Source organism: Streptomyces sp. NPDC058257, assembly GCF_042881845.1.
Taxonomy (GTDB): Bacteria; Actinomycetota; Actinomycetes; order Streptomycetales; family Streptomycetaceae; genus Streptomyces.
Window position 1 is genome coordinate 1 of the sequence record NZ_JBHVXJ010000022.1, and the last position, 54,359, is coordinate 54,359.

The window sequence follows — 54,359 nt, forward strand, 5'->3', positions numbered from 1 at the left end:
GCCCGGTATCCGGGCCGCGCCCACGCTTTTACCAGAGGCGCCGGGATTGCGGAATTCAGGAAAATTAATTCAGGGTGAATGTGTACCTAGCTCAGTAATTCCAATAAGATATAAGTACAGCAAAGGGAATTAACCCAGAGAATGGAGCAGGGGCGTCATGGATTACACCTACGAATTCCACGAGACGGTCTACGAGCCCACTATGTACGGCCCCAAGGACAACAGCACTCGGATAGCACTGGATTTCGCAAGCAACAGCCGGGAGACCTCGCGCATCCTGAGTGAGGCCAGCCGGAAGCTCGCAGAAGCGGTCCGGGATCTGACGCTGGCCATCGGTGAGGGCCAGTCCTTCAAGACCATCGGAGACCATCAGGAGGAGTACCAGACGGCGCTCCGGGAGTTCGAGGGCCTGCACCGCAAATGGGTCACTCAGGCCACCACTGCCCGCATGGTGTTCCACGACTACTGGACAGACGACCAGAGCCAGGACTGACACGGGCCGGGCCCGCAGGGGGCGAATCCCTGCGGGCCCGGTGCCGCTCAGGTCTACGAGGACCTGAGCGGGTGGCACCGAAGGAACCCGGGCCTGCCGGCGGCGGCGCCGCCGAGTGCGCCCGGCAGCCGAGCAGCACGAAAGGAACAGCTGCGTGATAACCCTGTTCACCAACCAAATCCAGGCGTTCCAGCCCCCGCAAGGGGTTCCGGTACGGATCACCCTGGGCGGCGTCCGCTTCAAGCTCCCCTACTCCCTCACTCACTCGGTGCGGGAGCTCGCGCCGCGTCGGGACTACCTCTCCGCGCCGGTGCCCGAGTTCACGGCGGCATACAGGGCCGACCTCGACCAGCTCGGCCCCGAGCGAATCGCCGCGCGGCTCCAGCAGATTGCGGAGGCCGAGGGTGATCACCGCCTCGTTCTGCTCTGCTTCGAGGATCTGACCAAGCCGAGCCTGTGGTGCCACCGCACGGTGTTCGCCTCCTGGTGGAAGGATCGCACCGGGGACGAGGTGCGGGAGCTGTCCCCCATGGCGGATGGTGGCTTCCAGCAGGGCACCCTACTGTGAGCGGTGCTGGCGCAGTTCAGAGCGAAGCGCGAGCGGGGAGGAACGTGATGAGGGACCTGAAAGCCGTCGAGCCTGGCTCCAAGATCGAGGTGAGGCTTCGGGGGCATGAGGACATCGCGGACGGCGTGTACCCGGCACAGGTGGACGTCGTTTTCGATGATCACCTCATGGTCTGGGTGGAACCCAGCGGTGAGGACGACGGGTTCGCTGTCGCAGTGATGGAGGCTGACGACTCCGGAGTGTGGTTCTGGAGCAAGCTCCCGACCGGCTGAAGTCCCTTGTCGAGATCGCGTGACAGAAGGTTCCGTCACACCAAAAGATAGGTGACATGATTTCAAGGGGCTCTGCGCTCCTTGTGTCAGGTTCCAGCGCAGCGCCCGGCCCGGCATCCCGCCGAGGCCGGGCGTTGCCGTTTAGGAGGACGGATGTTCCAGGGCACCATCCCGGGCCCCATGCGCTCCATCGTGCGCGAGACCGCCAGTCAGTGGCCGAGCGGCGCGGAGGTGTACGTCCCGTGCTGCGGCAACTTCACCATCGAGCGCAGCATCGCGGGCATGGGCTTCGCCCTCCACTCCTCGGACGTGTCCATCTACACCAGCGCGGTCGGCCGTTGGCTCACCCGGCAGCCGGTCGGCATCCAGCTCCGCGACGAGAGCAGAGACGAACTCGGCTGGCTCGCGGACTCCTTGGACGATGGCGTCGGCACGGTCGCGGCGATGATGCTCGGCACCCGGTTCCTTGCCAGCGTCGGCCGCGAAGGGCTGTGGCACGAACGGGTCGTGCGCTCCTACCGGGAGCAGTGGAAGGCCAAGCACGCGGAGACGGTCGAGCGGCTGTCCGGTTCGGACGTCGAACTGGCCTCGTACCAGGTGGAGGACGTGCGCTCCTGGCTCCAGAAGGTCCCTGGCGATGCTCCGGTGTGCTCCTTCCCTCCCTTCTACGGCGGCGGCTACGAGAAGCTGTACGAACCGCTGGAAGCCCACTTCACCTGGGACGCGCCCCAGTACGAGCCGCTATCCGACGACGACGTGGTCAGCGTGCTCGGTGCGATCACGGACCGGCCGTACTGGCTGACGGCCTCCAACCACCACGTCCCCGAGCTGGACGAGTACCTGCGCGGGGTGATCAAGGCGACGCCGCGCGCCGCTCCCTTCTACGTGTACGCCAGCGAGGCCCGGACGAGGATCGTCGCCCCGCGCCAGGCGATCGAACCGGTGAAGGCTCCCCGCCTGCGCCAGGGTGACGAACTGGTGGGCCCGCTTCGGCTGTCGCTGCTGAAGCCGGGCCAGTTCAATGCGCTGCGCTCCCGGTACCTGAACCCGAAGATCGCGCCGGGTGCGGCGAACCTGGCCGTCGCGGTGAAGGACGGCGGTGGACGGGTGCTGGGCGTGTTCGCGATGGCTCCGAGCACGTTCACGCCGGACGAGGTCTACGTGCTCAGTGACTTCGCTGTCGCGCCGACCGACTACCCGAGGCTGTCGAAGCTGATCGTGCTGGCGGCCACGAGCAGCGAGGCGCAGTTGCTGTGTCAGCGGTCGTTCTCGCGGCGGATCCGGCGGGTGGCGACGACGGCGTTCAGCAACAACGCGGTGTCGATGAAGTACCGAGGGCTGCTGCGGCTGAACAAGCGCAGCCCGTCGAACGAGGAGGGCTGGAAGTTCCAGCTCCAGTACCAGGGGGCCATGGGCCAGCACTCGCTGGCCGAGGCCCTTGAGATGTGGGCGAAGCGGTGGGGCGCTCCAACGACGAAGGATGGAGTCTGACCATGGAGGAGACCAACCGGCTTGCCCCGCCGCAGATGGTGGAGGGCGATCCGCGCACGCTGACACTGCTGGATGTGAACGCGCGGTTCTTGCCGCACGAGCAGTTCCGGCAGCTAGTGGCGAACATCGAGCGCGACGGGCACCTGACTTCCACGCCCCTGGTGTGGAACGACCGCGAGTCGGGGCGGCTGGTGGTCCTGTCGGGGAATCACCGCACGCTCGCCGCGATCGAGGCCGGCCTGCCGACGATCTGGTGGATGCAGATAGACGAGCCGCTGGCCCGCCAGCGACAGATCGCGCTCCAGCTCTCGCACAACGCGATTGCGGGCCAGGACGATCCGGCGATCCTCAAGGAGCTGTACGACGAGCTGGAGAACGTGGAGTGGCGGCAGTACACGGGCCTGGACGACAAGGCTCTGGACCTGCTGGAGAAGGTCGACGTGGCCAGCCTGGGTGAGGCGAACCTCGACTTCGCCAGCGTGCAGTTCATGTTCCTGCCCGATGAGCTGGAGCGGGCGGAGGCCGCGTTCGACGCGGCGCGGTCGGCGGCAACTGCGGATGAGCGGTGGGTGGCCGGGCTGGAGCAGTACGAGCCGGTGCTTGATGCGCTGGAGACGTCCCGGGCCGCGTACAAGATCGGCAACAGTGCGACGGCGCTCGGCGTGATCCTGGCGGTGTTCGAGCGGCACCTGTCCGAGCTGGCAGAGGGCTGGTTCGACGCAGCGACCGGTGAACCGATCCGGGCAGGGACGGCGCCGCTGGAGAGCGTGTTCGGGGTGCGGGACGTGCCGGTGGAGACGGCGGCCGTCGTACGGGCGGCCATCGACCGGATGGTGCGGGACGGCACCGTGCCCGCCGACGAGCCATGGCGGGCGCTCGAAGTCCTCGCCGCACAGAGCAACTAGACGGCCGTCGGCCAGGAGGTGAGCGGTGGCCGAGGGCACCGTGGAGTCCTGGGAGCGGCAGGGTGGGGAGTCGGTCCAGGCGTTTGAGGCGTTCGCTGTGTACCGCGATCTCGGCCCGGGGCGCAGTGTCACGAAGGTGGCACGGGAGTTGGATAAATCCCGCGCGCTGGTGGGCCGGTGGTCGCGGCAGTTCGCATGGGTGCTGCGGGCGACGGCGTACGACCGTGAGCAGGACCGGCTGTTCCTGGCTGAGCAGGCGCAGGCGCGTAAGGAAATCGCCCGCAGGCACGCGAAGTTGGCGCAGGCCGTACAGAGCAAGGCCGTGGCCCGGCTCCAGGCGCTAGACCCGCGTGAGCTGTCGCCGTCGGACCTGCTGCGCTACATCCAGGTCGCGGCGGAGATCGAGCGCCGGGCTGTGGGTGAGGCACCCGTGGTCGGGTCGGTCGAGGACCGGGACCAGGGGGCGGACGTGGCTTCGCTGTCGGACGAGGAGCGGCGGGCGCGGATGGATCAGCTGCGCCGGGAGCTGGAGCGCCGGTTGTCGGAGGGCGCGCAGTGAGCCGGGGTCGGGCCAAGCGCCGGATGGTCGAGCAGTTCGCGGACCCGTCGGTGATGAGCGAGGAGCAGCTGAAGGCGGAGGTTGCGGCCCTGGTGCGGGCTGATGAGTTGTCGGCGCGGCGGTGGGCGTGTGAGGTCCCGGAGTGCGACGGGCTGCCTCACGCGGGGTGGCGGCACCATCATGCCCGTGCGGCGCAGCGGCGGCCCCTGTGGCTGTGGACGGTGTGGATGCTGCTCACCGGCCGTGGGTGGGGGAAGTCGCGGACGGCGGCGGAGGCGGTGTGGGAGTGGGCGAAGACGCCGGGGTCGCAGATCGCGGTAGTGGCGAGGAACGCGACGCTGGTGCGGGACATCTGCTTCGACTCCCCGAAGTCCGGTCTGCTGTCGGTGATCCCGCCGGAAGAGGTCGTGAAGTACAAGTCGTCGTTGGGTGAGACGACGCTGTTGCTGAAGAACGGGACGTTGATCCGTGGGTTCGGTGCGGAGACGCCGGACAACCTCCGTGGCTGGGCGTTCGACAAGGCGTGGCTGGATGAGTACGCGGCCTGGTCGCGGCACACCGCGCAAGAGGTCTACGACATGGTCTGGTTCTGCCTGCGTGAGGCGGAGTTGCCGCAGGTCGTGATCTCGACGACGCCGAAGCCACTGCCGCACGTGAAGCGGCTGGTCGAGCGTGGCCGTACGCAGGAGAAGCGGCATCGGGAGGGCGGGGAGCCGCCTCGGGTGGTGCTGACGCGCGGGCACATGCGGGAGAACGACGCGAACCTGTCGGCAGCGGCGCGGGCCGAGCTGGAAGAGGACTACGCCGGCACCCGGCTGGGGCGGCAGGAGCTGTCGGGTGAACTGCTGGAGGACGTGGAGGGTGCGCTGTGGAAGGGCTGGATGCTGGAGGTCGAGGGCTTCCGGCCTCGGCCTGAGCATCTGCCGGACTTGCAGCGGGTGGTGGTGGCTGTGGACCCGGCGACCAAGAGCCATGAGAACGCGGACATGACAGCCTTCACCGTGGCCGGGCGCGGGTTTCCGGTGGAGAGCATGTTTGGGGACGACCGGCCCCGCGGGTATCTGCTGCACGCCGAGCAGGACCGGCACACGCCGACGCAGGCGATGAAGCGGGCCGCGCAGCTGTACCACGAGCATCGTGCGGACTGTGTGGTCATCGAGGCGAACAACGGCGGTGACTACCTGCCAGCACTGCTGGAGCAGGTGGACCCGACGGTGAACTGGCGAATCGTTCATGCGACTCGGGGGAAGAGGGCGCGGGCTGCTCCGGTGGCGCAGCTGTACGAGCAGGTCCGGGTGTCGCACGTGGGTCCGGCGCGGGTGTTCGCGGAGCTGGAGGAGCAGATGACGACGTTCGTTGGGCAGGGTGAGACGGAGGACTCCCCGGACCTGCTCGACAGCTGCGTGTGGGCGCTGTGGGATCTGTTCCTTGATCCGACGATGCCGCCGCCGCGTGGTGCGGACGACCAACGGCTGAGCGGGCGTCGGTAGCCCCTGGTACTGCCTCGTTCCGCCCTGGATTGACCCTTATAACTTGACGCAGGCCCCCCGCTTAATTGCTTAATTGGGTTGTGACGGCGTCGTGTTACGACGGTGTCGTGTGGGCGAGGGACGCCCCCTGGTTCCATTCCTGGAGCGCCCCTCGCTGCGGCTAGTTGCCGCTACAAGAGTGGGCGATGGTGCAGATCAAGGCAGCCACCTTGACCGCAGATATCGTCCACTCGCGGCGTTGTTGGACCTTTGCCCTGTCCTCCTCTCTTTTCTCGTGCTTGCGGGGACGTGCGTGCTTGGCCACTTGTTCCTCCTTCCGGGCATGGCCGAAGGGTGGAGCACCGGGCTACGCCCAGCAGGAGGAGCAACGGCAAGCAATCTGATCCTAGGCAAGTTCGCGACAGCGCAAGCCCGTTGATGGTGCGACAGTGGGTTTTGTCCAGCCTGACGGGAAGCGAACTTGGGGAGCGGCCCGCTGGGCGGGACGGCTCGTCCTGGTGGCCATGCGAGGACGGTAGGCGCGGTGGGTGTGGCGCGGGAACCGGTTCGGGTGTGGCGACTGGCGCGCTACGGCTGGCTGAGGGCGGGGGCCGTGCGAGCTTGCTACCCCGTTCGGCGCGCTCGCGTGGGCGGGCGGGTTACTGATGGGCGGCACGGCCCCAGGGGCGCAGGCTCTCACAGTGGCAAGGGCCATTGGGGGCTGAGGTGATCCGCAGAGCCGCTGAGGCAGCGGAGGCCAGGTTGATGAACTTCCTCGGGAGGCTCCTGTGGCATGGGAGGTTGAACAGCATGAACCCTGATCTCGCTGAGGAACTGCACCACCGGGCGGAGAGAGACCAGGCTGCACGGCGCCGCTTTGTGAAGTCGCGTGATGGAGCCGAGATGGGCCGGATCGACGCTGACAACACGGCATGGCTGGAGCGGGTGATCGCGGAGTATGGGTGGCCTGGGTTCGCGCTGGTCGGTGAACGGGGGGCCGATGAAGCTTGGCTTCTTGTTCAGCACGCGGATCGTGCGCCAGCGTTTCAGCGCCAGGCGCTTGAGCTCGTGAAGGCCGCGGTCGCGGCTGGCCAGGCGCCTGCACGTCACCTTGCCTACCTCACCGACCGGGTGCTGGTCGCAGCCGGGGATCCCCAGGTGTATGGAACGCAGTACGTCCGCGATCCGGACGGCTCAAATCTGCGCCCCCAGCCGGTAGTTGACCCCGAGCGTCTCGACGAGCGGCGGGCCGCCATGGGCTTGGAATCGGCAGCAGAATACGACCGACGCATGCGCAGTTGACCTCTGTGTTCGGAGGTGAGTTCCGGGCCTCGCGGGCCGGGCCTTCCTCGGGGGCGCTTAGGCTGGCGTGACGGCGCGGGGCCGACCTTCCTGGAGTGGACGTGGGCCTGCGCCAACTCGTGATCGATGCGTGGTCTTGGCTGAACTACAAGCCCGTGATGATGGATGCGGGCCGCCCCGGCAGCCGCGCGTTCCCGGAACTCGCCAAGACGTGGATGCCGCCGCACGAGTTGCGGCGGCTGGCCGCGTACAAGGTGCTGGCGTCGTACGACAACAACCAGGCCGGGCAGCTCGCGGCGGTCGGTGGTGACGCGGGCGCGCTGGAGCGCCGGGAGCTGGGTGACGCGGCGAACCTGGTGGACACCGCGCTCGGCTACCTGCTGGGCTCGGAGCAGAAGGTCGCGGTCGAGGGGGCCGAGCACGCGGATGAGGCGACGCCGACGCCCGGTGCGGCGGAGGCCGCCGCGGTGCAGGATCGCTTGCGGAAGTGGGCGGACAAGGAGCTGCTGACGTTCCGGGTCCAGCAGGCGGAGCGGGCGGCGGTTCTGCTCGGGGACAGCGTGATGGTCCTGGCGTGGAACCCGGTCAAGCAGCGGCCGACGCTGCGGGTCTACGATCCGGGGTTCTTCTTCCCGCAGTGGGATGACGAGGACGACGACTTCCCGACCAGGGTGCACTTGGCGTGGGAGCTGCCGGCGGACGACGACGCCGGGCTGAAGGCTCGGGTGCGCCGGGTGACGTACGAGCTGGGGCCGATCTCCGAGGACGTCGAGGCAGACGTCGAGGCAGAGGGCGGGGACGGTTCGGCGGGGGCGCGGACGTATCCGTGGGAGCCGGGCCGGGCGTCCAACCTGACGTGCTACCTCACGGACGCGGAATGGCTGCTGGAGGACCTGAAGAACGGCGAGACGCTGGACCGGCTGCCGGTACACAAGGCCGCGTACCGCGTGCGGCCGGACGGCACGGAGCTGAACCGGCTGGACCTGATGATCGACTTTGTGCCGGTGGTGCACATCGCGAACACGATCCCGGACGGCGGAGAGCACTGGGGCCGTTCGGTGCTCGCGCGGGTTCTGCAGGCGCTCGACGAACTCGCGGCCACCGACTCCGACAGCTCGGCGGCGTCTGCGACGACGGGTACGCCGATCATCGGTCTCGCGGGGGCGCGGCTGCCGGTGGACCGGGCGACGGGTAAGCCGCAGGAGCTCCAGGTGAAGGCGGGGGCGGTGTGGCAGCTCGGGGAGACCGGGCGGATGGACGCGCTGGACACGTCGCCGCAGTTGGCGGAGCTGCGAGCCAGGGTGGATCACCTGCTGGAGCGGATCGCGGCGAACAGCCGGGTGACGGCGGCCGGGCTGGGGACGCTGGATGCCACGGAGGTGCCGTCCGGGTACGCGCTGAAGCTGGCGCTGGGGCCGCTGGATGCGTTGATCGGGATGATGCGGCTCGCCAGGGAGCACAAGTACCGGCTGCTGTTCAAGATGGTGCAGCGGCTGTACCAGGCCGGCCGGGCGGAGGGCTGGACGGCTGGGGAGACGCTGCCCGCGCGGCTGGCGTGGTCGCCGCACACGCCGACGGACCGGGCGGCGGTATTGGAGGAGGTCGTGTCGGCGTACGGGGCCGGGGTCCTGAGCTTGGAGACGGCCGTCGCGATGCTGGTGGAGGCCGGGTATCCCATCAAGGACGCGTCGCAGGAGGTGGAGCGGATCCGGGCGAAGGCGGAGCAGGAGGCCGCCTCACGGATGGCGGAGGCCGCTGCTCGGCGCGGGCCTGATGAGGACGAGGAGGAGGGCCAGGAGGAGGACGACGGTCCGGGTGCGGGGGGTGGGAAGAAGCCGGTGGGCCAGGAGAAGGAGCGGGAGCCGGTGGCGGCGGGCCGGTGACGCGGCCCCCCGGGGGTGCGTGAACGGGGTCAGTGCCAGATACCGCGGGTGCGCATCAGCTCGATCTGGGGTTCGGTGACGTGCTCGCGGTACTCGGCGTGGTTGTACGGCGGGCGGTCGGCGTAGAGGTTCGCCGGGTAGATGGGCTGCGCGTACAGGGTGGCGTACAGCTCGGTGCGCAGGTCCTTGGTCCAGTTCGTCCATGCGGCGGTGGTGCGCTGTCGGCGGAGGGCGGGCAGGTCGATGGTGGCGGTGACGAACGAGGCGACGCCGCCGTGGTCGAGGTGGCCGATGGTGCGGCCGGTGTGGTCGGTGATGGTGGAGTGGCCGCCGAAGAAGTCGGTGCGCTGGCCGTCGGCGCCGGTGTAGGAGGCCGGGTTGGGAGCGAGGACGTACATGGTGTTGTCGAGGGCGCGGGCCCGGTTTTGGATGTCGAAGGCGTCGGAGGCGACGCCGGGCAGCGGGTAGCTGGTGCGGTAGGCGATCTCGCATCCGCCGAGGGCGAGGCCGCGGGCGTTCTCCGGATAGCTGGCCTCGTTGGCCATCATGACGCCGAGGCGGCCGATGGGGGTGTCGGCGACGGGCCAGAACGCGTCGGGCCCGTGCCCGTAGAGGCGGGTCCACTGGTCGAGGACGTCGTGCGGGCTGAGGCTGTGTTCCATCGGGGGGAGCGGGGCGAGCTTGTAGTGGCGCAGGATGACTTGTCCGGCCGGGTCGATGACGAAGCCGACGTTGAAGTACCGGTCGGGGAAGGCGCGGTGGAGCGCCTTGGCCTGCGCCATCACGAAGACGTTGAACTCGCGGGCCCAGCGGCCGAGTTCTTCGGTCTCCGCGCCGGACAGTCTGATCGCGCAGGTGCGGGCGTAGGTGGCGTGGTCGAGGTCGTGGATCTCGTCGGTGAAGCCCTGGAGCGCACCCTCGGGCAGGACGACCAGGCGCACGGGGTGATCGAGGCCGCCCATGGAGACGGCGGTCCGGGTGAGGGCGTACAGGTGGTCGAGGTTGACGGCGATGTCGTCGCGGTCCTGGATCTCGGTGATGTCCGGGATGAGCCCGACGGCGGTGTACGGGTTGATGGTCATGGGGCGTGGCCTCCTTGTTCGACGCCATCTTGTGGGGGCGGTCGGACAGGGCTCCTCAGCGTGGGTTCGATATGAGGAGGGATGCCAATCCGGCTTCGATGTCGAGCAGCTCTCTTAGCGCGCTCAGCAGTACGCGGTGTTCCTCACTCAGCCGATGCGTTACTTCTTCATCGCCCAACTGGCGCTCTTGGCTCATGGAAGTCCCTTCGTGGAGGAGCCCTTGGAGATGAGAGGCGGGAGAGTGCCGCAGCGTGAACCGCGAGGCTGAAGAATTTCTCGAAGCTGCGACGGCTGGGGGCTGTCGGACAGGACCTGTGGCCGTGTCGGCGCAGGTGGCTACACTGATCGGCAGCGCGGGGGCGCGCACTGGAGGAATGTATGGTCCGGCCCCTGCCGCCTCGCCGTCCTGTCGGCCACCGCCGTGACGGGCGGCCGATCTTCCCGATCCTCGGGGCCTCGTCGGAGGACGAGACGAACGACCAGCTCGATGACGCCCCGGACGACGGTGGCACGGATCAGCAGGTCACGGTCACCCAGGACCGGTTGGGGAAGATGCTCACCCGGGAGAAGGCGCAGGGCGAACGAGCCGCGATCAAGCGCCTGTTGTCCACGCTCGGGTTCGACAATCCGAAGGCGTTGACGGAGTTCGTCTCCAGCCAGCGGGAGGCCGAGCAGGCCGCGCTGTCGGAGGTGGAGCGCCGCGAGCAGATAGCCCAGGAGCGGGAGTTGCAGGCGGCGCGCCGTGAGGAGCTGGCTGCCGAACGTGAGCGGGCTGCGCTCCGACGGGCCGCGCTGGTGGCACTCGGCGCCGAGGGCGATGACCTGGTGGACGCCGAACGTCTGCTGGCCGTTGACGACGAGGACGCGGACGAGGCGCAGTTCCAGGCGGCGGCCGAGGCCCTGCGCGCCAGGCGTCCGGAGCTGTTCGGTGAGGTGCGGACCCCGGTGCCGGCGGCCCCTGCGGGCGCACCGGCCGGGCGCGGCCCTGCCCGTACGACCCCGGTGGCCAAGCCTGGTGCGGCCGGGCTGGAGATGGCCAAGCGCCGGGGCCTGATCGCAGAGTTCAGCGACTCCACCGCCCGGTAGATCCCGGGCCCAGATCTTGGGGGACCACGCCCCCTTCGACTCCGTGGACGGCATCGCCTCCGTGGGCGGTGTGCGGACTATCACCGCAGCGTCCATGGAGACACGCACATGTCCATCCAGCCCGTATCCAAGTCCGAGTACACGACCGCCAACCGCGAGTGGCTGGCGTCCCTGCACGGCACCGACTCCGTCGACACGATCACCCTCGACCTGAACCTGTTCTGCGAGGGCACGCACTACGTGTGCGGCGACGGCTGCGAGCCGTACGGCCGGGTGTACTCCGGTGTGCCGGTCGGCAGGGTCGCAGAGTCCGGCCTGTACGGGCCGTACGACCCCGAGGCCCACTGCGGCCGTCAGATCCTGCGCGGATTCGTGATCGCTGAGGCCCCGTTCGCGCCGGGACAGACGCGGGTTCCGGCCGCGCTGCTGTGGCACGGCGCGGTGAAGGCGTCGAAGGTGCCGGGCGGCATCGACGTGTCCGAGCTCGTGTGGCACCCGCGTGCCGCTCAGATCCGCTTCGTCTGAGCGGGGGCTGAGCTGTGACGATTCAGGACCTGCTCAAGGACGTCTCTGTCGTGGACCTGACGACGTTCGCCAGGGCGATCCCGACACCGAAGGATTTCCTCCTCACCCAGACGATCTTCCCGACCGTCGAGATGCGGGAGGTGAAGTGGCGCACGAAGGACTCCGGCCGGTACGTCAACGTCGCCAAGTACCGGGCGTTCAACGCCAGCGTGCCGTTCGCGACCCGTGAGGCGTGGCAGACGTCCCGTGAGGGCGCGCTGCCCCCGCTGGGGCAGAAGCTCGTGGTCTCCGAGCAGGAACAGATCCTGCTGGAGGCGTCGCACGGATCGGATCAGGACCGGCTGATCGAGCTGCTGTATGACGATGTGGAGCGTCACGTCGAGGCAGTCCGGTCGCGGCTGGAGCTGGCGGCCGGTGACGTGCTCAGCGACGGCAAGTTCTCGCTGGAGCAGGAGAACGGGCTGACGCTGGAGGTGGATTGGAACGTCCCGGTCGAGAACCGGCCGGTCGCCCCGCGGCCGTGGTCGGACCCGGCCTCCGACCCGATCGCGGACGAGCAGCGGTGGATCCAGCAACTGGACGACATCGGCGCTCCGGAACCGGAGTTGGTGATCACCAGCCGCAAGGCGTTCTCGTACCTGGCGGCGAACAACGCCTACAGGGCGGCGTACTACGGGTCGGTGTCCCCGTCGACCACGCCGACGGCGACGCTCACCCCGCAGCAGATCAACGTGGTGCGCGGCAACTACAGCCTGCCGCCGATCACGTTCTACAAGGCGCAGGTCCGTGTCGACGGCAAGCCCCGCAAGGTGCTGCCCGAGGACCTGTGGATTCTGGTGCCGCCGGAGCGGGAGAAGTGGGCGCAGACCATGTACGGGGTCACGGCGGAGGCCCTGGTCCTGTCGCGCGGGACGAACCCGGAGATCATCCGCGAGGACGCTCCCGGCCTGATCATCACCCGTGGTGTGCAGGATGACCCGGTGCAGATCTGGACCAAGGGCGCTGCGGTCGGGATGCCGGTCATGCACACCCCGGACGCGCACATCGTGGCGAAGGTCCTGTGATGGCGGGCCGCGGGCGGCTGAAGGCCGCGGTGTACGTACAGGACCCGTCCACCCGGGAGGAGCTGATCCTCCTGCCGGGCGAGTGCCCGGAGCCGGAGGTGGCTGTGCTGATCACCAACCCGGACGCGTGGGCGGAGTCGCCGGGTGACGGCGACGAGGCTGATGTGCCGGTCTCGGTGGAGAAGGAGGAGCCGTCCGGGAGCAAGGACGACGGCCACGAGGAGACGGCCGGCGCGGGCGGGGCGAAGAAGTCCCCGCCGAGGCGGGGCGGGGGCCGTTCGGCGTCCGCGTCGTCGTGACCAACTGGAGGCGGCCCGCTGCCCGGATCAGTCCGGCGGCGGGCCGTCCCGCGTGGAGCAGGGAGTAACGGGTGGACGAGTTCCAGAGGTCCTGGCTGCTGGCCCAGCTCGGCCCGGATGCGGACCCGGCCGACCTGGAGCGTCGCTACTTCCGGCTGCGGTCGGTACGCGCGGTCGCGCTGGAGGTCCTGGGCGAGCGGCGCGCGAAGCTCCTCGCTGATCCGCTGAAGGTCACCGTCGACGGCGTCGTGACGATGGACCTGGTGGAGAATCTGCGCGGCATAGAGCGGCAGATCGAACAGGTCCGTCAAGGCCCGGCCCCGGACGATCCGGATGACGATGCGGACGAGGAAGGCGGGCAGTTGATCCAGCTCGCCTGGTTGAGCCCGACTCGCCACTACCGGTAAGGCTGTGACTGTCGGACGAGTGAGGCAGGGTAGAGCACTGAGGCGTGGGCCTCCCCAAAATCCCTGGGGAGGACCACGCCGAAGTTCGTGCGGGTGTAGCTGGTCAGTTGGTCTCATCTGAGCAGGCGAGTCCCACGAACGACGCCCAGGTCCGGGGGGACAGGGCGAGAACCGGCCCCTTCTTGTTCTTGGAGTCTCGAACGTAGATCTTGCTGCTCTGGTCGGAGACCTCGATGCAGTTGTTGCCGGTGCCGTCGCTGTACGACGACTTGACCCATGCGTTCTCAGGGATCGACCCGTAGGCCGGGGTGTCGGTGTTGATGGCCTTTCATCCTTTTGCTAGTTCTTTCAGGAAATCGATGGTTTCTTCCACTCCTAGGGCTACGCCCACCATCGCGTCGAACCGTCTGGCGAAGCGGTCCACCTCGCGGGGCTTGTCCGACGTAGAGACAGCGCCCCATGCATTATCGGTCTGCACGCGAGGGGGAAGTCCGCCGAGGTTAAGGATGGTGAAGTCGTTGGTCGACCTGTAGCCGCGCCGGAAGGGCATGACCTGCAAGGAGATGTGATCCTCTCCTGCCAGGCTGATGATCTCCTGGTACTGCTCCCGCATCACCTCTTCGTCGCCGTACGGGATGCGCAGGGCGGCTTCGCCAAGGATGATCCGGAGGCGGGCAGGGTCGCGTCCTTCGGGGCGGAGCACTCGCTCCTTCCTCTGCATCCGGAGTTCGAGGTTGCGTCTCACAGACTCGGCGGTGGTGTCCTCGACGGGGCGATGCGCTTCCAGCAGCGCCTTGGCGTACCCGTTCGTTTGGAGCAGGCCGTACACCAGCGTCGGATGGTAGCCCGTGATCGTTATGGCCTCTCCTTCGAGACCGACGTAGTGAGGCATGCCTGTGGGCATGAAGCTTCGGTACTGGGTCAACCAGTCTTCCCCGGGAGCGTCCCGGTTCAGCTCGACGAGCTGTTCGATCAACTCCTGATCGGTCACGTTGTACCGCTTCAGGAGAGCCCGCTGGTTGCCGACGTTGCGACGGAAGTTGATCTCTCCGCCCTCGATGCGAGACAGCGTCGCTTCAGAAAGGCCATTGAGACCGCGGACGGCCTCCCTGCGGGTCATGCCCTTCTTCCTGTCCGCCTCGACTGGCGGGCAGTTCTCACGTAGATGCCGCATCTGCATGCCGAGTTCCAGCCGCCGGCCGGTGGGCCCGAGCTTTGCCGCCACCTGTGCACCGTCCTCATGTCGTCGTGCATGTGGGTCACCGTCGTGTGCAGAGTCTGGCACTCGCTGAGCACGCTGTGCAGTCCCCTGTGCACGTCGCTGCATAGTCCAATTTACGGTCTCGCTGAATTTTCATTGCGGACCTTGTTGCGAGCCAACGTTAGTACCCGCGACGGTAGTTCATAAGGAATCAGCGGGAGCCGGTTCGCAGGCCACGAGACGTAAGTCTCTGGCCTGAGGTGCTCCTCTCCACCGCATCCCCCCCACGAAGCCGAGGCCAACATGAGCCAGAGCACCACCACTCGCAGAAGCCCGATCCTGACGGACGGGCAGAGTATGCCCGTCCGGCCGAGGGGCGCGGATATACCGGTGGAGTCTCACGCCTTCGAGGTCGCGTTCCTTCCCGACCCGATCCGGGTGGCCGAGATGCGGCAGACGACCAAAGGCTTCCTGCGGAGGTCGGGGATCTCGGGCACCGTGGTTGACGATGTGGCCCTGGTTGTCTCCGAGTTGGTCACCAACGCAATCTGCCACGGTGACGGCGCGGTGGTTCTCAGCGTCTTGGCAGCGGGCGGTGAGCTGCGAGTTTCGGTGACCGATCAGAGTCCGGATCGGGCTGAGCTTGGGCATCCCACTGCCGAGGATATGTCCGGTCGTGGGCTACTCCTCGTTGACTCCTTCGCGCACATCTGGGGAAGCAGTGGGGAAGAGACTTGGTGTACGTTCCGCTATCCGCTGGGGGATGACGGGGCGGTGGCAGCATGACGTACGCCCCCACCAGGCTTCCGATGGAGGCGTTCGCCCCGGGTGCCCGGAGCGCCATCCGCATCCTGCAAGACGCCTTTCTTCGCGACGAGGACCTGACGGCCGACCTGGACGCCGTACTCGGTGCCTGCGCAGGCCCAACTGGTGTGGCTGGTGCCAAGCGTCAGTTGTGTCGGCAGCGCAAGCTGTTCCGTCGCCGTACCTCCGAGCCCGGAGCCGTCTCCGAGTTAGGCCGCTCCGTCACGCGCCTGGACCGAATGCTCGACCGTCTCGTGGCCATTGCCCGCGAACGCGAATGGAAACCCCCGTACCCGAGCGTCGCCGGAGCCATCGCACAGGCGGAGCGTGTACGGGCCGGGCAGATGAGGCCAGTTGGCGAGTTCGCGGCCGACCGCGCCCATCTGCGGCGCCTGGCGATGGCGGCCTCCGACCTCCTCGACCTGCTGGCCGATGACAACGTGGAGGCCAGTGATGACGCTGCCGCGTAGCTTCTGGTGCCATGTGGACTACGTCGGCCCCTCGGACGACTACCTGACCCCGCAGAGTGCGCTGACACCGTTTCCAGGCCGCGCGGTCACCTGGCTCCGCGAAGCGGCGAGGGACATCGCGCCCGGACTGGACCGTGAGTCCTTCGCGTCCGTCTGGGCCTGGCTCGGTGACCACCAAGGTGCTGGAAGGGCCGTGTACGAGCTGCGCTGTGGGCGCCCGTACGACTTCAGGCTCCAAGCAGGGGACTGCCGTTGGGCGTGGGACGCGCATCTCGTCAGCGTGCTGCCCGTCGTCGATTCATGTCTCGTAGCCGCGCCGATCAGGCAGCCGCCGTGACGACGTTCTCCACGCTCATCCACCGTCCACGTGACCGCTCTTCAGCTCGGAGCCCAACGATGACCAAGGAACCACAGCGGCCGGACATCGCCCGCGATCTCCTCGACCGCGCCGGCAAGGCGAGGGAGTACCGCAGCAAGCTCGCCCGCGCAGAACTCAGCCAGTCCGAGGCCGCGATGGGGCGACATGCGGACCACGCCAATGCCCAGATCCTGCGGCGGGTGATGGCCGACCACGGATGGCCGGGCACGAGCCTCGTCGGCGAAGAAGCGGCCGAAGGGGCATGGCAGATCGTCCTGCACGCCGACCATGTCCCGGACTTCCAGCGCCTGGCCCTGCGGGCGATGACCACTGCCGTCGAACACGGCGAGGCGACCATCCAGCAGTGGGCACACCTGCACGACCGGACCAATATCAACTCCGGCCACCCCCAGATCTACGGGACCCAGTACCGCTACGGCCCCGCCGGCGTAGAGCCTTTGCCCATCCATGAGCCGGAGAACGTCGACGCCCGCCGAGCCTCCGTCGGACTGCCCCCGATGTCGGCCGCCTTCGCAGAAGTACGGCGCCGACACCACACCCGTGAGCCGGAATCCGGCCAGGCGTACGACGAGGACGCGACGCCCGAACTGGCAGGTGCGGCATGAACGCCCGTGACGGCACCCCGGAGATCAAGGGCACGGACGCCCTCTGCGTAGAGGCGCGGGCCTTGGCCATCGAGGCCCAGGCATGGGGGACGGATGGTCATGAGCTGCCCGCGAAGGGCGAAGCGACCAGAGCCTTGGACCGACTCAATTCGTACGGGGCGGATCTGCGCGATGCGGTGAACGTGCGGTGCAGTGAGCTGCCCAAGGGGTCGGACCTGCACCTGGGCGCCCAGGTCATTCTCGGAGAAGCGGACCGTCGTCTCGGCCAGCCACCTCTGGGAGCCACGACCGAAGACGTCGTCCGGCGGGCTCAAAACCTCGCCCGTCTCGTTCACGGATTGCTCCGCGCCCTAGGCGCCGAAGCGGACACGGCGGCCCGATGCCGCGAACCCTCTGCCTGAATCCCTGGGACACCGCACCGACAACTGACCGAGAGCCATGGGCAAGACCGTAAAGATCTGCACCACGTGCGACGGAAAGCGCCAGATCAAGACCATGCAGCGAGGCAAGGCCGTCGTCATCCGCTGCCGCGACTGCAAGGGACGCGGCTACCAGAGCTCCGGCTGATCGTGCCCCGCCTTCACCCCGTACCTCACCCTGTTAGGACCAATAAGAATGTGTTCCCACCAGCCCCCGTGTCCGCCCGCCAGCGCCGCTGACCGCGAGGCCGCACAGACCCTGGCCGCCCACGCTGATCAGGGCTGGAGCTTGTTGTGTAACGGCGTCCTGCTCTTTGAGGACACTGGCGAGCTGTTGCCGAACGGCCAGGTCATTGCCCCTCACCGGCCGGGCCCGTCCGCTCACGCCGTCGCCGCGTGAACGTACACCCAGTCTTCCGTCCCTCAGCCGGTGAGGAGTGCTCCACTCCCTCGGGAGGGCGGATTTGCAGGTCCCTATCCGAACGAAAGGGCTGTTGACGAATGAAGATCACGACCGCCGTCCTCCTGGCTGGCGCAGTCACTGCCGGAGTTGGCGTTGCCCACCTCTGGCAGGCGGAGCGACACCAGCGACAGCGGAACGCGCTCTCGGCCGCCATGATTCACCAGGAGTGGCTGCGCCACGTGGACGGCAACCCCGAGCTGCAACAGCTGTGGGCGCCCGAAGACGGTTCCCTGTCAGTCGAGGAGTACAACAGGCGGACCCACGCCAACCAGCTGTTCTCCGCCCTCGCCGTGCGATACCGGGTCGGGATCCTCGACGCCGACAAGCTGCGCGTCCAGGCCCGCTGGATGATGTCTCGCGCGGTCGGCCGGGACTACTGGACGGCCTTCGCCGGGTTCCGTGAGTCGGAGGCCGGCGACAAGTTCGACCGCGGCTTCAACCGGATCATGACCGATGAGTGGCTTGCCCGCCCGGAAGTAGACGCGATCGCCTGACTCCCTGCCCCGCGCTGAGGTCTTGCGCGGGTGCGGGGGCACGACCCCGCTCGGGACGTCACGAATCCCACGGGCGGGCACAGAGCCCTGGCCGGGAGACCAATGCCGACCGCGACACGGACGGACAGGCCGCGAGCCCCGGCCAGGGCGCGCGCACCCCACACACCCTCCTCCGGGTGCAACCGGCGGAAGGGCCCACTCCACAGGAGTCACGAGGAGCACACATGCATTCTGCACTGCTCGATTCCCCTGACACGCAGGTTCGCTACCGCGTGATGACCGGCGAGGACGACGACCGCGCCCGTCGCGGTGCCAAGGAGATCGTCGGCCGCTCCGAGGTGTCCCTGTACTGCAAGGACACCGGCACCATCGAGAAGACCGTCGAGGCCCTGCGCCTGTCCGACGCCGAGCTGGTCAAGCGCCCCGAGGCGTCGAAGAAGTACGACTGGCAGTCCGTGTTCGTACAGCCCGACCCGGGCAACGCGGACGGCGGCGGCACCATCCTGTTCGGCGTCGCCTGGTACGACGAGGAGTACTTCACCGAGAAGGCCCAGGTGTACGGCGACAAGATGCACAGCCACATGTTCGGCAACCTCGGCATCACCGCGCAGGACGTGACCGTCACCCACTGGCGGGCGGCGACCGCGGCCTGAGCCGCCCCACCCGCACAGCACACCGCCAGGGCCCGGCTCCGGGACACGGAGTCGGGCCCCGGCCTTGCCGTAACGACCACATCAAGGGGAGAGATGACCGATCACACCGAGCAGGGAGCCCGCTGGGACCTCTGGGCGCCCTACTACGACCAGGACACCGCCGGACAGGACCACCAACCGGCCGCCGCGGGCCTGGCTGACCTCGCCGGTAAAGGGCCGGTGCTGGAGCTGGGCATCGGCACCGGGCGGATCGCCTTCGCTCTCGCTGAGTGGGGTGTGCCCGTCACCGGCATCGACGTCTCACCGCAGATGATCGAGCGACTCGAGGAGCGTGCCGCCCAGGACCCGCCTCGCGTCGCCGTGCGGGCTATCGCCGGAGACATGGCCCGCTTCGACCTCGGGGAACTCTTTCCCCTTATCTACGTCAGCGTCAGCACGATCTTCCTGCTGACCAGCCAGGCCGACCAGGTCGCCTGCTTCCGCAGCGCGGCCAAGCATCTGGGGCCGGAAGGCCGGTTCGTCGTCGAGGCCGCCGTTCCCTACGCCTCCGGCCTGGCCGCTGAACGGGAGCAGATGATCGTGCGCGAGATGAGCGAGGACCACCTGAAATGGTCTGCCTTCCTCCACGATGCCGCCACGCAGACCGTCCGCGCCCAGGAGGTCCGCCTCGGTACGGACGGCTTCCGGATGCTGCCCAACCTCATGCGCTACGCCCATCCCAGCGAACTCGACCTGATGGCCCAGCTCGCCGGACTGCGCCTCGACCGCCGGGCTGCGGACTGGTCGGGGCGACCATTCACCTCGACCAGCACGCACCATGTGTCCGTATATAGTCACCTGCCAGCCGACGCCGTCCTGCCGACCGGAGCGCCCGTATGACGACCATCCCCGAGCAGCTCCTCCCAGCGGCTTTCGGAACAGCGGATATCGACCGCGCATCTCTGGTCGCTGAGCGGCGCGGTACTGCCTTGTGGCGGGTGCACCTGGACGACGGCAGCCGCTATGCCCTGAAGGTGACCACCGCGTGCACAGACCCGCAGGGACACGTCGACTCCGAGCGCCTGGCGCTGGTCGAAGCGCAGCTGCTGATGGCCTTGGAACAAGACGGTGTGGTCAGTGACCTCTACCAGGCCCACGGTGCGCTGCCGGACGGTTCCGGGACCTGGCTGACGCTGCGCTGGCTGCCTGGGGAAGAGGCAGAGACCGCCTACGGCAAGCTCCGTACGACGCCCGATGACCGGACCGCTGCCCGGTACGCCGCGGCAATGGCCGGCGCGGTAGCCGACCTGCACGAGGCGGGGTGGAGGCACGGCGACATGCAGGAAGTCCACTTCATCCTGGAGGGCGACAGCGCGCACCTGCTCGACTTCGCCATGGCCCAGCCGCCCGCGCAGATCCGAATCGCCGCCCACCGTGCGCCGTACCGAGGGGCCTACGACTTCTTCATGTCCCCGGAGCTGGCCGCCCGCCGCCTCGCCACGAAGCCCTCGCAGGGCCTGGAACTGTCCACGGCCTCCGAGGTGTGGTCCCTGTGCGCGACGATCTTCGCCTGCTGGACCGGGGTCTACCCGATCAGTGAGAAGAACACCCAGCAAAGCACCCCAGCCCTCCGCGCGGAGCTTGCGCGTGGCCGCTGCCGGGACCTCACCAGCATCCGGCCGTGGCCCTTCGCGGCATTCGAAGACATCGTCATGACGGGTCTGAGCATCGACCCGTCCACACGGCCGACCGCCCGGCAGCTCCAGCACATGTTCGAGGAGCTGATGTAGCCGCTCACCGTCGGGCCCGCCGCAATCCGGTTGTGATCGTCAGGGCGTATCGACGAGCGGAGACAACTGCACGCCGAGCTGATGCTCGGGCTCGGCGTGCGGGACACCGTCCGCGCCCAGGAACAGGTAGAAGTACCGCGTCGTAAACGGCCTCGACGTTGAGGACCCGCCCTTGGTGAGGCCGCTCAGAGCGCCCGCAGAGTAGACATGCGGCAGCCAGTCGGGGCCCACGATCGCCTCCACCCATGCCCGCGCCTCCGCCGGGTCAACTGCCTGGCGAGTGCCGAGCTGCTTGTGCTGCGCGGCGATCGACAGCGTCAACACGCTCCCTGCCTGGCCCGGCCGCTCCAGGAGTACGGCCTGATCGTTGATGTCCCCGATGATGGTGAGGACGGCATGCCGGTCGGTCACCGAGCGCAGGGGGCCGAAACGGCTTACCGGGGCCAGGCCGCCGCTTCCGGCCGGGTCCGTGGAGAACAGGCCCGATCGAAAGCGTCGCAGGTCTTCCTGGTGCTTACGCAGCACAGTACGAATATCGACACACATGCCACTAACGTTACAAGCCGCCCCATAGTGTGTCGGATCACCCCGCTATTCCTCGATCGACACTGACCATGCCGACCAAGAGGCGTGGGACGGCATGATCCGCCGCTGCATCGCGCTCGAACACAGCGAAGCCCGTGGCGGCCGAGTATGGCCACACGGGCTTCGCGGAGTAGCAGGAGGTGGTTCGGCCTATCGGCTGAGCCGCAGCGCCCACCCATCCTGGCCGTCGGCCAGCTCCTGCCGGACCAGACGGGGGGTGTAGGTCTCGGGTGTGGGGCGGCCCGCGCTCTCCCACGCAGCGAGCCAGCCGCGCAGAACCTCCAGGGAGGGGCTGTCGGAGCGGTCGGCCAGGATCGTGCCGTCCTGCTGGACGACGGCCGCGGAGGTCGTCGTGGTGTGCCCGATGGCCCACAGGTCCGGGTTGAGTCCAGCCATCGTGAGGCGGTGGTCTGCGAGCGAGGCGGCGAAGGTCCGCCAGGACGGCCAGTCGATCTCCTGGCCGTACGGCTCGGTGTGCGTGTCCTTCAGGAGCCGGTCCAGGGCGGTACGGGCGCCGGTGCGCATCTGGTCGTCCTCGTCGCGCCAGGCCAGGGAGATCCAGGACGGGGACGGGACGCGGTTCTCCCAGTCCACCCACCGGCCGGGCAGGTCAAGATCACCCTTGGGTGAAGTCGTGGCCTCGATGTAGCCGCCGGTTGCCACCGACTCGACCTCGGGCTGACCTTCGCTGACCACGATCTTCGCCACGACGGTCATGTTGGGCACGGCCGCGATCGGGAGTGGCGCGACGATGATCCCCCCATCCGCCATCTGTTCCACCCATCCCTTGGGCAGGAGCGGCGGCGTGCACCAGGCCACCATCCGGTGGTACGGGGCGCGGGAGGCGAAGCCAGCAGTACCGTCCGAGTCGTGGCATTCGACGTTGAGGACGCCGCGCTCGTGGTGGATGACGGCGGCCCAGCGGGCGAGGTAGGCATCGATGTCGAGGCTGGTGACCTGCCCCGAGGGGCCAACGAGCTGGGAGAGCAGCCCGCCGGAGTAGCCGGAGCCGGTGCCGAACTCCACCACGTTCATGCCCTCGTGCACGTCGAGCGTGTTCAACTCGCGATGGATCACCAGGGGATTGGAGCGGTGAGGGGTGACGCCTCGCTCTTCATGGTGGGTGTAGTGGCGCTCAGGTACGGTCTCGGCGGCTTCGGCGACAGTGGTCACGGTGTCACTCCTTCGAGGGGTGGGGTACACGTATGCGTCAACTGCTCCAGGCGGGTGAAGGACACGCCAGGGTGAAAACGCGGTTCAGATGGTCAGGGCGGTGTGGTGGTGCCAGCCAGCGGCGGTGTACTCCCCGACCGGGCCGACATCGGGAAGGGCCGCCCAGGCGTGGTACTCGACCGGTGGCGGAGTGAAGCGCACGCCCAGGCACCAATCGAGCCGCTGCCCGAGCAGCGCGGCGGCGAGGACCGCGCCGAGGGAGGTCTCCATGCAGGCGACACGGCCCGGCCACCAGCGGCCGGCGTACCGCACGGCCAAGACCAGCACCTCGCCCTGTGCCCGGCCCACAGAGCGGCGCCCCACGATGCGGGCCCAGCGGACCGCCCGCACGGTGTACCGGAAAGGCAGCCGGAGGAGCAGCAGCGCAAGGAGAAGACCAGTGAGGGCGGCGACGCGCTCACCGAAAGTCCCCGTGCGGACGGTGGACCAGGCTTCGTTGGTCGTCATCGGCCACGCCTCCACCATGGGCGGCGCACCGCTGACCGGGCGGTGACACCTTGCTCGGTGAGCGCGGTCACGACGGTGCGGATGTCGTTGGCGGCCTGGTCGCGGGAGATCCCGTACCGCTCGGCGTACTGCTCGGCGGCCTGGTCCTCGGTGGTGCTGGAGAGCAGGAGCAGCACAGCGGACGCGGCCGTTGGCGTGAGGTGACTCCAGCGGCCGGTGTGCTCGTCGAGGATCGCGCCGCCTTCATCGGTGAGCACAGGATGGGTACGTTCATGCAGCAACAGCACGGGAGTTCACCTCCCACCAGCTCGCCATCGCAGTGTCCACCTGGTGCAGCCACACCTCCGCGCTGACGGCCAGGTGCAGGGCGCCCTGCGCGGTGGGCTGGCCGCTCGCCGCCCGCGTGAGCATGTCGGCCACGGGCGCGTCGGTGATCAGCCCGGCGGCGGCCAGCCGCGAGGCGGGGCCGATGAGGTCGCGCAGGATGGCGGCGTTCTCGCGCAGACCCGCGTAGGACAGCGCGTTGAAGCCGCCCTTGGTGACCCGGTTCATGACGAAGTCAGGAACGACGTCAGTCCGGGCGAACGCCTCGGCGAGCAGGGGCTTGTACCGGCCGGGGGCGGCGCGCTGCTCGGCGGGGACGGCGAGACAGGCCCGGATGACCTCGTTGTCGAGGAACGGGGCGGCCAGTTCCACCCCATGGCCCGCACGGGCGATCTCGCGCCACCCGGCAGTGTCCACACCGACCCGGGCCAGGTCCTGGCGGTCCGACCAGGCGGCGAGGTTGGACGGCGCGTCGAGGCGGTCGGCCGCCGCGGTGTCGAGGAGGGCGGCGAGTTGGTGGCGCATGTCGGGCGCCATCCAGGCAGCCGTGGCCAACAAGGGTGTCCAGGCGACCGGCTGTTGAGCCTGGGGAGTCCAGGGGCCCGGCGGGCGGCGGAGTTCGGCCGCGAGTTGCGACCACGCCTCGGCCAAGGTGAGGCGGGAGGCGGGCCGGGCCCGGCGAAGCACCGTGAGCGCGGTGGTGTGCCGGAGCCGGGCGTGAGCCTGCGCGTGCTGCCAGGCCCGGAGCCGCTGGCCCGAGCGCAGCAGATCCGACAGGTAGGAGGAGGGCGCGGAGAGAACGGCGTCCCCGCCGGCACCGGTGAAGTGGACCCCGGCCGTCTGCTGTTCGGTCACCGCGTCCAGTACGGCCCGTTTGATGGAGGCCGTCACGACGAAGGCGCTCGGGGCGTCGGTGACCGGCAGCGATCCGAGATCGTCAAGTCCGTTGTAGTACACGGTGTCCGGGCTGCCGGGCACCGCGCGGTACGAGACTCCGAGAACCGCGGCTGCTGTCCGGGTCGCGTACGCCACGTCGTCGTCGCGCAACCGCTCGTCTGCGAAGGTCACCGCGGTCACCGGTGTGCGTTGCGCGGCGAGGCAGACCAAGGTCGTGGAGTCCAGGCCCGCGAGGTCCCCGCTCACCGGGAGGTCTCCGAGACGCGTAGTCACCGCAGCCGTCAGTGCCGCCCGTACGGTCGGCGCTGCACGACGTAGGTCCACCGGTTCAGCTTCGGCGGGCTCGTAGCGCACCGCCGAGGTGCGCTCCGGGGTGATCAGCAGCAGGTAGCCGGTGGGCACGCGGTTCACCGTCCGGAACAGGCTTCTCGTCCCGAGGACATCGGGCTGCCCGAACGCCATCCGGGCGGCGAGGGAAACGGTGTCGACTGGCGCGCCGTCCAGTGCTGCGAGTGCGGTCGCGGAGGTCGACCACCAGACGCCGGAGCGTTCGGGCCGCCAGTACACCGGGTGCTGTTCGGAGAGGTCACCGATCACCGCCAGGGTTTCGCCGCACCGTGCGACGACCAGATAGGACCCGGGCCAGGTGGTCAGAGTCCTCCAGTCCCGAGAACGCACGGTGGCCAGCGCCCGCCGAAGCTGGTCGTCGTCTGCGCCACACTCCCCGATGACCGCCAGCTCCGCTTGGCCATCGCCCACCGCGCGCACACCGCTGCCCGGCCAGCCGACGGTCCATGCCGATTCCAGTACCGGCACCGGCTCCCCGCCGCGCGGTGCTCGGCTTCTCTTGCTCTGTCCGAACCATCCTGCACTCCACCGCATCCGCCTTGTTCCCTTCTCCTCGTGGGTGTGTCGATCGCCGGTACAAGAGCGGGCGCCGGGCCGCTCGGGGCCGTGCACGCAGCACGACCCTTCGCGGCCCGACGCCCGGTCAGCCCTGGGACGCTGTCACGTCCGGCGGAACGCGGTCAGGCGTTCTTGTACTGGGTGTCGTCGGCCGTGTCGAAGTTGTTCGTGCCGAGGGTCACGGCGGCGACCTCACCGGCGTCCAGGACGACGGGGCGGATGTACTCGGGGGTGGTGTTCTGCTCCATGGTGATGACCTCCTGGTCACTGGATCTCCGGACGCTCGGGACTGAGCGTCGGCTGCACACAGCCAGGCGACGCGACCCTAGAACTCCCTTGTCGGGACGTCCGCTTGGCGTGATGAACAGTCAACCCGCAGTAGGGGTACGGCGGTACGGTGACGGGGAGGTCAAGCGGTATCACGGGTATCACGGGCGGGAATGACCATGAGTACACCGAACCAGCGGCTCCGGGATCTCATCACCGGGTCGGGTCTCACCTACGAAGCACTCGCCAAGGCTGTGCGGCAGGTCGCTGCCGAGTGCGGCGTCGAGTTAGGCACGAACAAGGGCATGATCCGGCACTGGCTCAACGGCGTCGTACCGCAGGAGACGACCGCCCGTTTCCTCGCCGTCGCCCTGTCCAGGCACACCGGCCGTCTGCTCACGCTGGCCGACCTCGGCCTACCCAGCCCGAACATGGCAGAGAATGACACCATGGGCCTGTCCCTCGGGGCAGACCCGATCGATGCCCTGTTGCCGATGTGGAGGGCCGAATTGGACCGGCGCACCTTCCTCACCTCCTCCGCCTACTCGGTGGCCGGCGCCGCCCTGCCCCTCAACTATGTGCAGGAAATGGCTGGCAGGGCTGCTGCCGCCCGCACCGGCCACATGGTCGGAATGGCCGAGGTGCGCGCGGTGAGGGACATGGTGAGGATGTTCTCTGAGATGGACGAACGGCACGGTGGCCAGCACGGACGCTCCGCCCTCGTCCAGTACCTTCGCGAGGATGTCGCCCCGCTGTGCCGTGCCCGTTTCCGCAGCGAGGAGATGCGGCAGCACATGCTCTCCGCCGCCAGTCGGGGCGTGCATCTCCTGGGCTGGAAGTCCTACGACGCAGGACAGCAGGGACTCGCCCAGCGGTACTACCTCCAGTCCTACGCACTGGCCGTCGAGTCCGGCATCACCGGGCACGACGGGTTCATCATGCGCACCATGGCGATGCAGGGCCTGAAGCTCCACCGTCCCGAGCACTGCCAGGGGCTCGCGGAGACCGGCCTGAACCGGGCCAAGGGCAAGGTCGACAACGCGACCATGGCCTTGTTCCGCGTCGTGCACGCTCACACCCTCGCCAAGGGAAATCAGGGGCGGGCAGCGATCGCCGAGGCCGACCAGGCCCGCGAACTCCTCGCTGCCGACATGGGCGACGAGACGCCCTTCTGGGCGCTGGCCTGGGGACCGCCCGCCGCGTCCGTCTACTCCCGAACGGCCAAGGTGTACGAAACGCTGGGGGACTACAGCGCCGCCGCCAACCAGTACGCCCGTGCGGCGACCGCCCGCCCCGCCACGACCTACGCGCGGATCGTCTCCCTCGACCTCGTTGCCGGCGCGGAGATGCAGCTGAAGCGCGGCCGGATCGAGGAGGCGTGCCAGACCTGGAGCCGGGCCATCGACCACATGGACGGTGTGCAGTCGGTACGCACACGTAAGGCGGTCAAGAACATGCGCAAGGACCTCGCGCGGTTCCGAGCCCGGGGGGTGCGCTGTGCGGCAGAGCTTGACGAGCGTGCGATCGACTTCCTCAGCGTGTAGCCCTCTGCCCAGGGAGAACGGGACTGTCCGACAGCCCTCCTAGCGTCGGCTGAATGGATCAGACGAACGACACAACCGCCGCCCGGCGCGTGGAGATCACAGCGCGGGGCGGCCAGGCCGACATCAAGATCGACGGCACGACCATCGACCCGGGCGCCGTCAAGGCGTACTCCCTCAGCCACTTCGCCGGAGAACGGCCAGAGGTCCAGCTCCACGTCGCGGATCGCGGCGACACCCTGTGGTCGGGGATGGCCCGCGTCACCGTCGCAGACCTCCCGGATCCCGGCCCGGCCGCAGCCGTGTTCCTTGAGGCGATCGACCCAGAGGCGCTGGAGCGTGCCGCGCTGGCCCGCCCCGACCTCGGCACCGAACAGAACTCGCTGACGAAGGCGATGCTCATCCAGCTCGGGGAGTGGGCTCGTGGCCTTTGACGTGGACGGTGCGCGCCGTGTCGTCGACCGCATCATGGATGACCAGCTGGAGGTGTGGCGGGACAGCGCGGGCCGTACGGACGACGTGCTGGACGAGACCACGGGCAGGCTGGTGCAGCCCGCGCCGGATGAGGAGCTGGTCTGGGACGGGCTCGGCGCGGTGATGCCGATCAGCCGCCCCGCCCTCACGCAACCGGTCGGGGGATCGGTCACCGTTGAACCGCCCACCACCGACTACCAGGCTGTGATACCGGTCGGCGCCCCGGTGCTGCGGCGCGACGACGTGATCCGCGTAGCCGGATCCATCCGCCCAGAAGGCCCGCGCGATCCACAGCTGATCGGTCGCCGGTTCCGCGTCTCCGACAAGGCGGTTGGTACCTACAGTGTGGTGCGCCTCGTCAGGGTCCAGGTGATCGACTGATGGCGACGGTGAACCCGCACCCCAACGCACACCCGGACGCGACCGCTTTCCGCGATCCGATCGCACTGGCCGCCGCGCTGGCCCGGATGGGCCCGGCGACCCGTGCCCGGACACGGACGATCACGCGGCACCACGCCATGCTGCTGCGGGTCCGGATCCAGCGGAACGCCAGCGGCAGGCCGGGCCCCAACGTGATCACCGGGCAGTACCGCGCCTCGTGGGACCTACGGATGCGCACAGGGGGCGGCGAGGTCACCGCTGAGGTGTTCTCCGACGCGCCGCAGGCGAGACGGCTGGAGTACGGCTTCGTCGGTGTGGACTCGATCGGACGGCACTACCGGCAGCCTCCGTTCCCGCACGTCGAGCCCGCGTTCCGGCAGACCGAACCGGCCTTCATCCAGGCCCTGGCGGACGGGGTCCTGCCGTGACCGCCCGCCTCCCGGTGACCCGCGCGCTCACCGCCCTCCTGGAGAAGACCACCGGCCGCCCGTGCGGGATCGGTGAACTTCCACGCGTTGAGGGGAAGTCCGGGTGGGAGCCCGCGTCCGCCCCGTACACGATCCTCGACTCGCTGCCGGCGTCGTTCGGCGGCCCGCCCCTGTGGGACTGGCACGCGGACGCGGCCTGGTCCTACCAGGTCACTTCGGTCGGTGAACGGGGCGATCAGGTCGAGTGGCTGGCCGACCGCGTGCGCGCTGGCGTCGTCGGCCGGACCGATGGCCGCTGGGCCCACGACCTGCGTGTTCCCCAAGCGCGGGTCATCGACAGGGAGTTGACCTACGACGCCGGAGGGGAGCCCTCGGTGTCGGCGGCAGGCGCTATCGTGTCCTACGTGCAGCGGGTCACGATCACCGTGACCCCTGCTTGAAGGAACGTTTCTTCAAAACTCACCGCGGAGGCCCGCGCGGACGCTAGGCCCCAGGCCAGGCGAACCCCCTTTGAAACTCAAGGGGCAGGGCCTCGGCACGGGACGCTGCCCCAGAAGTGGGAGCGGACCTGTGTCCACGAGCACGAAGAAGACCACCCAGACCCGATTTCTGCGGCGCGGCATCTCCAAGATCCTCTGGGTGCCGGAGCTCAACGACCCGAAGTACCCCAGCCGCCGGGAGATCAACAGCGCCTTCGTCCTGACCGATGCCGTCTCGGACATCGAGGGCTGGGCCCTGGAGAACGACCCCATCGAGACCCCGGACATGGGCTCGACGTTCAACTCCTCGATCCCGGGCAACGACAAGGCCGAGAACTCCAGCCTGACGTTCTACGAGGACCGGTTCTCCGACGCGATCGAGCAGCAGCTCCCCAAGGGCGCGAAGGGGTACACGGTCCTGCTCCGCAAGGGCGACCTGCCCGGCTCGCGCTCCGTCGATGTCTTCCCGGTCCAGGTCGCCACCCGCGCCGCGACGTACAGCACCGGCAACGAGGCGGCGAAGTTCAAGGTCGACTTCACGATCATCGACGAGCCATCGCTCGACCGCCCCGTGCCGCAGGCGCAGCACCGCCCGCTGCCGGACGAGGACTGCGACGACGACCACGGGCACGGTCACCACGACCACGACGGTGACCACGTCGACGTGACCGTGGTCAGCACCACCAAGACCGAGACCGAGGCGACGGTCCGCGAGCACGACGCCGAAGAGGGCTGATCGTGTCCACGCGTCCCGCACAGGCCAAGGGCCCGTCCCCCTCCGCCAGCCCGGCGGAGGGGGCGTGGTCGGCCAAGATGGATCGCCTCCGCCGCCGAGCGCGCCCGCAGAACCGGCTCCGCGTCTGCGACGACGACGAGCTGCGCAAGCGGTACGACGAGGCAGAACAGGCGGCCCGTCGCGCCCGGTTCGTGGCTGAGGCCAACCCCGGTGACGAGCTGGCCGAGCGGCAGGCTGCCGACGCCGACGCCGCGCGAGACGAGGCCGGCGTGGCGCTGGATGCTGCCTCGGAGTTCCTGACGTTCCGCGCGCTGCCACGCCCCGTGTTTGAGGACCTGATCTCCCAGCACCCGCCCACCGAGAAGCAGGCGGACGAGGGGGCGATCTTCAACGCCGACACGTTTCCGGCTGCTCTGGTCTCGGCCGCCTCGGTGGACGGGATGAGCGCCAAGGAGGCCGAGGAACTGCTGAACGGCTGGTCTGCCCCCGACGCGAATTCGCTGTGGGAAGCCGCCTGGCAGGTACAGCAGGAGAGCCGGGTCGAGCTGGGAAAAGGCTGAGCCGTGATGCGCAGCTGCGGTCCGAGCTGGAGCTGTGCGCCGCCTACGGCATCCCGCACTCGCAGTTCCTCGGCGGTGACGGTCGCTGGAGCGACCTCGACCGGGCCAAAGCCCTGGCCTGGGTGGAGTGGCAGCGGGCTGTGTGCCCCGAGTGTCAAACCCGGCTGGAGGAGTGGGACCACAAGCGCGGAGGCGACCCCCACGCCTACGTCACCGACACCCTGCGCTGCCCCGGCTGCGAGCTGATCGAGCAGGAACGCGACCACGTCCCGCAGGACCGGTCCGGCTACGGCGTGAAGATCCAGCTCCTCCCGCGCGAGCAGTACGAACAGCGCCCCTGATCCACTCCCGCACCATGTAAGGAGGCCGCCAGCGGTGGCCGGGTTCACCCTCACGGTCGCGATGCGCGCCGAGGTCCGCGACCTGATCGCGGGAACTCGTGCTGCCTCCGGCCAGATGAGGGCCCTGGCCGACCGCACTGACGCCGCCAATCGGTCTCTGGCCCGCCTCGATGCGAACGGGGCCCGCCTCGCAGGCCAGTTCAACGCGCTGAACCGGTCCACTCGCGCGGCCGTCGGCGAGCTGAACCGGATCTCCGCCCGTGCTGCGGCTGCCCGCGCCAGCCTGCGCGCGGCCGGGGACGACGGAGCCCGCTCCATGACCCGGCTCCAGCGCGCCACGGCCGGAGCGGGCAGGCGCGGCATGTCCGCCACCAACATGCTCGCCGGTGGCGGCCTGCTACTCGGCGCGGGCGAGATGATCCAGGAAGGCAACCGCTACCAGAAGCAGATGAACCTGTTCCGGGCGGTCACCTCAGCCACCGCCGGACAGATGAAGCGCGCCTCCGTTGTGGCGCAGGAACTCGGCAACGACCTGACGCTGCCCGGCTCGACGGCCGCCGACGCCGCCGAAGGCATGGTCGAGCTGAGCAAAGCCGGTTTCCGGGCCGACCAGTCCATTGATGCTGTGCGGGCCTCGCTCCAGCTCGCCTCGGCGGCCGACGTCAACGCCGCCACCTCGGCCAAGTATTTGGGCGACATCATGGACCAATTCGGTCTTGGTGCCGACCAGTCGGCCCGTGCCGCGGACACCCTGGCCGCCACGGCGAACAACGCCTCCGGCTCCATCACCGACATCTACTACTCGATGCGGTACGCCGGACCGGTCGCCAACGCCCTTGGCGTCTCGCTCCAGGACACCGCCGCCGCGGTCGGCATGCTCGGCAAGAGCGGCATCTTGGGGCAGACGGCCGGAACCTCGATCCGAGGGATGTTCGCGAACCTTGCGGCGCCGACGCCACAGATGCAGGGCGCCCTGAAGGACCTGGGGATCGACGCCTGGGACGCCGAGGGAAAATTCCGTGGGCTCCGGGTGGTCATCGACGGTCTCTCGAAGGCCGAACACAACCTGTCGCAGAAGGACTTCACCGCCGGAGTCACCAAGGCGTTCGGCAAGCCCGCGCTGAGTGGTGCCGCTGCCCTCGCTCACCAGGGCACCGAGTCCTTCGACGCGCTGTCGGTGGCGGTGCGCCAGACCGGTGCCGCCGCGTCCATCACCGCCTCGCGCGGACAGGGCCTGACCGGCGCGATGACGCAGCTGCGCACCCAGGCACGGCAGACCGGGCTCGCCCTGTACGACGGCATGGCACCCGGCCTGGAGTGGGTGACGCGGCTGCTGACACGCGGCATGGCCGGGGCCACGCCGTACCTGACGACCGCGCTGGAGTACGGACGTAACCTCGCCACGCTGTACGGCCCCGAACTGAAGGCCAAGACGAGCGCGGGGCTCGGCGGGCTCATCGATGACGCCCAGGCGCTGATCGGCCCGCTGAAGGAGCTGGGCGAACACACGCTGGCCACCGGCCTGAACCTGCTGATCAACGCGGGCCGCACGCTCGGGGACGTGCTCGGCAACGCGGCCGACGGCGCAGAACCGATCCTGGACGCGATCTCCGGTCTCGGGCAGGACGGCGGCGCCGCAGCCGGCACGCTCGACATCATTGCGACGGTCGCCAATCTGGCGATGGACGCGGTCTCGGGCCTCTCCGCCGTCCTGGTCCCGATCGGGCACGTCGTCGGGGGTCTCGTCAGCGCCTTTGGCGCGCTGCCCGCCCCCATTCAGTCGGCGGCCCTGGCGATGCTGCTGTTCCGCCGCGCGCAGCCGGGCCTGACCAACCTCGCCAACACCGTCACCGGCCCCGTCCGCAGCGGTTTCGCGAGCTTCAACCAGCAGATGCGGGTACAGCAGACCCTGGCCGCAAGCGCGGGCGTGTCACTGGGCCGGTACGGGGCGGCCTGGGCGGCGGTCCAGGCCCGGGTCGGCTTCCTCGGCAACATGACCTCCGCGTTCCGCAGCGCGAACGGCGCGGGCGTGACGTTCATGGGGACGATGAACGGAGTGACCCGCGCGGCCGGTTCGGGTCTGCGCTCGGCCATGTCCGGCATCTCCGGGGCCCTGGGCGGGCCCTTCGGTATCGCCATGGCCGGTGTCTCCGTCGGCCTGGGAATGCTCGCCGCCCGCCAGCAGCGCGCGGCACAGGCGGCAGCCGAGCACCAGTCCCGCATCTCCTCCCTGACCTCCGCGCTGCGGGAGTCGGGCGGCCAGATCACCGGCGACGTGCGCGGGCAGGCCGCTCAGGTCCTGCTCGACACGAAGGTCAGCCAGGGCCAGCTGACCAAGGTGATGGAGCAGGCGGGGGTGCCGGTCTCCACGCTGACCGACGCCTACCTCGGGCAGGGCACGTCCTTGGACGCGCTGCAGAAGAAGCTCCAGGCCACGGCCGACGACCACAAGGTCTACAAGGACCTGGCCGGCGGCAAGGCGACCACCCTGGAGTACTCCGACGTCGGCCAGCAGTACAAGGACGCCGCCGATGCCCTGGGCAGCGTCAAGGGTGAGATGTCCGAGTCGATCAAGAACGCGAAGGAGCTGGCGAAGGCCACCAAGGGCGCGGGCGACGGCACCTCGGCGTACGACCGGCTCAAGGGCGCTGTCGGCGGCCTCGCTGACGAGACCGCCGACGCCGACACCCGGACCCGCTCTCTCAAGAGCGCCCTCGACCTGCTGTCGGGCGGCCAGATCTCTCTCCAGGCCGCGAAGGCCAAGGTCAACAGCGCGGTCCTCGACCTGAAGGAGGGCGGCAAGAACGTCAACCGTGACCAGGGCTATGGCGGCAAGCAGCTGGTCAACGAGGACAAGACGCTCAACACCACCACGCGCAATGGCCAGGGCCTCTACACCCAGCTCACCGCCTTGTCCGATGCGGCGGCCGATGCCTCCGTGGCCACCTTCGACCTGGCCAAGCGCAACGGTGAAGATCTGCCGACGGCGCTGGCCAAGGCCCGCGGGGAGATGAGCCAGGCTCGCGCAGCGGCGATCCGGGCAGCCCAGAGCTACGGCCTCACCAAGACCCAGGCCCAGGGTGTGGCCGACAGCCTCGGCCTGCTGCCCTCGAAGGTCAGCCTGCTGCTCCAGACCAAGGGCATGGACAGCACGCTCGCCAACCTGATCGCTGTCCAGGCGGAGTTCCAGCGGCTGCCGAAGGCCAAGACGATCAAGGTGGACTCGCTGAGCGACGGCGCGCAGAAGAAGCTGCGCTCGCTGGGGTTCACGGTGAAGACCGTGCCGGGCACCCGGCAGATCAAGATCACCGCGCCGACCGCAGCCGCGAAGAAGAACCTGGACGGGTTGATCGACAAACTCGGCCGGACCCCCAACTCGAAGAACGTGCGGGTCTCGGCATCCACGGCCGCAGCGATTAAGGGCCTCCAGGGTGTGGAGGCGAAGATCCGGGCGACGCCCGGCGCGAAGCACGTGACCGTCAGCGCGCCCACCGCGCAGGCCCGCAAGGAGCTGGAGGCGCTCGGGTTCCGCATCACCAAGGTGCCCGGCAGCAAGAACGTCAAGATCACCCTTCCGACCGGCGGAGCACGCAAGGCGGCTGACGAGATCCAGGGACGCATCAACGGACTGCGCGGGAAGACCATCCCGATCTTCACCCAGATGATCCGCAAGCCGTCGTCCAACGACAAGGACGCCAACGGCATCCCCGACATGATCCAGAACCCCAACCTCAAGCAGGCGAACGGCGGGGTGGTCGAGTACTACGCCAACGGCGGTGTGCGCGGGGGTGCGGCGCCCCGGAGCGGACGCGAACAGCACGTAGCCCAGATCGCTCCGGCCGGGTCCTGGCGCATATGGGGTGAGCCGGAGACTCAGGGCGAGGCATATGTACCCCTTTCGGTCACAAAGCGCGACCGCAGCAAGGCAGTTGTCGAGGACGTCGTGGGCCGCTTCGGCGGTCAGGTCGAGTGGTTCGCCAACGGCGGCGTCCGCAGCCCCCGCGGCCGTGACTACAACCCGATGCTCGCCAGCTCCTTCAAACAGGCCCGCAGCGTCGCGGCGATGGCGGGCGTCGTGCGCTCCTTCGACGTCCGCACGGGCAGCGACCGGGCCCGTACCCGTGTGGTCGACGCCCGTGCTGGCGGCCGGGTCCAGGTCGTCGTCGTGCGCGAGCAGCAGCCGCTGATCGGCTCCATGCCGGTCACCGTCTCCGACAGCGCCGCCACCCCCGAGCAGATCGGCACCGAGATGATGCGCACCCTGCGCAACGCGCAGCGGGGCGGGAGAGTGTGAAATGAGCACAGCGAAGAAGCAGAACCCGCCGCCGCTGGCCCCCTGGCAGTACGAGATCGGCGGCGTTGTCCTCGGCACCGGGAGCTACGTCCCGATCGGCAACATCGAAGGGCTCGGCGCACCTGCCACCAGGGCTCAGGACGCCGACAACCCGAACGGCGACGGCACCGCACCGGGCCGGGACTTCTACGGTCCGCGCCCCATCCGCTTCGAGGCGGGCATCAAGACGCCCGGAGACCCGGTGAAGGCCGCCGACATCCTCGCCCGGCTCGAACGGGCCCTGGATGACCCAGACGCGCGGACGACTCCGGACGGCCGTCACGTACTGCGCGGGAGGTGGCCCGGCCATTCAACGCGCCGTATGTACGGTCGACTTCGCCGTGCGGAGGCGACTAGCACGGCCACCGCAATACATGGGTGGATACCTCTCGACGTCGAGTTCGTGGGCCTGGACAGCCCGCGCTGGTACGCCGACGAGCTGTCCGAGCTGACGCTCGGCCTCGACCAGGCCGCCCACCACACCGGCGCCGACCGCACCGTCGACGAGGCGATGGGCTGCCCCGCCACGTCCCGCCGCCCTGCCGACCCAGAACATCGCCCGGCCGACGACCGGCCCGGCTGGGTCACCAACCGCGGTGATGTGTCGACCTACCCGAGCCTGCGTGTGCACGGCCCCGTGGCAAACCCTCGGATCTGGAACACCGTGACCCGCCGCGTCCTCGAACTCGACCTGTCGCTGCGCGAGGGCGAGTGGGTGGAGATGGAGACCCGGCCCAACACCTGCTGGGCGCTGCGCAACGGCAGTGTCAACGTCGCCAACGACCTCAGCCCCGCATCGCGCCTCGACCTGTTCACCCTCCCGCCCGGCCGGTCCGAGATCGCGTGGAGCGCGAACGACCCGTCCGGCACCGCGCGCCTCGAGGTGGCGTGGCGGTCGGCGTACACCACCTTGTGAACGGAGAGCATTCGTGACGCTGCAACCCCCGATGATGGTGCGCGGGGCCGACCACTCCGCTCGTGCGATGCGCTTGATGATCCGCGACCTCGCCCGAGGCCGGCAGGGCGTCGCGGAGAGCGAGGACCTGAAGGTCCGGCCGCTGGAGACGCCGGGTCCCGGCGTCCGTGTCGGCGACGGTTCCGCCCTCATCCACGGCTCCCGCCCGTGGCAAGGGGCCTACACCCAGAGCAACATCGGTGACGCCCGGGTCGACGTCGAGCCGACGGGCCCCGTGGCCCGCACCGACCTGATCGTCCTGCGGATCGAGGACCCTGAGTGGGAGGGAGAACGCGACCCCCGCACGCAGGAGATCGGCTACTTCCACGTCATCAAGGGCGTGGCCCACGACGTCGCCACCGTGCCCGAGGACATGACCGGGATCGCCCTGGCCCGCATCGCCTTGCCGCGCAATACCGCGGCGATCACCGCCGACATGGTCACCGACCTGCGGCAGATCGCAAACCCGCGCACAGAACGCACGCTGCGCACCGTGCACCCGACGAAGACAGAGGAGGTGCCCGGCAAGCACGGCCAGTGGGCGGCCTGGCCCAGGGAAGCCGCCTGGGGCCTCGACGTTCCGGCCTGGGCGACCACGGCCACCATCGTCATCACCCTGTCCGGCCTGCGCGCCGAGGCAGGTTCCGTGTACGCCGAGCTGCGCACCCGGTTCGGGGAGCGCGCCGCGCAGCCGACCGTCGTGGACGACGACGGGACGACGACCCGTCGCTCCAGCGTGACCCTGGCGGACACGCTCGCCGTGCCGCCCGCCTACCGGGGCACCCGCCAGCACCTGGCCGTCGAGATCAACCAGAACGACAAGTACGGGGACGGCGAGTTGAGCGTGGCCAAGGGCACCACGGTCACGCTCGATATCGCGTTCACGGAAGGGCCTGCGTGACGATGGCCGACTACCGCTACATCGTCGCGCGCGCCGCGACCGGTGACGTCCTGCACTGGAACCTCCCGCTGGGCGAGGTCGAGTACGGTCCGGAAATATCCGGGCCCGGCTCATTCAAGGCGACCCTGCCGACGGCGTTCCGGCGCTCGCTCAGTGACACGCTCGACGCTGGCGACGCCGTGCTCCTGGTCGAGCGCAACGACCGCCTCGACTGGGGCGGCCTGCTGTGGCGCGCTGAGCCCGAGGGCAACACCCTGCCCGTCGAAGCCGCAGGGTTCACCAGCTACCTGCACAAACGCTTCGACCTCCACGGCAACCTCGACGGCCGCGGCCCGTACATCGAGGCCGACCCGTGCCAGGTGATCCGCGACGTGTGGGCCTACGCCCAGGCCCAGCCGGACGGCGACCTCGGCGTGAGTGTGGACGACACGAAGTCGAAGGCGAAGACCGGCACCGCCAAGGACCCGTACGCCACCACGAAGACCGACCCGCGCAATCTGGGCGAGATGGTGGACGAGATGGCCGAGATCGATGACGGTCTGGAGTGGTCGGAGGCCGTGGCCTGGCGCGGGCGCCGCGCCGAGCGTCGCATCCTCCTCGGCGCACCACGCCTCGGCCGGCGCAGGGAGGACCTGACGTTCACCACGGGCGCGAACGTCGTCGGCACCCCGCACGTCATCAAGGACGCCGACTCCTACGCCCAGTGGGTCATCGGGCTCGGCGCGGGCGAGGGCAAGAAGCGCAAGGTCGTCGTGGACGGCGAGCGCAACGGCCGCCTGCGCCTGGAACACCGGCTGGAGACGAGCGAGAAGGACGAGGCGAAGCTGAAACAGCGGACCCGCCGAGAGCGCCTCGCCCGCCAGGTCCTGCCCTCGCTGGACGAGCTGGAGATCATCGACCACCCCGCCGCGCCGATCCACGCGCTGAGGGTCGGGGACGACGTGCGCGTCCGCCTGTTCGAGCCGCACACCGCCTACGACGGATGGTGCCGGATCGTCGGCTGGACGGTCCGGCCCGGCGAAGGCGAGACCGCCGAACGCGTGACCTTGAAGCTGGAGCGCACCAACAAGCCCGAGGAAGAGACGGGCGAGGGAGAAGAAGAGTAGATGCCGGACACCATCGCCACCCTCGGCCGCCGACTGGCCCGGCTGGAGAAGAGGGTCACCACCCTGGAACGCGCCCGCCGCGCACCGTACCCGGAATGGCGCGACCTCCCGCTGACCGGCGAGACCACTGTCCCGGACGAGGAGCAGCCACCGCAGTTCCGCGCCAACCCCTGGGACACCACGGAGTTCAGTGGCCGTATCGGACTCACCGGCGGACGCGCCGTCGACGAGCAGCTTGTCGCGCTGCTGCCCGAGGGCTACTGGCCCCAAGCGCCGCGCACGGTCGACGTCGCATCCGACGCGGCACGGCGCTCGCTCCAGCTCGACATCGACCCCAAGGGCCTGGTGCACCTACGCGTTCAGGGCGGTGGCAGCGTCCGGGCATCCTGGATCAGCCTCGACAGCACGTCGTTCCGGACCGAGCGCGACGACACCTGACCTGCCCTGCGCCCGGCCACCGCCGGTAGCATGGCGCCCGGGTGACCCTCCACCCGCTTCGCACTCCCGAGGGACCGGACCGCCGCAGCGGCCACGGCCGACTGCCATCCGGCGCAGGGGAGAAGGACGAGGCGCGTGGCTACACCGCTGAGCGCGGACAGGTTCCTGTCCGTGCTGAAGGGCGCCGGGCTTGGCGTGGTCGAGCACGGCAAATGGCGCACCCACAACCGCAACACCCATGGCAACTGGGGCCCCTTGAACGGGGTCATGATCCACCACACCGGTTCGTACAGCTCCGAGAGCGACATGGTGGAGCTCTGCCGTACCGGCTACCAGGATCTTCCCGGACCCCTGTGCCATGGAGTGATCGACCGCTCCGGCACCGTGCATCTGGTCGGATACGGGCGCTGCAATCACGCCGGGATGGGTGACACGGACGTCTTGCTGGCGGTCATCGCGGAGAAGACGACTCTCCCGCGTGACAACGAGGCGGACACCGACGGAAATCGCCACTTCTACGGCTTCGAGTGCATCAACACCGGTGGCCAGGCGTGGCCGGCGGCGCAGCTCGACGCCATGGCGCGGGCGGCAGCGGCGATCTGCCATGCGCACGGCTGGAACGAGCACAGCGTCATCGGCCACAAGGAATGGCAGCCGGGCAAGCCTGACCCCGGCAACATCGACATGGACGACTTCCGCGCCCGTGTCGCCCGCCACCTCAAGGGCGGCGGCAAGCCGGACCCGAAACCGGATCCGAAACCCAAGCCCAAGCCAGGTCCCAAGCCGAAGCCGAAGCCGAAGCCGGACCCGAAGCCGACACCCAAGCCGACGCCGAAGTACGCGGCCTACCCCGGTGCCCAGTTCTTCCGGGAGGGGCGTTCCTCGCCGGTGATCGCCGCGATGGCCAAGCGCCTGATTGCCGAGGGCTGCGACTCCTACGACGCGGCGCCCGGCCAGGTCTGGAACGACGCGCACCGCCGTTCGTACGCCGCTTTCCAGATCAAGCACGGCCTCCACGGTGCCGACGCCGACGGGATCCCCGGGCCCAAGACCTGGGCGGACCTGCACGTCCCGCACCAGGCCGACGCGGCCGAACCGACCCCGACCACCCCGAAACAGGAGCACGACCCGATGCCGCAGGCCCTTGCCGACGTTGCTGAGCGCACCCTTGCCACCTACCTCCAGTCGCTGCTCGGCCTGATGGCCGCATCCAGTACGACGGACATGGTCTCCCTGTCGGCGTGGCAGGCCGCCGCGGTCTCCGCGATACCGGCCGCGCTCAGCGCGCTGAAGTCCACCCTCGGTACGGCGCTAGGCAGGCCCGGAACGGCATCGTGGCTGACGGTGAAGCGCGATCCAGCCACCCCCAAGTACTGATCGTCCTGGTGGCGAGAGAAGAGGAGGAAGCCATGCCCGAGGGACAGGTCGCTCTCGCTCTGGCCGAGCTCCGCGCGGCGCTGGAGGTCGGGTTGGCCCGTATCGACGGTCAGTTGGCACTGCTCGTCCAGCGCAGTGACCAGACGGACAAGGCCCTGGAGGAGCTGGAGGAGCGGGTGAGCACGCTGGAAAAGACGCGGTGGCCGCTGCCGACCGTCGCTGTCCTGGCGAGCATCACGGCCGTGGCGCTCACCGTCGTCAGCCTGGCGCGCGGATGAGATGAACCCCCAGGCTGTCGGGACGTGTTGTCCGACAGCGTGCATAGCGTGAGGGCGCACTGTTTTCCTGCGGCCTGGGGGTCTCGATGGACACGACACATCTGCTCGTCACCGATCTGGAAGTGGACTCCGCGCTCGCGGATCCGGCAGTTCCGGACGCCGTTCGCGCGGTGTGGCAACTGCTCTGGGAATCGGAAGTCACGCTCGACGAGGTCCTGGCGCTCGACGTGCCGGACGCGGAGCTGCTCGACCGCGTGGTCGTCATCCGGCACGCGAAAGAGGGCGGGGTGTTCGAGGCCGGCATCAGCGTGCTGGCGGTGAGGCTGCTGCGCGAGCTGATTGGGGCGCGTACCGACGGCCCTCTGTTCACGCTGGACGAGCGGCGGCTGACCAAGGTGAGGGTGGCCGCCGCGTTCCGCGCGGCGACGGGCGGCCGTACCGTTCACGCCCTGCGTTTCACGCGGCAGGTGAAGGAGCGTGGCGTGGCCCGGCTCAGCTCCGTTGAGGCAGACCGGCACGAGGGGAAGAGCGCGTAGAGCGCGCGGAAACGCACACGGCCCCCGCCGAAGCGGGGGCCGTTTGGTCCTCTTGGAAAGACCGCGGCCACCGTAGCAGCGACCGCCGCGCACGGTAGTGCGGGGGGTACAGCTACGCTGCCCACTGCACTCAGGACAGACAGCGGAGGACGGGGCATGAGTCGGCGTAAGCCGTATCTGGTCGGGCACCAGGAGTTCGCCGCGCTGTATCGCGTCGATCCCATGATGATCTCGCAGTGGCTGGCGGCGAGCCGCCGCATCCTGGACCCGTCGACAGCGATCGTTGTCAGCGGGGTGCGGTACTGGCCGCTCGGCTTCGCCGCCCGCTTCGGGACGACCACCAAGCGGTTTCGGCAGGTCGACTTCGACGCCAAGGCCCGGATCATTGCCGAGCAGGGTGAGGGCTGGGAACCAGACCTGAGCGACAAACTGCCTCCGCTCGTGGGCCAGCAGGAGATCATCGAGATGTTCCACCTGCCCTCGCAGGGGACGCTCGCCACGACGATCGCGACGGGGCGGTTCCCCGGGAGCGACTGGCTGCTGTCCGGGTCGAGGCTCTGGATGCTGGACACCGTCATTGAGGCAGTCCCTGCGCTGCGCGAGAGCGCGCGGAGTCTGCCGTGGGATGTGGACGAGGCGGTCGTCACCGCTCTGCGGGACGGCACGTACGACGGTCCCGGCAGCCGCATCTTCACCCGAGGCCGTCACGCCCGAAAGGCCGTCTGACCTGCGCAAACCTGTACTTTGCCCCGAATTGCCACTAAGATATAAGTAATCCCCTTCACGGGGACGGCAATCACCAAGGAGGCATCAGTGCAGTTCCTGACCGCGCCGGGCGGCGGCGACGTTGCCGCCATGAAGTCCAGCGAGACCCTGATCGTCGAGGGTGCCCTCTCGCTCTACGTCCTCAAGAATCCCAACTCCAACCTCGCCATCGACATGCTCCGGGATGTCGTGCGGTTCAACGAGGCCCGCGAGGCGCGCATGGACGATGCGGCCGAACGGGCCGCTGCCCGAGCCGAGTAGAGGTGAAGTCGGGCCTGGTGACGGTGGGGTTGATCATCTGTCCTCCAACCCTCAAGATAGGTGACATTCTTGAAATCAGTCACCAGGGGGCGGGTATGGCAGTCGTCCAGGACGAGATACCGGGCCTGGTCATCCACACCGTGCGGCAGCCCGAGGGCCACGCACCGTCGATCCAGGCCCAGTTCGAGTCGTTCCACCAGCTCAACCCCTGGGTGCTCCGTGCCCTGGAAGCCCTGACCGCCGACTACTTGAAGCGCGGGGCGCGCCGCGTCGGCATCGGGATGCTCTTCGAGGTCCTGCGCTGGCGCTACGTCACGGCGACCGAGGGCGACGAGTTCCGCCTCAACAACAACTTCCGCAGCCGGTATGTCCGGCTCCTCATCGAGCGCCACCCCGAATGGGCGCGCGCATTCGAGGTCCGCAGCCTGCGGACCGACTGACCTCTTGGAGAGATCGTGACCGACGAACAACCCCCAGAGCCCGCCGCCGTGGAGGGCGCGGTGGTCGAGGCCGCTCCGGCCGCTGCTCCGGCCATCCGGCCCAGCGCCATCGTCCTGCGCGGCGACCAGGACGAGTTCGACCACAAGCAGCTCTCGACGCTGGCCCTGATCAGCCCCGGCCTGGCCAACGCTCCGCGCGGGCACCTGGCGATGTTCTTCCACTACTGCGTGCGGACCGGACTCGACCCGTTCGCGCGGCAGATCTACATGATCGGCCGCACCAACTGGAAGGCCGCCGACAACCCTGACGAGCCCGAGAAGACGTGGACCATCCAGACCGGGATCGACGGGTTCCGGACCGTCGCCCACCGGGCGGCGGCGAAGGCCGGGGAGTCCATCTCCTACGAGGACACCGTCTACTACGACTCCGAGGGCAACGCCCACGAGGTCTGGCTGTCCAAGGTGTACCCGGCCGCGGTCAAGGTCACCGTCGTGCGCGGTACCGCGCGCTTCCCGTTCATCGCCCGCTGGGACGAGTTCGCCCCGACGTACTACGACCGCAAGTCGGGCACGTACGTCGTGGCGAAGATGTGGCAGCAGATGCCCGCTCACATGGTGCGCAAGTGCGCCGAGGCCGGCTCGCTGCGCATGGCCGCGCCGCAGGACCTGTCCGGCGTGTACGTGGACGAGGAGATGGAGCGGGCGGACTCCGAAGTCGTCGTACGCGAAGCCGAGGAGGCCACCCGACGTCTGCGGCAGGCCGCCGGGCTCGAAGCCGGACAAGGCTCCGGCGACGACGCGAAGGACGGGTCCGCCGACGTCGCGGCGAGCGCGAGCCCGGAGAAGCCCGCGCCGAAGAAGCGGAGGCGCCCCGCGAAGAAGGCGGACCCGGAACCGGCGCCTGACGCAGGGGCCGAGCAGGACCAGGCCCCGCCCAAGCGCAAGCCCCGCAAGTCGGCCGAGCCGAGCCGCGCCGCTTCCTGATCCCGCTGACACCGGGTGCCGCCCGTTGTCGGCGGGCGGCACCCCATCCTCTTGGAGACCATCGTGACCACCATGACCATCGCGGCCGAGCGGCCCCTCAGTCTGTGGCCAGCCGCGCACGCGGCGGACGCACGCCGTCCCCGCTCCCAACAGACCAAGCTCGGCGCCAGTGACACCGTGTGCGCCCGCCGAGCGGGATACCTCCTGCACGGCCACACCCCGACCGATGGCGGCGAGAAGCGCAAGGCGATCCTCGGCACCTGGCTGCACGCCGGGATACTCGAAGCTGCCCGCGAGGAGTACGGCTGGCTCATCGAGCGCCGCGTCGAAGACACGACCGTCCGGGGCCACATCGACGCTGTCCAGCTGGACAGCGCGACCGCCGCCCGGCTCCCGAAGCGGCTGCGCCCCACGCTCCCCGCCGAGGAGACGACGGTCGAGGACGTGAAGACGAAGAGCACGTACCAGTGGGACAACGTCCTGCGGTACGGCGCGAGCGAGGCCGAGTTGCGGCAGGTGTACCTGTACGCCGATCTCCTCGGCAGCGAGGGGTTCGCCAGCGTCAGGGGGCAGCGCCAACTCGCCTACCTCGGGCCGGTGCCGGTCGCCCGCATCCGCTTCCGGTTCATCAACCGCGACAACGGTGACGACCACGTCCAGGAGATCGCCTACGAGGCTGAGCGTGCCCGGCGGGCCCGTTGGTGGGTCCAGCAGGTGCGGGCCGCCTCCACACCGGAGGAGCTGCCGCGCACCTTCCAGGGCCCGGGAATCTCGGTGATCTGCGACCACTGCCCGTTCCGCACCGCATGCTGGGGCCCACTCGTCGCCGGGCGCTCTCCACAGAGCCAGCTCATCCACGACGACGAGGACCGCGCCACGGCGCTGGCCGAGTACGTCGAGGCGGGCGAGCAGATGAAACCGCTCAAGGAGCAGCAGAAGCTCGCCCGCGCCAAGCTCGACGGCTCTGAGCCGGGCGTCTACGGCGACAACGTCCTGAAGTGGAGCGGCGGCAACCCGACCAAGGCCGATGACGTCGAGGCGATGGTCGCGTTGTACCGCCGCGCGGGACTGGACGTGCCGATGGCGCCGGACGCGGCGGCCATGAAGGCGACGCTCAAGGAGGTGGGCATACCCGTGCCCACGCGCCTTGACCACGACCGGCTGACCACGGTGAGCATCAACGTGACCGCCAGCAAGAAGTCCTGACCACGCCACCTGGCGGGGGTGGGGCCGAAGTGCGCCCCACCCCTGCCTCAGTGCGGGAACCGTACGGAACGACGGAGAGGTGCCGGTGAGCATCCACATGATGGTGGCGGCTGCCTATCTGCCGAAGCAGGTGATCAACCAGACGCAGAAGGCGGTCCTGATGAAGATCGCTGACTCGGCTGATGACCAGACCAGGCTGGCGAGGCCGGGCCTGGAACGGATGATGGCCTGGGCCGGCGTGGGGGAGAAGCAGGTCATCACGGTCGTCACCGAGCTCGTCGGGCTCGGCCTGGTCGAGCGGGTCACGATCGGCCGTGTCGGCCTCCGGGCCGAGTACCGGGTGTTCCCCTACGGTGTGCCGCCGATTCCCTCGACGGAGGAGCTGATCGAGCGGCGCCGTGCGGCGCAGCGTGCGCCGAAGAACCCCCGGCTGGCGCGGAAGGGCTCGCGCCGCAAGCCGTCGTCGGCGGCCCGTACGCAGGACGACGTCGCCGCGCGGAAGGAGGCGCGGGCCGCTGCCGAGGCTGCCGCGGAGGCAGGGTTGCCCGAGGGGAACCCTGATTCGGGTCAGGGCAGGGTTGCCGCGGGGGAACCCAGTGGGTTGCCGCAGGGAAACCGGGCGGGTTCCCCTGGGGAAACCCCTTCTCTTCCACCTTCTTCCTGTTCTCTTCCTATCCCCCCTACCCCCACGGCTGACGCCGCAGGGGAGCCGGGGGCGGGGCAGGGAGCGCAGCAGCGGGCGGGCTGTCCGAAGCACGCCAAGCCGGTGAACAACTGCCGGGGCTGTGGCACCAACCCGCGTGCCGGGCGGGAGGAGGCGCGGCGCGAGGCCGTCGACCGGGAGCATCGCGGCCAGCAGGACTGGCTACAGGAGTTCTTCGCCGAGCAGGAGCGCCGTGTGGCGCAGACCGACCCGCAGGCCCTGGAGATGGCCCGCCAGCGGACGCGGGAACTGGCCCGCATGGGACGCGATAAGGGCGCCAACTCCCGGCAGCAGCAGCGGCGTTAGCAAGATCGGCAACATTGACGCCCCGGTGTATGCCATTAAGATATAAGTAAGAGTTCGGAACTGGCCGAACTCCCCAGCCTCTTGGAGACCAACGATGACCGAAACCCTCACCCCGGCATCCGACGCGTTCTTCGTCGTCGCCGAAGTGATCCACGGCCCGCACCTCGCCCCCCGTGTCGGCGACGGCGTCTACTGCTCGCCCGAGTGCGCCGAGCATGGCGTCCGCGAGCTCGTGGGCGACCTCCGCAAGGAAGAGGGTGGTAGCGGCCTCGTCCTGCCTCACCGGGGCCGCCTGACCGGCTGTGTCGTCACGCCCGGCGGCCGGATGTGGGCGGTGAGCGTCCTCGCGCACAGCGAGCTGCCCGCCGTCTGACGTTCGCGTCACCTGAGATAGGTGACATTTTTCAACGGCGGGCGTGCGTTCTGCGCGCCCGCCGTGCACACCCTCTTGGAGACCAGCACATGACCACCACGATCGCGGCTCTGCCCGACCACAACCGACTGAACGACCCGCTATGGCTCAAGCTGTTCCACGGCTACCGCCACGTCATAGCCCCGCTTCGCCACAACGGCTGGGTGACCGACATCGAGATCTGCGGCGGCGAATTCCACGTCCGCTCCGACCTCGGAGACGGCACCGAACTGATCATCGCCTCCGAGCACTCCCTGCCCGTCGACCCGGCCGAGGTGACCGGGTGGATGGTCCTGCGTCAGAACATCGAGACCCCCTCGCAGCACAGCGTGCTGTACGAGTCCACCCCGGACCGTGCGCAGGCCCACCACGGCAACGGCCTCATCCCGATGTTCACGCGCATCGACGAGCTGGATGTCCCGAAGACCACGACGCGGCTCATGCTCTCGGGGACCTACAGCGCGCCCTACGGGGCCAACCACAACCAGTGCGCCCCCGTTGAGGCTCCGGGCACGGCCGTCGCCCGCTACTACGAGTGGACGCGCCAGCTGGCCGTCAGCGACGGCTACCGGCAGGTGTGGGAGCGCACGGAGGCGGACGGCTACCCGCTCTCCCTCTTCGAACGCGTCGGCCACGTGGTCGTAGCCCGCATCACCCGCGCCGACGACGTCGAACACCGCGCCGTCGCCCGCGCTCCCCACGGCGACGACCTCGAACACCTCCCCGTCGCCCACAGCGATGACTGACCGCCCGCGCCGCGCGGCGCACCTCGCAGGGGGCGCTGAGCGGTGATCTGGCTGCTGATCGTGTGCGCCCTCGGACTGGGGGCCTTCACCGCCCTCGGGATCGAGGACAGCCGCCACCACCGCGCGTTACGCGCCACCGACCAGTCCTGACCCACGGCCGCCCGGCCCGCGAACCGGGCCGGGCGGCCCCGCCTCTTGGAGACCTAAGACCGTGCCCCGATCTATCCACCTGCTCTGCGGAGCAGGAGGAGACGCCACCGGCCTGCTGGAAGCCGGTTTCGACCCCATCCTCGGCATCAACCACTACCAGAACGCCGTCGACACCTTCGGGCTCAACCACCCGACCGCGGCGGCGCGCTGCGCCGACATCCAGAACTACCCCATGCGCTGGCTCCCGAAGGCCCTCGTGCTGTGGGCCTCGATCATCTGCACCGAGATCAGCCCCGCCGGCGGCAGGAAGCGCCCCGACCCCGTACAGGACGCCCTCTTCGAGGAAGAGGAGCAGTGGCGCGAACTGCCGCCCGAGGCATTCGAGATGACCCGCGTGACCGCCTGGTGCGTGCTGCGCGCCGCTGAGGCGAAGGGTTTCCCCTGCGTCGTCGTGGAGAACGTGGTCGAGTTCATCACCGACTGGACGCTGTTCCCCGAGTGGATCCGCGCCATGAAGAAGCTCGGCTACCGCGTCCAGATCGTCTCCGTGTCCTCCGCGCACATCGGCTCGGAGACCAACCCGTACGCCCCGCAGTGGCGCGACCGCGTGTACCTCGTCTTCACCCTCGCCGGTATCCGCCGCCCCGATCTCGCGCCGCGCCCGCTGTCGCACTGCTTCGACTGCGGGCGGAACGTCAAGGCCCGCCAGAGCTGGCGCGACCCGCAGGTGAAGGTCGGCAAATATCAGCAGCAGTACGACTACCGGTGCCCGAACACCCGCTGCCGACATGCGCTGGTGGAGCCGTACGTGCGGCCCGCCTCCGACGTGATCATGTGGGACAACATCGGCCAGCGCATCGGGGACCGGGCCAAGCCGCTGGTGCCCAACACGATGCGCCGCATCGAAGCCGGGCTGACGAAGTTCCCCTACGACCCCTCCGTCGTCACCCTCACGCACGGCAAGGACGGCACCGACCGGGCCTTTGACCCGAGCACCCGGCCGATGCCCACCCGCACGGCCAAGCTCGGCGAAGCCCTCCTGGTGCCAGTCGGCGGCTCGTGGAACGACACCGCCTCCTCGGCGGCCGAGCCGATGCGCACCCGTACCACCCGCGAGAGCGAAGCCCTCGTCACCGTGGACCCGTTCATCGTGGAGTTCCGCAACAACTGCGACGCCGCACCGATCGACGCCCCGCTGAGCACCATCGCCACCGCCCGTCATCACGGCCTGATCGTGCCCGATGGTGATGTCCGCACCCGGGCCCGCAACACCCTGGTGATCCCGTACCGCAAGGCCGCGCCGAAGAGCGCAGGCCAGCCGCTGCACACCCTGTCGACCCACGACTCGGCGGCAGTTGTGCGCAGCGCGCCCGCCATCGAGGACTGCTACTTCCGGATGCTCCAGCCCCGGGAGCAGCTGAGCGCGCAGCGGTTCCCCGAGACGTACGAGGTCGTCGGCTCCAAGGCCGCCCAGACCATGCAGGCCGGTAACGCCGTGAGCGTCAACGTCGCGCGCTGGATCGGTGAGCGCCTCAAGCCCGTCCTTGCCTGACCCCACCCAACAAGAAGGGATTCCCCTGCCATGACACCGGCAGCACAAGACCAGTTGGCCATCCTCGCGGAGCAGCGCGCGGAGCTGGAGGCCGAGCGCCTGCGGATCGACAAGGCGTACAGCCTCGCGGTCCTCGACCACATCACCGCGAAGATCCGGACGGCCTGCCCGGAGGCAGTCCACGTGAACTTCGCCTTCTACAGCTCCCGCACCCTCGACCTGCACGGCGTACTGGGTGCGCAGCCCAGCCCGCTGGGGACGTGCCCGGAGCTGTGGGACAACCGCGGCGGGGAGGAGGAGCACCCGCTCGACTACATCGCCGACCAGATCGAGGCCGACCTACAGACCGCGCTCGCGCCCTACACCTCCCCGGCGTGGGCATCGGTCCACCGCAACTCAGCTGGCTTCGGCAACTCGTGGCTGCTGGAGCTGCCCCCGGCCGACCGCGCTGCCCGCGTGGCCGAGCTGGTCCGCGACCATCACCCGGAGGCAACCGCGGTCGTGGTCGACGGCCGCGCTGCCGGGCGGGTCATCGAGGTCCTTGAAGGCGTTGCCGACGACGGCACACCGGTGCGCGGCCCGCGCCCGCGCTGGTCTTCCTCGTGCGACACCGCCCTCAGCGGACTCATGTGCCAGGTGCTCGCACTCCCCGCCCTGGCCGACCGGCACCTGATGCCCGTGCCCAGCGACTACGCCCACCCGCACGGCATCAGCCCCAGCGCCCAGATGCGCCTGATGCCGCTGCCGCCGACCGCCTGACACCCGGGAGGAGGAGCAGATGAGCGGCAACGGGTGGGTCGCCAAGGCCCCCTGCGCCGGGGACCTCCGCTTCGCGTCCGAGGAGGCGGCGGCCGAAGCCCCGACGGAGCCGCTGGTTCTTGCCCTCCTCGCCGTCTGCCACGGCTGCCCGTTCCGGGCGCAGTGCGTCGACCTGGTCACGCCGAGCGCGAGCCAGTTCGACGGTGTGTGCGGCGGGCGGCTCTGGCGCAGCGGTCACGTCCTCGCGACCTGCGAGGACGCGCGGCCCGCCGAGCTGCGCGAGCGCAAACGGCACCAGATCACCCACGGCACTGAAGCCGGAGCCCGCGCCCACAACCGGCGCGGGGAGCGCGCCTGCTCCCTGTGCCGGGAAGCCGGACGGCTCGCCCAGCAGGCCCGCAGGGCCCGCAAGCGCACATCCGACACCTGATCACCACCCCTACAACTCCTGCGGAGAAAGAGCATGTTCACCATCAAGGCCCACGACCTAGCGGCCACCCTCGACCGAGTCGCCCCGCACCGCTTTCTGGCGGACGACGACGCCCACGACCTCGATGCACTGATCCTCGACTGCACCCCCGGCCACCTCCACGCCGTCGCGTGCAGCGACCGGACGCTCGCCGTCGCCCGTACGTCCGTGAAGGGTGATGTGTGGACGGCCCCCGTCGGCTACGACGACGCCGCCGCGCTGCGCGCCTGGCTGGAGTCCTCCGACCACGTCACCGTCGAGCACGTCACCGACAGCGGCCACCAGCAGCTCCGCTTCACCGAAGGCCCCGCGCAGATCACCGTCCCCGCCGCCCTCCACATCGGCCGCCTGCCCTGGCGCGCACTGCTGCGCCTCGTGCTCGACGCCCGCGACCACCCCTTGGCCGTCGGCCGCCCCGTGCAGCTCAACGCCGACGACCTCGCCCTGTGGGGCAACGCCGGCAGGGACGGCGAGGCGATCGAGTTCCGTTCCCTGGGGCCCGTGGGGACGCTGGTGACCGCCGGACCCGACTTCCTCGGCGTCCAGACACCGCACACCTTGGACGGCCCGACGCCGGGCAAGGGCTGGTCCTCCTCGCTGCGCACCCGACTGTTCCTCCACGCCGGGGTCCTCCTGGAGGTCGGGGCGCGCTACGCCGACCACACGGGAACGAAGTGGATGGTGCCCGCCCGGCCCGGCCCCGGCGAGGAGCCGACGCTGGTCTCCGCCGACTACGCGGCCGTCACCCTGCCGATCTCCCAGGTGCTCGCGGGCGGGAAGTTCCTGATCCGGCTCCCCGACTGACCAGAGATAGATGGCATTCATGAATCACCCACCGCACTTCCGTACTGCGGTACGCGACCACGACGCGGACCCCGGCTTCGGGCTCAGGCCCCTGCCCGGCGCGTGGCGCGCCCGCCCCTCAACTCCTGCGGCACAGACAGAGATCCGAGAGGAACACCCAGTGAATAAGGCCCAGCTCATCAAGGTCGTGGCCGACGCGACCGGCGACCGCGCTCAGGCGGCTCTCGCCGTGGAGACCACGTTCGACGCGATCGTCCGCGCCGTGGCGGCCGGTGAAACCTTCTCCATCACGGGCTTCGGCAGCCTCACCCCGGAGGACCGCCCGGCGCGCGCCGCGCGCAACCCGCAGACGGGCGAGCCGATGCAGCTCGACAAGAGCCGCGTCGTGAAGTACCGCCCCGGTGCCCGGTTCAAGGACCTTGTCGCGGGCCGCCGCGCGGTGCCGGAGTCCGGCAACTGCATCCAGAAGGACCCCAAGACGCCCCAGGCCGACCGCCCGTAATCACCGCACCAGGGGCCGCCCCGGCGTGCGCCGGGGCGGCCCTGCCGAAGGAGTTCGACAGATGAACGACCGATCCGTGGGAGTCGAGATCGAGGCCACCGCGAAGTGGCTGGAGGAGCGGGGCATGCCCGGCGCGGCGACCCTGCTGCGGCGCGTCGCCCGCCAACGGGACGAGGCCATACGGCAGCTCGGCCTGCGGCCCGCCTCACCCGCGTACCAGCCGGGCACCGAGCACACCGCCCCGCGCGACCTGGACGCCGCCGCCGAAGCGGCGATGCTGCGCACCGATGTGGCCCGTCTCCAGGCCCTCGCCGAGCGGGCCGGCTGGGTGCCCGACCCCGCCGCGAAGCGCCTGGTGCGGTGGCGCGACGGCTGGTGGGAGCTGGGCCACCGACGCCGGAATCCGAAGGACGGCTACCACGACACCGGCTGGTACCTGTGGGGCCCGGCTGGCAGCTACGACGGCGAGTGGGTCGACAGCCACAAGGGCCCGGCCATGGACGAGGCCGAGCGGCTGATCACCAAGCACCGCACGGCAACCCGCGGGGGCAGCCGGTGAACGGCCGCGCTCCCCGGCTGGCCGGGGGTGCCACGTGACCGCCGACCTCCAGAGCGCCCCGGTGACCCTGCCCAGCGTGCAGGCGGAGGGGGAGTGGCAGCCGCGCGTCGTCGGCCTTGACCTGTCGCTGACCTCGACCGGCGTCGCCGGTACGGACTGGGCGTACGCCTACCGGCCCGGACGCCGCCGCAGCCACGAACGGCTGGACTGGCTGCTGGCCGCCGTCGCGCTGAGCGTGAAGGACGGCGCGGACCTGGTGGTGGTCGAGGGCGCTGCGTACGCCCAGGGTGCGCAGGCCGGGCACCACGAGCTGGCGGGGCTGTGGTGGCTGGTCACCCAGTACCTCTGGCGCCACCGCATCCCGTACGCCGTCGTGACCCCGCACGGGCGCACGATCTACGCGACCGGCCGGGCGAACCCCGCCCAGGAGTGGCCCCGGCAGGACCGCTCCCGGGTCGCCAAGGGGATGGTGCGCTCGGTGGCCGTCGAGCGGTACGGCGTCGAGTGCGAGGGGCCCGGCCGCTACGACCAGGCCGACGCCACGATCCTCGCGGCGATGGGGCTCGACTGGCTCGGCTACCCGACGGTGCCGGTGCCCGACACCCACCGGCGGGCGCTGGAGGCGGTGCGGTGGCCCGACCTCATTCCAGCAGCCGCGAATTAGGGAATTGAATTGCGGCAAATCAATTCGCATTCAGTCGGGCAAACCTTGCTTCTGGGGTATTTGCCATTAAGATATAAGTAAGGAATTCGGGAAATGCCCGAACGGAAAGGGGAATTGGAAGTGGAAACCACCAACAACAGCGGCTGCGGCTGCGAGTGCAACAGCGGCGGCTTCTGTGGCGGCTGCGGCCACGCCGGATGCGGTGGCCGACGCCGCTGAGCACCACCAACCCCCACGAAACACCCCGCGCCCCCGGCTAACCGCCGGGGGCGCACCCATACGCGCAAGCGTCCTCTTGGAGACCAAATGACCGACTATTCGCCCGGAGTTCAGCACCTCGCAGAACAGATAGGGCTCGACCCCGAACACGTCGCCCACGCCGCCCGCTTTGCCTCACGCACCTTCGCCCGCATCCAGGTGACCACCGGCATGACCCTCGAACAGTTCCGCCGCCTCTTCGCCCAGGACCGGCACTCCATCGTCATCGTCGCGAACCTCGCCATGCGCCACGCTGGCCGACGCGACGACGCCCAGCTCCTCATGGACATCTACAAGGCCAGCGTCGGAATCGCCCCGTACCAGCCCCCCATCCACACCGGGGTCGGCACCCTGCCCGAGTGCCACGGCGACCGGTACGTCCAGGAAGCCGTGCGCATCCTCAGCACCGCCGGACTCCCGCCCATCCACACCGACGGCACCCACGAACTCCGCCCCGGCTTCCAGGTCGTGCCCGACGACACCGGCAACTTGCCCGGCTGGGTGTTCATCGCCCCCGACCCCGACGCCAAGGCCCGTACCGGCTTCGCGGGCGGCGACCTCGGCTACCTCGCCGTCATGAACTGGGCCGGATGGGGCGTCATCCCCGAACGCCTGGAAGGCGGCCTGTACGCGGCCTGCCACCCCGACCACCGGCACGACCCCTTCCCCACCTCTTCGACCTCTTGACACCCCGCCCGTGCCTGGCCGCACGGCGCGGCCGGGCACGGGCCTTCCCGAAAGGCACCAGCCCCATGAAGCTCCCCGTGGACGACGCCAGCCTGACCGCCTGGTCCTCCCTCCTCGGTCTCACCGAAGAGGAGAGCGAAGCGACCGTTGCCGACATCGAGCAGACCCTGCGCGTCGGCTATGAGCACCGGCCCGACGAGCTGCGCGAGAAGTCCTTCGACGAGCTCAACAGCGACTTGGGCGCCGACGAGGTGGCCCTGATGTTCCTCGTCAGCGGTCTGCGCCAGGCGGGACTTCCCGAAGCCGCCTACGCCATCGAGGTCCGCGGCCTTGCCGCCGCTCTCCAGTCGCTCCAGCAGACCAGCTGACCCACTGCACCACCCACACGCCGCCCCGGCCGCGCATCTGCGCACCGGGGCGGCCCCATGCGCGCCCGCAGAAAGGAATCCGCATCCATGCCCGACAGCTTCATGCCCCGCACCGCGGCCCCGGCCGCCGCGCGGCCCGCTCCCTCGTGGGCGAAGAAGCCCCCGCCCAAGTCCAAGGCCACCACCCGCGCTCCCGGCAAGATCGCCGCCCGCAGGTACTTCGCCCCGGGCGACCCGCACGAGCACGCCCGCAAGATCGCGGAGAACGCCCTCGAAGCCTGGTACCAGTCCTTCGGCGGCAGCAGTATCGACGTGCCCCTCGGCACCGTCGCCGCGCTCTGCCTGGTGCGCAATGTGCCTGGACTGGGCGACTGGATACTCAACCTCCAGCCCGAGGAACTCCCGCAGCTGTTCAAGGAGATCTACCTCGGCCACTGGATCAAGCGCCCCGACCTGATCAACCGCGCGCTACGCCTGCACGATTGGGCCTGGAACCCCGACCCCGACAAGCAGCAGCTCCGAGCCGTCCACGCCGTCACCCGCGCCGCCATCAACACCGGCTTGCTCGAACTCACCGGCCACGACGACGCCTGGCAACGCTCCGAAGCCGACGTCCTCAGCCCCCTGCTCACCGGCCTGCGCCACAAGAGCGACAAGAAGTGGCGCGGCGAGTACCACACGCCGGCGGGCGTCACGGACCTGATGGCCAACATGACCATCGACAAGCACATCGAGCCGGGCATGTCCTTCGCCGAACCCGCCGTCGGCTCCGGCACGATGTTCCGCTCCGTCGCCCAGCGCCTGCGCGACCTCGGCCTCAACCCGCACGACTTCCGCTGGTACGGCGTCGATATCGACGCGTTGTCCGCCGGGTGCGCCGCGATCAACGCCATCGTCTGGGACCTCGGTCCGCGCTGCCTCATCGGCTGCGCCGACTCCCTCGCACCGGAAGACGACTACGCCAAGACCATCGCAGAGGCCAAAGACGCCTTCGAGGAACGCGACCGCTACATGGACACCGCGACCTCCATCGTCGCCTCCCGCCGCGCCGTCGCCCTCCTGGACAAACTCATGCCGGACAAGGAGCACGCCCCGGCATGACCGACGAGCACGACTTCGTCCGCCCCCGCACTGCACGAACCGCCCGTCGGCGCAGGCCCGCCTTCGCCGCACCGGATACCGGCAACGTCCCGCCCCTGGACCAACTCGCCCCCGCACTCGAACCCCCCTGGCACAAGGAGAACACCGACACCCCCGAGACCACCGCCGCTTACAACCACCCCGACAGCCACCGCATCGGCCTGCGCATCCAACCCGGCGGCCACACCATCCAGACCTGGATCACCGCCGGGCCCGATCTGCCGCCGATCCCTGACGGCACGGACATCGAGCAAGCCGAAGCGCGGGCCGCCAACGACGCCCGGCTCCAGCCCGGCCGTTCCTGGCACATCGCGCTCAGCACCCGCACCAGCAAGGCCCTGGCCGCCGACCTCGGCGCCCTCGTTCGCGAACGGCTGCTCCCCGCCCTCACGAACAAGCCGCGGCGCATCCCCACCACGGACCCGACGACCACGCAGGC

General features: G+C 69.4%; 69 protein-coding genes and 1 pseudogene (1 of these 70 running past the window's edge). 60 read left to right on the forward strand and 10 right to left on the reverse strand.

Annotated features, from left to right (window positions below; all coding sequences use genetic code 11):
- Nucleotides 1-157: 157 nt before the first annotated feature.
- The 9 genes from ACFVXC_RS35090 (at nt 158) to ACFVXC_RS35130 (ending at nt 8,942) form a co-directional block, all read left to right on the forward strand.
- Nucleotides 158-493: a hypothetical protein gene (locus tag ACFVXC_RS35090; RefSeq protein ID WP_384277646.1), complete on the forward strand. Its 336-nt coding sequence runs from the start codon at nt 158-160 to the stop codon at nt 491-493.
- Nucleotides 494-647: 154 nt separating this feature from the next.
- Nucleotides 648-1,061 (forward strand): hypothetical protein, encoded by a 414-nt coding sequence (locus tag ACFVXC_RS35095; protein WP_384277644.1) that lies wholly within the window; start codon nt 648-650, stop codon nt 1,059-1,061.
- 47 nt (nt 1,062-1,108) lie between these two features.
- Entirely contained in the window at nt 1,109-1,333 is a 225-nt protein-coding gene (locus ACFVXC_RS35100) for a hypothetical protein (protein ID WP_384277641.1), read from the forward strand.
- A 153-nt stretch (nt 1,334-1,486) separates the two neighbouring features.
- Complete coding sequence (locus ACFVXC_RS35105) at nt 1,487-2,824, forward strand: hypothetical protein (RefSeq protein ID WP_384277639.1); 1,338 nt, start codon at nt 1,487-1,489, stop codon at nt 2,822-2,824.
- A gap of 2 nt (nt 2,825-2,826) precedes the next feature.
- The gene (locus tag ACFVXC_RS35110) at nt 2,827-3,729 is read left to right on the forward strand and encodes a ParB N-terminal domain-containing protein (protein WP_384277636.1); all 903 of its coding nucleotides are present in this window, start codon (nt 2,827-2,829) and stop codon (nt 3,727-3,729) included.
- A gap of 25 nt (nt 3,730-3,754) precedes the next feature.
- Nucleotides 3,755-4,288 (forward strand): hypothetical protein, encoded by a 534-nt coding sequence (locus ACFVXC_RS35115; RefSeq protein WP_384277634.1) that lies wholly within the window; start codon nt 3,755-3,757, stop codon nt 4,286-4,288.
- Nucleotides 4,285-5,778 (forward strand): terminase large subunit domain-containing protein, encoded by a 1,494-nt coding sequence (locus tag ACFVXC_RS35120; RefSeq protein WP_384277632.1) that lies wholly within the window; start codon nt 4,285-4,287, stop codon nt 5,776-5,778. Before ACFVXC_RS35115 ends, ACFVXC_RS35120 begins: the two co-directional genes overlap by 4 nt.
- A 789-nt stretch (nt 5,779-6,567) precedes the next feature.
- Entirely contained in the window at nt 6,568-7,059 is a 492-nt protein-coding gene (locus ACFVXC_RS35125) for a DUF6624 domain-containing protein (RefSeq protein ID WP_384277629.1), read from the forward strand.
- A gap of 95 nt (nt 7,060-7,154) precedes the next feature.
- Nucleotides 7,155-8,942, forward strand: a complete 1,788-nt coding sequence (locus ACFVXC_RS35130) for a hypothetical protein (RefSeq protein WP_384277627.1) — start codon at nt 7,155-7,157, stop codon at nt 8,940-8,942.
- A 29-nt stretch (nt 8,943-8,971) separates the two neighbouring features.
- Here the strand turns inward: ACFVXC_RS35130 and ACFVXC_RS35135 are convergent, their stop codons facing one another.
- Complete coding sequence (locus ACFVXC_RS35135) at nt 8,972-10,024, reverse strand: nitrilase-related carbon-nitrogen hydrolase (RefSeq protein ID WP_384277625.1); 1,053 nt, start codon at nt 10,022-10,024, stop codon at nt 8,972-8,974.
- A 55-nt stretch (nt 10,025-10,079) separates the two neighbouring features.
- Nucleotides 10,080-10,220 (reverse strand): hypothetical protein, encoded by a 141-nt coding sequence (locus ACFVXC_RS35140; RefSeq protein ID WP_384277623.1) that lies wholly within the window; start codon nt 10,218-10,220, stop codon nt 10,080-10,082.
- Nucleotides 10,221-10,402: 182 nt separating this feature from the next.
- Here ACFVXC_RS35140 and ACFVXC_RS35145 point away from each other — a divergent pair, with 182 nt between their 5' ends.
- From ACFVXC_RS35145 to ACFVXC_RS35165, 5 genes are all read left to right on the forward strand, one after another.
- Complete coding sequence (locus tag ACFVXC_RS35145) at nt 10,403-11,110, forward strand: hypothetical protein (protein WP_384277621.1); 708 nt, start codon at nt 10,403-10,405, stop codon at nt 11,108-11,110.
- Nucleotides 11,111-11,218: 108 nt separating this feature from the next.
- Entirely contained in the window at nt 11,219-11,635 is a 417-nt protein-coding gene (locus ACFVXC_RS35150) for a head decoration protein (protein ID WP_384277619.1), read from the forward strand.
- Between the two features lie 14 nt (nt 11,636-11,649).
- Nucleotides 11,650-12,699, forward strand: coding sequence for a major capsid protein (locus ACFVXC_RS35155; RefSeq protein ID WP_384277616.1), 1,050 nt, complete (start codon nt 11,650-11,652; stop codon nt 12,697-12,699).
- Nucleotides 12,699-12,998: a hypothetical protein gene (locus ACFVXC_RS35160; RefSeq protein WP_384277614.1), complete on the forward strand. Its 300-nt coding sequence runs from the start codon at nt 12,699-12,701 to the stop codon at nt 12,996-12,998. Before ACFVXC_RS35155 ends, ACFVXC_RS35160 begins: the two co-directional genes overlap by 1 nt.
- A gap of 71 nt (nt 12,999-13,069) precedes the next feature.
- Complete coding sequence (locus ACFVXC_RS35165) at nt 13,070-13,405, forward strand: hypothetical protein (protein WP_384277612.1); 336 nt, start codon at nt 13,070-13,072, stop codon at nt 13,403-13,405.
- Nucleotides 13,406-13,508: 103 nt separating this feature from the next.
- On the opposite strand, the gene ACFVXC_RS35170 is transcribed toward ACFVXC_RS35165, so the two are convergent.
- Together ACFVXC_RS35170 and ACFVXC_RS35175 are read right to left on the reverse strand one after the other, a co-directional pair.
- A complete protein-coding gene (locus tag ACFVXC_RS35170; RefSeq protein WP_389914292.1) occupies nt 13,509-13,727 on the reverse strand; it encodes a DUF397 domain-containing protein in 219 nt (72 codons plus the stop codon).
- A 6-nt stretch (nt 13,728-13,733) separates the two neighbouring features.
- Nucleotides 13,734-14,630 carry a helix-turn-helix domain-containing protein gene (locus ACFVXC_RS35175; protein ID WP_384277609.1) on the reverse strand — a complete coding sequence of 299 codons (897 nt, stop codon included), beginning with the start codon at nt 14,628-14,630 and terminating at the stop codon, nt 13,734-13,736.
- Between the two features lie 279 nt (nt 14,631-14,909).
- Between ACFVXC_RS35175 and ACFVXC_RS35180 the strand changes: the two genes are divergently transcribed.
- The 11 genes from ACFVXC_RS35180 to ACFVXC_RS35230 all read left to right on the forward strand — a co-directional run bounded on the left by ACFVXC_RS35180 (nt 14,910) and on the right by ACFVXC_RS35230 (nt 20,662).
- Nucleotides 14,910-15,392, forward strand: a complete 483-nt coding sequence (locus tag ACFVXC_RS35180; RefSeq protein ID WP_384277607.1) for an ATP-binding protein — start codon at nt 14,910-14,912, stop codon at nt 15,390-15,392.
- Nucleotides 15,389-15,880 carry a DUF6415 family natural product biosynthesis protein gene (locus ACFVXC_RS35185; protein ID WP_384277605.1) on the forward strand — a complete coding sequence of 164 codons (492 nt, stop codon included), beginning with the start codon at nt 15,389-15,391 and terminating at the stop codon, nt 15,878-15,880. Before ACFVXC_RS35180 ends, ACFVXC_RS35185 begins: the two co-directional genes overlap by 4 nt.
- Nucleotides 15,864-16,217: a hypothetical protein gene (locus tag ACFVXC_RS35190; RefSeq protein ID WP_384277602.1), complete on the forward strand. Its 354-nt coding sequence runs from the start codon at nt 15,864-15,866 to the stop codon at nt 16,215-16,217. The genes ACFVXC_RS35185 and ACFVXC_RS35190 overlap by 17 nt, the downstream gene beginning before the upstream one ends.
- A gap of 59 nt (nt 16,218-16,276) precedes the next feature.
- Nucleotides 16,277-16,864: a DUF6624 domain-containing protein gene (locus ACFVXC_RS35195; RefSeq protein WP_384277601.1), complete on the forward strand. Its 588-nt coding sequence runs from the start codon at nt 16,277-16,279 to the stop codon at nt 16,862-16,864.
- Entirely contained in the window at nt 16,861-17,265 is a 405-nt protein-coding gene (locus tag ACFVXC_RS35200; protein ID WP_384277599.1) for a DUF6415 family natural product biosynthesis protein, read from the forward strand. The genes ACFVXC_RS35195 and ACFVXC_RS35200 overlap by 4 nt, the downstream gene beginning before the upstream one ends.
- 37 nt (nt 17,266-17,302) lie before the next feature.
- On the forward strand, nt 17,303-17,431 hold the full coding sequence (locus ACFVXC_RS35205) for a hypothetical protein (protein ID WP_384277597.1): 129 nt from the start codon (nt 17,303-17,305) through the stop codon (nt 17,429-17,431).
- Nucleotides 17,432-17,479: 48 nt separating this feature from the next.
- Entirely contained in the window at nt 17,480-17,683 is a 204-nt protein-coding gene (locus ACFVXC_RS35210; RefSeq protein ID WP_384277595.1) for a DUF5999 family protein, read from the forward strand.
- Between the two features lie 101 nt (nt 17,684-17,784).
- The gene (locus ACFVXC_RS35215; protein ID WP_384277593.1) at nt 17,785-18,240 is read left to right on the forward strand and encodes a DUF6082 family protein; all 456 of its coding nucleotides are present in this window, start codon (nt 17,785-17,787) and stop codon (nt 18,238-18,240) included.
- A gap of 224 nt (nt 18,241-18,464) precedes the next feature.
- Nucleotides 18,465-18,893, forward strand: coding sequence for a hypothetical protein (locus ACFVXC_RS35220; RefSeq protein WP_384277590.1), 429 nt, complete (start codon nt 18,465-18,467; stop codon nt 18,891-18,893).
- 93 nt (nt 18,894-18,986) lie between these two features.
- Nucleotides 18,987-19,772: a class I SAM-dependent DNA methyltransferase gene (locus tag ACFVXC_RS35225; RefSeq protein WP_384277588.1), complete on the forward strand. Its 786-nt coding sequence runs from the start codon at nt 18,987-18,989 to the stop codon at nt 19,770-19,772.
- Nucleotides 19,769-20,662, forward strand: a complete 894-nt coding sequence (locus ACFVXC_RS35230) for a hypothetical protein (protein WP_384277585.1) — start codon at nt 19,769-19,771, stop codon at nt 20,660-20,662. The genes ACFVXC_RS35225 and ACFVXC_RS35230 overlap by 4 nt, the downstream gene beginning before the upstream one ends.
- 39 nt (nt 20,663-20,701) lie before the next feature.
- On the opposite strand, the gene ACFVXC_RS35235 is transcribed toward ACFVXC_RS35230, so the two are convergent.
- The 6 genes from ACFVXC_RS35235 to ACFVXC_RS35260 form a co-directional block, all read right to left on the reverse strand.
- Nucleotides 20,702-21,187 (reverse strand): hypothetical protein, encoded by a 486-nt coding sequence (locus ACFVXC_RS35235; RefSeq protein ID WP_384277583.1) that lies wholly within the window; start codon nt 21,185-21,187, stop codon nt 20,702-20,704.
- Between the two features lie 210 nt (nt 21,188-21,397).
- Nucleotides 21,398-22,420, reverse strand: coding sequence for a protein-L-isoaspartate O-methyltransferase (locus tag ACFVXC_RS35240; RefSeq protein ID WP_384277580.1), 1,023 nt, complete (start codon nt 22,418-22,420; stop codon nt 21,398-21,400).
- Nucleotides 22,421-22,504: 84 nt separating this feature from the next.
- Entirely contained in the window at nt 22,505-22,927 is a 423-nt protein-coding gene (locus ACFVXC_RS35245) for a lasso peptide biosynthesis B2 protein (protein ID WP_384277578.1), read from the reverse strand.
- A complete protein-coding gene (locus ACFVXC_RS35250) occupies nt 22,924-23,214 on the reverse strand; it encodes a PqqD family peptide modification chaperone (RefSeq protein WP_384277576.1) in 291 nt (96 codons plus the stop codon). The genes ACFVXC_RS35245 and ACFVXC_RS35250 overlap by 4 nt, the downstream gene beginning before the upstream one ends.
- Nucleotides 23,198-25,030 (reverse strand): albusnodin/ikarugamycin family macrolactam cyclase, encoded by a 1,833-nt coding sequence (locus ACFVXC_RS35255; protein WP_384277573.1) that lies wholly within the window; start codon nt 25,028-25,030, stop codon nt 23,198-23,200. The genes ACFVXC_RS35250 and ACFVXC_RS35255 overlap by 17 nt, the downstream gene beginning before the upstream one ends.
- A gap of 146 nt (nt 25,031-25,176) precedes the next feature.
- Nucleotides 25,177-25,302 (reverse strand): hypothetical protein, encoded by a 126-nt coding sequence (locus ACFVXC_RS35260; RefSeq protein WP_384277571.1) that lies wholly within the window; start codon nt 25,300-25,302, stop codon nt 25,177-25,179.
- A 198-nt stretch (nt 25,303-25,500) separates the two neighbouring features.
- Between ACFVXC_RS35260 and ACFVXC_RS35265 the strand changes: the two genes are divergently transcribed.
- From ACFVXC_RS35265 to ACFVXC_RS35435, 35 genes and pseudogenes are all read left to right on the forward strand, one after another.
- Entirely contained in the window at nt 25,501-26,865 is a 1,365-nt protein-coding gene (locus ACFVXC_RS35265; RefSeq protein WP_384277569.1) for a hypothetical protein, read from the forward strand.
- A gap of 53 nt (nt 26,866-26,918) precedes the next feature.
- Nucleotides 26,919-27,296 (forward strand): hypothetical protein, encoded by a 378-nt coding sequence (locus ACFVXC_RS35270; protein WP_384277566.1) that lies wholly within the window; start codon nt 26,919-26,921, stop codon nt 27,294-27,296.
- Nucleotides 27,286-27,717 carry a DUF6093 family protein gene (locus tag ACFVXC_RS35275; protein WP_384277564.1) on the forward strand — a complete coding sequence of 144 codons (432 nt, stop codon included), beginning with the start codon at nt 27,286-27,288 and terminating at the stop codon, nt 27,715-27,717. The genes ACFVXC_RS35270 and ACFVXC_RS35275 overlap by 11 nt, the downstream gene beginning before the upstream one ends.
- The gene (locus tag ACFVXC_RS35280; protein ID WP_384277562.1) at nt 27,717-28,145 is read left to right on the forward strand and encodes an HK97 gp10 family phage protein; all 429 of its coding nucleotides are present in this window, start codon (nt 27,717-27,719) and stop codon (nt 28,143-28,145) included. The genes ACFVXC_RS35275 and ACFVXC_RS35280 overlap by 1 nt, the downstream gene beginning before the upstream one ends.
- Nucleotides 28,142-28,585, forward strand: coding sequence for a hypothetical protein (locus tag ACFVXC_RS35285; RefSeq protein WP_384277559.1), 444 nt, complete (start codon nt 28,142-28,144; stop codon nt 28,583-28,585). The genes ACFVXC_RS35280 and ACFVXC_RS35285 overlap by 4 nt, the downstream gene beginning before the upstream one ends.
- A 130-nt stretch (nt 28,586-28,715) precedes the next feature.
- Nucleotides 28,716-29,360 (forward strand): hypothetical protein, encoded by a 645-nt coding sequence (locus ACFVXC_RS35290; RefSeq protein WP_384277557.1) that lies wholly within the window; start codon nt 28,716-28,718, stop codon nt 29,358-29,360.
- A gap of 2 nt (nt 29,361-29,362) precedes the next feature.
- Entirely contained in the window at nt 29,363-29,920 is a 558-nt protein-coding gene (locus ACFVXC_RS35295) for a hypothetical protein (protein WP_384277555.1), read from the forward strand.
- Nucleotides 29,863-30,261: a TFIIB-type zinc ribbon-containing protein gene (locus ACFVXC_RS35300; RefSeq protein ID WP_384277553.1), complete on the forward strand. Its 399-nt coding sequence runs from the start codon at nt 29,863-29,865 to the stop codon at nt 30,259-30,261. The genes ACFVXC_RS35295 and ACFVXC_RS35300 overlap by 58 nt, the downstream gene beginning before the upstream one ends.
- A gap of 34 nt (nt 30,262-30,295) precedes the next feature.
- Nucleotides 30,296-34,555: a phage tail tape measure protein gene (locus tag ACFVXC_RS35305; RefSeq protein ID WP_384277550.1), complete on the forward strand. Its 4,260-nt coding sequence runs from the start codon at nt 30,296-30,298 to the stop codon at nt 34,553-34,555.
- Nucleotide 34,556: 1 nt separating this feature from the next.
- Complete coding sequence (locus ACFVXC_RS35310) at nt 34,557-35,510, forward strand: hypothetical protein (RefSeq protein ID WP_384277548.1); 954 nt, start codon at nt 34,557-34,559, stop codon at nt 35,508-35,510.
- 13 nt (nt 35,511-35,523) lie between these two features.
- Nucleotides 35,524-36,450 (forward strand): hypothetical protein, encoded by a 927-nt coding sequence (locus ACFVXC_RS35315; RefSeq protein ID WP_384277546.1) that lies wholly within the window; start codon nt 35,524-35,526, stop codon nt 36,448-36,450.
- Nucleotides 36,447-37,556 carry a hypothetical protein gene (locus ACFVXC_RS35320; RefSeq protein WP_384277544.1) on the forward strand — a complete coding sequence of 370 codons (1,110 nt, stop codon included), beginning with the start codon at nt 36,447-36,449 and terminating at the stop codon, nt 37,554-37,556. Before ACFVXC_RS35315 ends, ACFVXC_RS35320 begins: the two co-directional genes overlap by 4 nt.
- Nucleotides 37,557-37,994, forward strand: a complete 438-nt coding sequence (locus ACFVXC_RS35325; RefSeq protein WP_384277541.1) for a hypothetical protein — start codon at nt 37,557-37,559, stop codon at nt 37,992-37,994.
- A gap of 135 nt (nt 37,995-38,129) precedes the next feature.
- A pseudogene (locus tag ACFVXC_RS35330) lies at nt 38,130-39,074 on the forward strand (peptidoglycan-binding protein); the annotation flags it as partial.
- A 329-nt stretch (nt 39,075-39,403) separates the two neighbouring features.
- Entirely contained in the window at nt 39,404-39,649 is a 246-nt protein-coding gene (locus ACFVXC_RS35335; protein WP_384277539.1) for a hypothetical protein, read from the forward strand.
- A gap of 86 nt (nt 39,650-39,735) precedes the next feature.
- Entirely contained in the window at nt 39,736-40,185 is a 450-nt protein-coding gene (locus ACFVXC_RS35340; RefSeq protein WP_384277537.1) for a hypothetical protein, read from the forward strand.
- 156 nt (nt 40,186-40,341) lie between these two features.
- Nucleotides 40,342-40,911: a hypothetical protein gene (locus tag ACFVXC_RS35345; RefSeq protein ID WP_384277535.1), complete on the forward strand. Its 570-nt coding sequence runs from the start codon at nt 40,342-40,344 to the stop codon at nt 40,909-40,911.
- Between the two features lie 87 nt (nt 40,912-40,998).
- Nucleotides 40,999-41,211, forward strand: a complete 213-nt coding sequence (locus ACFVXC_RS35350; RefSeq protein ID WP_384277532.1) for a hypothetical protein — start codon at nt 40,999-41,001, stop codon at nt 41,209-41,211.
- A 95-nt stretch (nt 41,212-41,306) separates the two neighbouring features.
- On the forward strand, nt 41,307-41,651 hold the full coding sequence (locus ACFVXC_RS35355; protein ID WP_384277530.1) for a hypothetical protein: 345 nt from the start codon (nt 41,307-41,309) through the stop codon (nt 41,649-41,651).
- A 15-nt stretch (nt 41,652-41,666) separates the two neighbouring features.
- On the forward strand, nt 41,667-42,635 hold the full coding sequence (locus ACFVXC_RS35360) for a recombinase RecT (RefSeq protein ID WP_384277528.1): 969 nt from the start codon (nt 41,667-41,669) through the stop codon (nt 42,633-42,635).
- 72 nt (nt 42,636-42,707) lie between these two features.
- Nucleotides 42,708-43,841 carry a PD-(D/E)XK nuclease family protein gene (locus ACFVXC_RS35365; RefSeq protein WP_384277648.1) on the forward strand — a complete coding sequence of 378 codons (1,134 nt, stop codon included), beginning with the start codon at nt 42,708-42,710 and terminating at the stop codon, nt 43,839-43,841.
- Between the two features lie 85 nt (nt 43,842-43,926).
- On the forward strand, nt 43,927-44,850 hold the full coding sequence (locus ACFVXC_RS35370; RefSeq protein ID WP_384277525.1) for a helix-turn-helix domain-containing protein: 924 nt from the start codon (nt 43,927-43,929) through the stop codon (nt 44,848-44,850).
- A 94-nt stretch (nt 44,851-44,944) separates the two neighbouring features.
- Complete coding sequence (locus ACFVXC_RS35375) at nt 44,945-45,223, forward strand: hypothetical protein (protein WP_384277523.1); 279 nt, start codon at nt 44,945-44,947, stop codon at nt 45,221-45,223.
- A gap of 89 nt (nt 45,224-45,312) precedes the next feature.
- A complete protein-coding gene (locus ACFVXC_RS35380; protein ID WP_384277521.1) occupies nt 45,313-46,008 on the forward strand; it encodes a hypothetical protein in 696 nt (231 codons plus the stop codon).
- Between the two features lie 211 nt (nt 46,009-46,219).
- Nucleotides 46,220-47,710 carry a DNA cytosine methyltransferase gene (locus ACFVXC_RS35385; RefSeq protein ID WP_384274655.1) on the forward strand — a complete coding sequence of 497 codons (1,491 nt, stop codon included), beginning with the start codon at nt 46,220-46,222 and terminating at the stop codon, nt 47,708-47,710.
- Nucleotides 47,711-47,740: 30 nt separating this feature from the next.
- Nucleotides 47,741-48,469 carry a hypothetical protein gene (locus ACFVXC_RS35390; protein WP_384274652.1) on the forward strand — a complete coding sequence of 243 codons (729 nt, stop codon included), beginning with the start codon at nt 47,741-47,743 and terminating at the stop codon, nt 48,467-48,469.
- Nucleotides 48,470-48,488: 19 nt separating this feature from the next.
- Entirely contained in the window at nt 48,489-48,899 is a 411-nt protein-coding gene (locus ACFVXC_RS35395; protein WP_384274650.1) for a hypothetical protein, read from the forward strand.
- Nucleotides 48,900-48,932: 33 nt separating this feature from the next.
- Nucleotides 48,933-49,742 (forward strand): hypothetical protein, encoded by an 810-nt coding sequence (locus ACFVXC_RS35400; protein WP_384274648.1) that lies wholly within the window; start codon nt 48,933-48,935, stop codon nt 49,740-49,742.
- A 160-nt stretch (nt 49,743-49,902) separates the two neighbouring features.
- Complete coding sequence (locus tag ACFVXC_RS35405) at nt 49,903-50,244, forward strand: HU family DNA-binding protein (RefSeq protein ID WP_384274645.1); 342 nt, start codon at nt 49,903-49,905, stop codon at nt 50,242-50,244.
- 61 nt (nt 50,245-50,305) lie between these two features.
- Nucleotides 50,306-50,803, forward strand: coding sequence for a hypothetical protein (locus ACFVXC_RS35410; RefSeq protein WP_384274643.1), 498 nt, complete (start codon nt 50,306-50,308; stop codon nt 50,801-50,803).
- A gap of 34 nt (nt 50,804-50,837) precedes the next feature.
- The gene (locus ACFVXC_RS35415) at nt 50,838-51,467 is read left to right on the forward strand and encodes a hypothetical protein (protein WP_384274641.1); all 630 of its coding nucleotides are present in this window, start codon (nt 50,838-50,840) and stop codon (nt 51,465-51,467) included.
- Nucleotides 51,468-51,773: 306 nt separating this feature from the next.
- Nucleotides 51,774-52,412 carry a hypothetical protein gene (locus tag ACFVXC_RS35420; protein ID WP_384274639.1) on the forward strand — a complete coding sequence of 213 codons (639 nt, stop codon included), beginning with the start codon at nt 51,774-51,776 and terminating at the stop codon, nt 52,410-52,412.
- 65 nt (nt 52,413-52,477) lie between these two features.
- Entirely contained in the window at nt 52,478-52,780 is a 303-nt protein-coding gene (locus ACFVXC_RS35425) for a hypothetical protein (RefSeq protein WP_384274636.1), read from the forward strand.
- An 87-nt stretch (nt 52,781-52,867) separates the two neighbouring features.
- Nucleotides 52,868-53,881 carry an N-6 DNA methylase gene (locus tag ACFVXC_RS35430; RefSeq protein ID WP_384274634.1) on the forward strand — a complete coding sequence of 338 codons (1,014 nt, stop codon included), beginning with the start codon at nt 52,868-52,870 and terminating at the stop codon, nt 53,879-53,881.
- Nucleotides 53,878-54,359, forward strand: the 5' portion of a protein-coding gene (locus ACFVXC_RS35435; protein WP_384274632.1) for a hypothetical protein. It continues 61 nt past the right edge of the window; only the first 482 of its 543 coding nucleotides appear in the window; the start codon lies at nt 53,878-53,880; the stop codon falls past the right edge of the window. The genes ACFVXC_RS35430 and ACFVXC_RS35435 overlap by 4 nt, the downstream gene beginning before the upstream one ends.

Excerpts from the sequence above, each read along its gene's own strand:
- ACFVXC_RS35090 (WP_384277646.1), top strand. The coding sequence starts at position 158 with ATGGATTACACCTACGAATTCCACGAGACGGTCTACGAGCCCACTATG.
- ACFVXC_RS35100 (WP_384277641.1), top strand. The coding sequence starts at position 1,109 with ATGAGGGACCTGAAAGCCGTCGAGCCTGGCTCCAAGATCGAGGTGAGG.
- ACFVXC_RS35105 (WP_384277639.1), top strand. The coding sequence starts at position 1,487 with ATGTTCCAGGGCACCATCCCGGGCCCCATGCGCTCCATCGTGCGCGAG.
- ACFVXC_RS35110 (WP_384277636.1), top strand. The coding sequence starts at position 2,827 with ATGGAGGAGACCAACCGGCTTGCCCCGCCGCAGATGGTGGAGGGCGAT.
- ACFVXC_RS35125 (WP_384277629.1), top strand. The coding sequence starts at position 6,568 with ATGAACCCTGATCTCGCTGAGGAACTGCACCACCGGGCGGAGAGAGAC.
- ACFVXC_RS35135 (WP_384277625.1), bottom strand. The coding sequence starts at position 10,024 with ATGACCATCAACCCGTACACCGCCGTCGGGCTCATCCCGGACATCACC.
- ACFVXC_RS35140 (WP_384277623.1), bottom strand. The coding sequence starts at position 10,220 with ATGAGCCAAGAGCGCCAGTTGGGCGATGAAGAAGTAACGCATCGGCTG.
- ACFVXC_RS35145 (WP_384277621.1), top strand. The coding sequence starts at position 10,403 with ATGGTCCGGCCCCTGCCGCCTCGCCGTCCTGTCGGCCACCGCCGTGAC.
- ACFVXC_RS35150 (WP_384277619.1), top strand. The coding sequence starts at position 11,219 with ATGTCCATCCAGCCCGTATCCAAGTCCGAGTACACGACCGCCAACCGC.
- ACFVXC_RS35160 (WP_384277614.1), top strand. The coding sequence starts at position 12,699 with ATGGCGGGCCGCGGGCGGCTGAAGGCCGCGGTGTACGTACAGGACCCG.
- ACFVXC_RS35180 (WP_384277607.1), top strand. The coding sequence starts at position 14,910 with ATGAGCCAGAGCACCACCACTCGCAGAAGCCCGATCCTGACGGACGGG.
- ACFVXC_RS35185 (WP_384277605.1), top strand. The coding sequence starts at position 15,389 with ATGACGTACGCCCCCACCAGGCTTCCGATGGAGGCGTTCGCCCCGGGT.
- ACFVXC_RS35190 (WP_384277602.1), top strand. The coding sequence starts at position 15,864 with ATGACGCTGCCGCGTAGCTTCTGGTGCCATGTGGACTACGTCGGCCCC.
- ACFVXC_RS35195 (WP_384277601.1), top strand. The coding sequence starts at position 16,277 with ATGACCAAGGAACCACAGCGGCCGGACATCGCCCGCGATCTCCTCGAC.
- ACFVXC_RS35200 (WP_384277599.1), top strand. The coding sequence starts at position 16,861 with ATGAACGCCCGTGACGGCACCCCGGAGATCAAGGGCACGGACGCCCTC.
- ACFVXC_RS35205 (WP_384277597.1), top strand. The coding sequence starts at position 17,303 with ATGGGCAAGACCGTAAAGATCTGCACCACGTGCGACGGAAAGCGCCAG.
- ACFVXC_RS35210 (WP_384277595.1), top strand. The coding sequence starts at position 17,480 with ATGTGTTCCCACCAGCCCCCGTGTCCGCCCGCCAGCGCCGCTGACCGC.
- ACFVXC_RS35215 (WP_384277593.1), top strand. The coding sequence starts at position 17,785 with ATGAAGATCACGACCGCCGTCCTCCTGGCTGGCGCAGTCACTGCCGGA.
- ACFVXC_RS35220 (WP_384277590.1), top strand. The coding sequence starts at position 18,465 with ATGCATTCTGCACTGCTCGATTCCCCTGACACGCAGGTTCGCTACCGC.
- ACFVXC_RS35225 (WP_384277588.1), top strand. The coding sequence starts at position 18,987 with ATGACCGATCACACCGAGCAGGGAGCCCGCTGGGACCTCTGGGCGCCC.
- ACFVXC_RS35230 (WP_384277585.1), top strand. The coding sequence starts at position 19,769 with ATGACGACCATCCCCGAGCAGCTCCTCCCAGCGGCTTTCGGAACAGCG.
- ACFVXC_RS35245 (WP_384277578.1), bottom strand. The coding sequence starts at position 22,927 with ATGACGACCAACGAAGCCTGGTCCACCGTCCGCACGGGGACTTTCGGT.
- ACFVXC_RS35255 (WP_384277573.1), bottom strand. The coding sequence starts at position 25,030 with ATGCGGTGGAGTGCAGGATGGTTCGGACAGAGCAAGAGAAGCCGAGCA.
- ACFVXC_RS35260 (WP_384277571.1), bottom strand. The coding sequence starts at position 25,302 with ATGGAGCAGAACACCACCCCCGAGTACATCCGCCCCGTCGTCCTGGAC.
- ACFVXC_RS35265 (WP_384277569.1), top strand. The coding sequence starts at position 25,501 with ATGAGTACACCGAACCAGCGGCTCCGGGATCTCATCACCGGGTCGGGT.
- ACFVXC_RS35270 (WP_384277566.1), top strand. The coding sequence starts at position 26,919 with ATGGATCAGACGAACGACACAACCGCCGCCCGGCGCGTGGAGATCACA.
- ACFVXC_RS35280 (WP_384277562.1), top strand. The coding sequence starts at position 27,717 with ATGGCGACGGTGAACCCGCACCCCAACGCACACCCGGACGCGACCGCT.
- ACFVXC_RS35310 (WP_384277548.1), top strand. The coding sequence starts at position 34,557 with ATGAGCACAGCGAAGAAGCAGAACCCGCCGCCGCTGGCCCCCTGGCAG.
- ACFVXC_RS35325 (WP_384277541.1), top strand. The coding sequence starts at position 37,557 with ATGCCGGACACCATCGCCACCCTCGGCCGCCGACTGGCCCGGCTGGAG.
- ACFVXC_RS35335 (WP_384277539.1), top strand. The coding sequence starts at position 39,404 with ATGCCCGAGGGACAGGTCGCTCTCGCTCTGGCCGAGCTCCGCGCGGCG.
- ACFVXC_RS35340 (WP_384277537.1), top strand. The coding sequence starts at position 39,736 with ATGGACACGACACATCTGCTCGTCACCGATCTGGAAGTGGACTCCGCG.
- ACFVXC_RS35345 (WP_384277535.1), top strand. The coding sequence starts at position 40,342 with ATGAGTCGGCGTAAGCCGTATCTGGTCGGGCACCAGGAGTTCGCCGCG.
- ACFVXC_RS35355 (WP_384277530.1), top strand. The coding sequence starts at position 41,307 with ATGGCAGTCGTCCAGGACGAGATACCGGGCCTGGTCATCCACACCGTG.
- ACFVXC_RS35365 (WP_384277648.1), top strand. The coding sequence starts at position 42,708 with ATGACCATCGCGGCCGAGCGGCCCCTCAGTCTGTGGCCAGCCGCGCAC.
- ACFVXC_RS35375 (WP_384277523.1), top strand. The coding sequence starts at position 44,945 with ATGACCGAAACCCTCACCCCGGCATCCGACGCGTTCTTCGTCGTCGCC.
- ACFVXC_RS35380 (WP_384277521.1), top strand. The coding sequence starts at position 45,313 with ATGACCACCACGATCGCGGCTCTGCCCGACCACAACCGACTGAACGAC.
- ACFVXC_RS35390 (WP_384274652.1), top strand. The coding sequence starts at position 47,741 with ATGACACCGGCAGCACAAGACCAGTTGGCCATCCTCGCGGAGCAGCGC.
- ACFVXC_RS35395 (WP_384274650.1), top strand. The coding sequence starts at position 48,489 with ATGAGCGGCAACGGGTGGGTCGCCAAGGCCCCCTGCGCCGGGGACCTC.
- ACFVXC_RS35400 (WP_384274648.1), top strand. The coding sequence starts at position 48,933 with ATGTTCACCATCAAGGCCCACGACCTAGCGGCCACCCTCGACCGAGTC.
- ACFVXC_RS35410 (WP_384274643.1), top strand. The coding sequence starts at position 50,306 with ATGAACGACCGATCCGTGGGAGTCGAGATCGAGGCCACCGCGAAGTGG.
- ACFVXC_RS35420 (WP_384274639.1), top strand. The coding sequence starts at position 51,774 with ATGACCGACTATTCGCCCGGAGTTCAGCACCTCGCAGAACAGATAGGG.
- ACFVXC_RS35425 (WP_384274636.1), top strand. The coding sequence starts at position 52,478 with ATGAAGCTCCCCGTGGACGACGCCAGCCTGACCGCCTGGTCCTCCCTC.
- ACFVXC_RS35430 (WP_384274634.1), top strand. The coding sequence starts at position 52,868 with ATGCCCGACAGCTTCATGCCCCGCACCGCGGCCCCGGCCGCCGCGCGG.